Origin of the sequence: Mycolicibacterium sp. TUM20985, from assembly GCF_030295745.1 — a bacterium.
Classification (GTDB): Bacteria; Actinomycetota; Actinomycetes; order Mycobacteriales; family Mycobacteriaceae; genus Mycobacterium.
Map to the genome: position 1 here is coordinate 3,864,961 of NZ_AP027291.1, position 57,671 is coordinate 3,922,631.

50 protein-coding genes (2 of these 50 only partly in view) are annotated in these 57,671 nt (G+C 68.4%); 12 read left to right on the forward strand and 38 right to left on the reverse strand.

Annotated elements, in window-relative coordinates; all coding sequences use genetic code 11:
• From mnmA to eltD, 13 genes are all read right to left on the reverse strand, one after another.
• On the reverse strand, positions 1-472 hold the start of the coding sequence (gene mnmA, locus QUE68_RS18960; RefSeq protein WP_284227736.1) for a tRNA 2-thiouridine(34) synthase MnmA. Its footprint begins 611 nt before the window's first position; 472 of the gene's 1,083 nt are visible here — the first part of the coding sequence; its start codon is at positions 470-472; its stop codon lies off the left edge, out of view.
• A gap of 1 nt (position 473) precedes the next feature.
• Positions 474-1,667 (reverse strand): cysteine desulfurase family protein, encoded by a 1,194-nt coding sequence (locus tag QUE68_RS18965; protein WP_284227737.1) that lies wholly within the window; start codon positions 1,665-1,667, stop codon positions 474-476.
• Between the two features lie 33 nt (positions 1,668-1,700).
• A complete protein-coding gene (locus QUE68_RS18970; protein WP_284235666.1) occupies positions 1,701-2,552 on the reverse strand; it encodes a lysophospholipid acyltransferase family protein in 852 nt (283 codons plus the stop codon).
• Positions 2,549-3,379 carry a GNAT family N-acetyltransferase gene (locus tag QUE68_RS18975; protein ID WP_284227739.1) on the reverse strand — a complete coding sequence of 277 codons (831 nt, stop codon included), beginning with the start codon at positions 3,377-3,379 and terminating at the stop codon, positions 2,549-2,551. Before QUE68_RS18975 ends, QUE68_RS18970 begins: the two co-directional genes overlap by 4 nt.
• Positions 3,380-3,473: 94 nt before the next feature.
• Entirely contained in the window at positions 3,474-4,982 is a 1,509-nt protein-coding gene (locus QUE68_RS18980; RefSeq protein WP_284235665.1) for a hypothetical protein, read from the reverse strand.
• 360 nt (positions 4,983-5,342) lie between these two features.
• Positions 5,343-5,804 carry a ribose-5-phosphate isomerase gene (locus tag QUE68_RS18985; protein WP_284235664.1) on the reverse strand — a complete coding sequence of 154 codons (462 nt, stop codon included), beginning with the start codon at positions 5,802-5,804 and terminating at the stop codon, positions 5,343-5,345.
• Positions 5,804-7,546 carry a D-erythrulose 4-kinase gene (derK, locus tag QUE68_RS18990; RefSeq protein WP_284235663.1) on the reverse strand — a complete coding sequence of 581 codons (1,743 nt, stop codon included), beginning with the start codon at positions 7,544-7,546 and terminating at the stop codon, positions 5,804-5,806. Before derK ends, QUE68_RS18985 begins: the two co-directional genes overlap by 1 nt.
• A complete protein-coding gene (locus tag QUE68_RS18995; RefSeq protein WP_284235662.1) occupies positions 7,543-8,679 on the reverse strand; it encodes an ABC transporter ATP-binding protein in 1,137 nt (378 codons plus the stop codon). Before QUE68_RS18995 ends, derK begins: the two co-directional genes overlap by 4 nt.
• On the reverse strand, positions 8,676-9,812 hold the full coding sequence (locus QUE68_RS19000; protein ID WP_284235661.1) for an ABC transporter ATP-binding protein: 1,137 nt from the start codon (positions 9,810-9,812) through the stop codon (positions 8,676-8,678). Before QUE68_RS19000 ends, QUE68_RS18995 begins: the two co-directional genes overlap by 4 nt.
• Positions 9,812-10,702 carry a carbohydrate ABC transporter permease gene (locus QUE68_RS19005; RefSeq protein ID WP_284235660.1) on the reverse strand — a complete coding sequence of 297 codons (891 nt, stop codon included), beginning with the start codon at positions 10,700-10,702 and terminating at the stop codon, positions 9,812-9,814. The genes QUE68_RS19000 and QUE68_RS19005 overlap by 1 nt, the downstream gene beginning before the upstream one ends.
• Positions 10,703-10,707: 5 nt before the next feature.
• On the reverse strand, positions 10,708-11,667 hold the full coding sequence (locus QUE68_RS19010) for a carbohydrate ABC transporter permease (protein ID WP_284227747.1): 960 nt from the start codon (positions 11,665-11,667) through the stop codon (positions 10,708-10,710).
• A 14-nt stretch (positions 11,668-11,681) separates the two neighbouring features.
• Entirely contained in the window at positions 11,682-13,106 is a 1,425-nt protein-coding gene (locus QUE68_RS19015; protein ID WP_284227748.1) for an extracellular solute-binding protein, read from the reverse strand.
• A 27-nt stretch (positions 13,107-13,133) separates the two neighbouring features.
• Positions 13,134-14,222, reverse strand: a complete 1,089-nt coding sequence (gene eltD, locus QUE68_RS19020) for an erythritol/L-threitol dehyrogenase (protein ID WP_284227750.1) — start codon at positions 14,220-14,222, stop codon at positions 13,134-13,136.
• Positions 14,223-14,352: 130 nt separating this feature from the next.
• Between eltD and QUE68_RS19025 the strand changes: the two genes are divergently transcribed.
• Complete coding sequence (locus QUE68_RS19025) at positions 14,353-15,390, forward strand: sugar-binding transcriptional regulator (RefSeq protein ID WP_284227751.1); 1,038 nt, start codon at positions 14,353-14,355, stop codon at positions 15,388-15,390.
• A 14-nt stretch (positions 15,391-15,404) separates the two neighbouring features.
• On the opposite strand, the gene QUE68_RS19030 is transcribed toward QUE68_RS19025, so the two are convergent.
• The 3 genes from QUE68_RS19030 to QUE68_RS19040 form a co-directional block, all read right to left on the reverse strand.
• On the reverse strand, positions 15,405-16,889 hold the full coding sequence (locus QUE68_RS19030) for an FGGY-family carbohydrate kinase (RefSeq protein ID WP_284235659.1): 1,485 nt from the start codon (positions 16,887-16,889) through the stop codon (positions 15,405-15,407).
• A gap of 79 nt (positions 16,890-16,968) precedes the next feature.
• Positions 16,969-17,925 (reverse strand): electron transfer flavoprotein subunit alpha/FixB family protein, encoded by a 957-nt coding sequence (locus QUE68_RS19035; RefSeq protein ID WP_284227754.1) that lies wholly within the window; start codon positions 17,923-17,925, stop codon positions 16,969-16,971.
• Between the two features lie 44 nt (positions 17,926-17,969).
• A complete protein-coding gene (locus tag QUE68_RS19040; protein ID WP_284227756.1) occupies positions 17,970-18,764 on the reverse strand; it encodes an electron transfer flavoprotein subunit beta/FixA family protein in 795 nt (264 codons plus the stop codon).
• Positions 18,765-18,973: 209 nt separating this feature from the next.
• Between QUE68_RS19040 and QUE68_RS19045 the strand changes: the two genes are divergently transcribed.
• The 4 genes from QUE68_RS19045 (at position 18,974) to lysA (ending at position 23,927) form a co-directional block, all read left to right on the forward strand.
• Positions 18,974-19,762 (forward strand): class I SAM-dependent methyltransferase, encoded by a 789-nt coding sequence (locus QUE68_RS19045; protein WP_284235658.1) that lies wholly within the window; start codon positions 18,974-18,976, stop codon positions 19,760-19,762.
• 29 nt (positions 19,763-19,791) lie between these two features.
• Complete coding sequence (locus tag QUE68_RS19050) at positions 19,792-21,327, forward strand: 1,4-alpha-glucan branching protein domain-containing protein (RefSeq protein WP_454786526.1); 1,536 nt, start codon at positions 19,792-19,794, stop codon at positions 21,325-21,327.
• A gap of 100 nt (positions 21,328-21,427) precedes the next feature.
• Entirely contained in the window at positions 21,428-22,654 is a 1,227-nt protein-coding gene (locus QUE68_RS19055; protein WP_286274258.1) for a glycosyltransferase family 4 protein, read from the forward strand.
• Positions 22,655-22,667: 13 nt separating this feature from the next.
• Complete coding sequence (gene lysA / locus QUE68_RS19060) at positions 22,668-23,927, forward strand: diaminopimelate decarboxylase (RefSeq protein WP_284235655.1); 1,260 nt, start codon at positions 22,668-22,670, stop codon at positions 23,925-23,927.
• Positions 23,928-23,934: 7 nt separating this feature from the next.
• Here the strand turns inward: lysA and QUE68_RS19065 are convergent, their stop codons facing one another.
• The gene (locus QUE68_RS19065; protein WP_284235654.1) at positions 23,935-24,672 is read right to left on the reverse strand and encodes an acyltransferase; all 738 of its coding nucleotides are present in this window, start codon (positions 24,670-24,672) and stop codon (positions 23,935-23,937) included.
• A gap of 200 nt (positions 24,673-24,872) precedes the next feature.
• Here QUE68_RS19065 and QUE68_RS19070 point away from each other — a divergent pair, with 200 nt between their 5' ends.
• Positions 24,873-26,174: a PQQ-binding-like beta-propeller repeat protein gene (locus QUE68_RS19070; RefSeq protein WP_284235653.1), complete on the forward strand. Its 1,302-nt coding sequence runs from the start codon at positions 24,873-24,875 to the stop codon at positions 26,172-26,174.
• Between the two features lie 2 nt (positions 26,175-26,176).
• On the opposite strand, the gene QUE68_RS19075 is transcribed toward QUE68_RS19070, so the two are convergent.
• The 7 genes from QUE68_RS19075 to yczE all read right to left on the reverse strand — a co-directional run bounded on the left by QUE68_RS19075 (position 26,177) and on the right by yczE (position 32,129).
• Positions 26,177-26,866 carry an esterase gene (locus QUE68_RS19075; protein ID WP_284236198.1) on the reverse strand — a complete coding sequence of 230 codons (690 nt, stop codon included), beginning with the start codon at positions 26,864-26,866 and terminating at the stop codon, positions 26,177-26,179.
• Between the two features lie 68 nt (positions 26,867-26,934).
• Complete coding sequence (locus tag QUE68_RS19080; protein ID WP_454786525.1) at positions 26,935-28,164, reverse strand: THUMP-like domain-containing protein; 1,230 nt, start codon at positions 28,162-28,164, stop codon at positions 26,935-26,937.
• Positions 28,119-29,108, reverse strand: coding sequence for a class I SAM-dependent methyltransferase (locus QUE68_RS19085; RefSeq protein ID WP_284235651.1), 990 nt, complete (start codon positions 29,106-29,108; stop codon positions 28,119-28,121). The genes QUE68_RS19080 and QUE68_RS19085 overlap by 46 nt, the downstream gene beginning before the upstream one ends.
• 45 nt (positions 29,109-29,153) lie before the next feature.
• Positions 29,154-29,795 (reverse strand): enoyl-CoA hydratase, encoded by a 642-nt coding sequence (locus tag QUE68_RS19090; protein ID WP_284235650.1) that lies wholly within the window; start codon positions 29,793-29,795, stop codon positions 29,154-29,156.
• Positions 29,792-30,577 carry an NUDIX hydrolase gene (locus QUE68_RS19095; protein ID WP_284231123.1) on the reverse strand — a complete coding sequence of 262 codons (786 nt, stop codon included), beginning with the start codon at positions 30,575-30,577 and terminating at the stop codon, positions 29,792-29,794. The genes QUE68_RS19090 and QUE68_RS19095 overlap by 4 nt, the downstream gene beginning before the upstream one ends.
• Before the next feature lie 53 nt (positions 30,578-30,630).
• Entirely contained in the window at positions 30,631-31,494 is an 864-nt protein-coding gene (locus QUE68_RS19100) for an ABC transporter ATP-binding protein (RefSeq protein ID WP_284227770.1), read from the reverse strand.
• Positions 31,434-32,129, reverse strand: a complete 696-nt coding sequence (gene yczE / locus QUE68_RS19105; protein ID WP_454786497.1) for a membrane protein YczE — start codon at positions 32,127-32,129, stop codon at positions 31,434-31,436. Before yczE ends, QUE68_RS19100 begins: the two co-directional genes overlap by 61 nt.
• Before the next feature lie 220 nt (positions 32,130-32,349).
• Between yczE and yczR the strand changes: the two genes are divergently transcribed.
• A complete protein-coding gene (yczR, locus tag QUE68_RS19110) occupies positions 32,350-33,828 on the forward strand; it encodes a MocR-like transcription factor YczR (protein WP_284227771.1) in 1,479 nt (492 codons plus the stop codon).
• Positions 33,829-33,889: 61 nt separating this feature from the next.
• Here yczR and serB read toward each other — a convergent pair whose 3' ends face one another.
• Both serB and ctaD read right to left on the reverse strand, forming a co-directional pair.
• Positions 33,890-35,125, reverse strand: coding sequence for a phosphoserine phosphatase SerB (gene serB, locus QUE68_RS19115; RefSeq protein ID WP_284227772.1), 1,236 nt, complete (start codon positions 35,123-35,125; stop codon positions 33,890-33,892).
• Between the two features lie 19 nt (positions 35,126-35,144).
• A complete protein-coding gene (gene ctaD, locus QUE68_RS19120) occupies positions 35,145-36,890 on the reverse strand; it encodes an aa3-type cytochrome oxidase subunit I (protein WP_284227774.1) in 1,746 nt (581 codons plus the stop codon).
• 186 nt (positions 36,891-37,076) lie between these two features.
• Here ctaD and QUE68_RS19125 point away from each other — a divergent pair, with 186 nt between their 5' ends.
• The gene (locus QUE68_RS19125) at positions 37,077-38,144 is read left to right on the forward strand and encodes an iron-siderophore ABC transporter substrate-binding protein (RefSeq protein ID WP_284236196.1); all 1,068 of its coding nucleotides are present in this window, start codon (positions 37,077-37,079) and stop codon (positions 38,142-38,144) included.
• An 8-nt stretch (positions 38,145-38,152) separates the two neighbouring features.
• Here the strand turns inward: QUE68_RS19125 and QUE68_RS19130 are convergent, their stop codons facing one another.
• Genes QUE68_RS19130 through QUE68_RS19165 form a run of 8 tightly spaced genes read right to left on the reverse strand, consistent with a single transcriptional unit; the run spans position 38,153 to position 46,664 of the window.
• Positions 38,153-39,190 (reverse strand): isopenicillin N synthase family dioxygenase, encoded by a 1,038-nt coding sequence (locus tag QUE68_RS19130; RefSeq protein WP_284235648.1) that lies wholly within the window; start codon positions 39,188-39,190, stop codon positions 38,153-38,155.
• Entirely contained in the window at positions 39,187-39,705 is a 519-nt protein-coding gene (locus QUE68_RS19135) for a hypothetical protein (RefSeq protein ID WP_284235647.1), read from the reverse strand. Before QUE68_RS19135 ends, QUE68_RS19130 begins: the two co-directional genes overlap by 4 nt.
• 12 nt (positions 39,706-39,717) lie before the next feature.
• The gene (locus QUE68_RS19140; RefSeq protein WP_284235646.1) at positions 39,718-40,554 is read right to left on the reverse strand and encodes an N-acyl homoserine lactonase family protein; all 837 of its coding nucleotides are present in this window, start codon (positions 40,552-40,554) and stop codon (positions 39,718-39,720) included.
• Entirely contained in the window at positions 40,554-42,134 is a 1,581-nt protein-coding gene (locus QUE68_RS19145) for an ABC transporter substrate-binding protein (protein WP_284235645.1), read from the reverse strand. Before QUE68_RS19145 ends, QUE68_RS19140 begins: the two co-directional genes overlap by 1 nt.
• Positions 42,131-42,766, reverse strand: coding sequence for a cysteine hydrolase family protein (locus QUE68_RS19150; protein ID WP_284235644.1), 636 nt, complete (start codon positions 42,764-42,766; stop codon positions 42,131-42,133). Before QUE68_RS19150 ends, QUE68_RS19145 begins: the two co-directional genes overlap by 4 nt.
• Before the next feature lies 1 nt (position 42,767).
• Positions 42,768-43,772 carry an ABC transporter permease gene (locus QUE68_RS19155; RefSeq protein WP_284227781.1) on the reverse strand — a complete coding sequence of 335 codons (1,005 nt, stop codon included), beginning with the start codon at positions 43,770-43,772 and terminating at the stop codon, positions 42,768-42,770.
• Positions 43,773-43,779: 7 nt separating this feature from the next.
• The gene (locus QUE68_RS19160; protein WP_286274260.1) at positions 43,780-44,655 is read right to left on the reverse strand and encodes an ABC transporter permease; all 876 of its coding nucleotides are present in this window, start codon (positions 44,653-44,655) and stop codon (positions 43,780-43,782) included.
• Positions 44,655-46,664 (reverse strand): dipeptide ABC transporter ATP-binding protein, encoded by a 2,010-nt coding sequence (locus QUE68_RS19165; RefSeq protein ID WP_284235642.1) that lies wholly within the window; start codon positions 46,662-46,664, stop codon positions 44,655-44,657. The genes QUE68_RS19160 and QUE68_RS19165 overlap by 1 nt, the downstream gene beginning before the upstream one ends.
• Positions 46,665-46,886: 222 nt before the next feature.
• Here QUE68_RS19165 and QUE68_RS19170 point away from each other — a divergent pair, with 222 nt between their 5' ends.
• Positions 46,887-47,585, forward strand: coding sequence for a TetR/AcrR family transcriptional regulator (locus QUE68_RS19170; RefSeq protein ID WP_284235641.1), 699 nt, complete (start codon positions 46,887-46,889; stop codon positions 47,583-47,585).
• Here QUE68_RS19170 and atzF read toward each other — a convergent pair.
• Genes atzF through QUE68_RS19190 form a run of 4 tightly spaced genes read right to left on the reverse strand, consistent with a single transcriptional unit; the run spans position 47,546 to position 54,505 of the window.
• Positions 47,546-49,321: an allophanate hydrolase gene (atzF, locus tag QUE68_RS19175; protein WP_284235640.1), complete on the reverse strand. Its 1,776-nt coding sequence runs from the start codon at positions 49,319-49,321 to the stop codon at positions 47,546-47,548. The two genes, QUE68_RS19170 and atzF, sit on opposite strands and share 40 nt — an antisense overlap.
• Positions 49,318-52,977, reverse strand: coding sequence for an urea carboxylase (gene uca, locus QUE68_RS19180; protein WP_284235639.1), 3,660 nt, complete (start codon positions 52,975-52,977; stop codon positions 49,318-49,320). Before uca ends, atzF begins: the two co-directional genes overlap by 4 nt.
• Complete coding sequence (locus QUE68_RS19185; RefSeq protein WP_284235638.1) at positions 52,974-53,627, reverse strand: urea amidolyase associated protein UAAP2; 654 nt, start codon at positions 53,625-53,627, stop codon at positions 52,974-52,976. The genes uca and QUE68_RS19185 overlap by 4 nt, the downstream gene beginning before the upstream one ends.
• Entirely contained in the window at positions 53,624-54,505 is an 882-nt protein-coding gene (locus tag QUE68_RS19190) for an urea amidolyase associated protein UAAP1 (protein ID WP_284235637.1), read from the reverse strand. Before QUE68_RS19190 ends, QUE68_RS19185 begins: the two co-directional genes overlap by 4 nt.
• 188 nt (positions 54,506-54,693) lie before the next feature.
• Between QUE68_RS19190 and QUE68_RS19195 the strand changes: the two genes are divergently transcribed.
• The 3 genes from QUE68_RS19195 to QUE68_RS19205 all read left to right on the forward strand — a co-directional run.
• Positions 54,694-54,969, forward strand: a complete 276-nt coding sequence (locus QUE68_RS19195; protein ID WP_284227790.1) for a YciI family protein — start codon at positions 54,694-54,696, stop codon at positions 54,967-54,969.
• A gap of 147 nt (positions 54,970-55,116) precedes the next feature.
• Positions 55,117-56,166 carry an NAD(P)-dependent alcohol dehydrogenase gene (locus QUE68_RS19200; protein ID WP_284227792.1) on the forward strand — a complete coding sequence of 350 codons (1,050 nt, stop codon included), beginning with the start codon at positions 55,117-55,119 and terminating at the stop codon, positions 56,164-56,166.
• A 357-nt stretch (positions 56,167-56,523) separates the two neighbouring features.
• Positions 56,524-57,671 carry the 5' portion of an APC family permease gene (locus tag QUE68_RS19205; protein WP_284227794.1) on the forward strand. Its footprint extends 451 nt past the window's final position, so 1,148 of the gene's 1,599 nt are visible here — the first part of the coding sequence; it begins with the start codon at positions 56,524-56,526; its stop codon lies beyond the right edge, outside the window.

The window sequence follows — 57,671 nt, forward strand, 5'->3', positions numbered from 1 at the left end:
CGAGTTGGTGGGCGTTCAGCACACCCAGGACGTAGGACTGATCCTTGTCGTAGTCGACGGCGCGTCGCAGCCGCCCACCGGACAGCCGGGCGTAGTGGCCGGTGGCGATCGCGTCGAACCCCAGCGCCAGCGCGCGGGCCGACAACGCCGAGAACTTGACCTTCTCGTTGCACCGGACGCAGGGATTGGGCGTCTCGCCACGCGCATAGGACGCGACGAAGTCGTCTATCACGTCCTCCTTGAAGCGATCGGCGAAATCCCAGACGTAGAAGGGGATGTCGAGGATGTCCGCGACGCGGCGGGCGTCACCGGCGTCCTCCTTCGAGCAGCATCCGCGGGACCCGGTGCGCAACGTTCCCGGCGCCGACGACAGGGCCAGGTGCACGCCGACCACGTCATGACCGTCGTCCACCATGCGCGCCGCGGCCACCGAGGAGTCGACCCCGCCGCTCATCGCGACCAGTACCCGCATGCTACTTCTGCCCCGCGCTCGCCAATGCGGCCTGCCGGGCCCGGTCCACAGCGGCGGGCAGCACCGCAAGCGTTGCGTCGACGTCGGCGTCGGTACTGTTGTGCCCCAGGGAGAATCGCAGCGAGCCGCGCGCGCTCGCCGGGTCGGCGCCCATCGCGATCAGGACGTGGGACGGTTGCGCCACCCCGGCCGTGCACGCCGATCCGGTGGAACACTCGATTCCCTTGGCGTCCAACAACATCAGCAGCGCGTCGCCCTCGCAGCCGCGAAAGGTGAAGTGGGTGTTGCCCGGTAGGCGCCCGTCGCCGTCGGCGCCATTGAGGTCGACGTCGTCCATGGACGACAGCACGCCGTCGATGAACCTGTCCCGCAGCGCCGAGATCCGGGCCCGGTTCGCATCGAGGCCCTCGACCGCCACCACGGCCGCCGCCGCCATCGCGACCGTGCCCGCGACATCCGGTGTGCCCGAACGTACGTCACGCTCCTGACCGCCACCGTGCAGCAGCGGCACGCAAGCCGTGTCTCGTCGGAGCAGCAGAGCCCCGACGCCGGCGGGTCCGCCGAACTTGTGCGCGGCGATGCTCATGGCGGACAGGCCGCTGGCCGCGAAGTCGACGGGGAGCTGACCGACCGCCTGGATGGCGTCACTGTGCATCGGCACCTCGAACTCGGCGGCGATCGAAGCCAATTCGGCGATCGGCATGATGGTGCCGACCTCGTTGTTGGCCCACATGATGGAGATCAGTGCGACGTCTCCGGCATCACGGTGCTCCTCCAGCGCCTGACGGAGCGCGGTGGTGGTGACCGACGCGTCGGGACCGACCGGCAGCCAGGTCACCTCGGCACCCTCGTGCTCGACGAGCCACTCCACGGCATCGAGGATGGCGTGATGTTCGATCGGGGTGGTGATGATCCTGCGACGCTTGGGCTCCGCATCGCGGCGGGCCCAGTAGATGCCCTTGACCCCGAGATTGTCGCTCTCGGTGCCACCCGCAGTGAAGACGATCTCCGACGGACGCGCACCGAGCAGTTTGGCCAGCGTCTCCCGCGCCTCCTCCATGCGCCGGCGGGCCGTCCGGCCCGACGTATGCAGCGACGACGCGTTGCCGACCGTGGCCAGTGCGGCCGTCATCGCCTCGATGGCAGCGGGGTGCATCGGCGTGGTGGCAGCGTGATCGAGATAGACGGCGGTCATGGCCCGTCAAGGATACCGCCGGGTCGATGCGGCTCAGGCGACGAGCGCGTGTCCGTGCACGGTGTGGGCGCCGAGCACCGTCTCCCCGCGTACCGCGGACTCGCACCGGGACGCCAGGTCGCGCCGATCCGTGCCGGGCAATTGAAGGGACTGCACCTGTACGTGGCACACGGTGCGACGCGCGGTGATGACCCTGCGAACCGATTCGAGCAGCGAGTCGTCGCCGATGAAGGCGGGGATGGTCGAGGGCCGGCCGTCGCGGTGGTGATAGTTCAGGCGCAGCGGTTGCACCGGCCGGCCTGCATCGATGGCGCCCTGGAACATCGCGGGCCGGAAGCGCCCGTATCCGACGCCACACCACGTCGTGCCCTCCGGGAACGCGACGACGGTCTGACCGCCTGCGAGGCGCTCTGCGACGGTGCGGACCACGTCGGGCAGCCGGCGCAGGCTGGACCGCTCGATGGGAATCACCTTCATGAGGCGGGCGAGGAAACCCAGCGCGGGCCACTCGATGAGATCGGCCCTGGCCACGAATGAGCCGGGCAGTACCGCGCCGATGACGAAGATGTCCACCCACGACACGTGACCGCTCACGACAAGTACACCGCTGAGATTGCGGATCGGGCCGCCGGAGGTGGTGATGCGCACGCCAAGGCATCGGAGCATCAGGCGGCAGTACACCCGCTGTGCGCGCGACTTGCCCGGGAGGGGTAGCGCCAGCAGCACTGCCGTGGGCAGCACCAGCACGGCCCCCAAGACGCGGACGAGGGTGCGCACGACGACCACGAAGCGGCGCCACCCCTGCGAGACGTCGGTCCGGACGCAGGACGCGTTGCACGACGCCCTGGGCAGCCAGGGACTCTGCGCGAGCGAGTGACTGCTCATCGGACCGACCCGTCGGAGGGATCGGTCGCCTGCGACACCGACCGCAACCGCTGGAGATATCGGACGTCGGCCCGGCGCTTGTCGAGGAGGGCGGGGAAATCGCCGACGCCGAAGTCGGGATCGTGGGCGGGCTCTCCGCAGACCTCCGCGCCCAGCCGCAGATAGCCGCGCATCAACGGTGGCACGGTGACCCGCGCGGGCGGCGCGATGTCGTCGAGCCCCTTGCCGGCCAGGACGACCGGCCGCCGCGGGTAGAGCGTGTACTCCGACGCGTGGCGCCGGCGCACGAAGTCGCGGACGGCGCGGATCTGCGCTCCGGGCGTCTCGTCGGGACTGCCCTGGATCGGCACCGACACGCAGCCGGTCACGTAGTCGTACCCGCAGCGATCCAGATAGGCCAGAATGCCTGCCCACATCAGCAGCACCACCCCGCCGTGGCGATGGTCCTCTCGGACGACCGCTCGACCCATCTCGACCAGGGAGGGCCGCAGCGCGTCGAGCGCCGCGACGTCGAATTCGGTGGCGCTGTACAGGCCCCCTGCGGCGATGGCGCCCGGCGGCGGCAGCATGCGGTAGCAGCCCACCAGCTCGCCGGACCGGTCCTCCCTGACGAGGAGGTGGTCGCAGAATTCGTCGAACCGGTCGGAGTCTCGCCCGTCGACCGCACCGGCGAGGTCGAATCCCGGCTCTGAGGTGAACACCTCGTAGCGAAGGCGTTGCGCGTCGTCGATCAGGGCGGCGTCGGTGGAGAGCAGCAGTGTGTAGCGCGGCGTATCCGCCGTCGGGGTCGATTGATCAGCGGCGATGAGTACGGAAGCAGTGCTCATAGCCAGAACGGTGCTTCAGCAGAACAGCGGAAGAGCAATCAGAGCGTGACGTGTCCGTGCACGCCAGGTGACGAGTTGACCTCGGGCTACGTTGCTAGACGGCCCGTTCGAGCAGCCCGGCCGACGCGGCCGGTTCGGCGCGCACCACGTGCAGCGCACGCTTCGGCGCTTCGGCGTGCGTGCTGGCGCGGACGAGGCGCGGCGCGCGGGAGCGCAACTCCACCTGAGCGCCGGAACGCACGACGCCGATCGGGCCCGAGCCGACGAAGCGGGACACCACCGTGTTCGGCAGCACCGAACCTGCCTTGGCCTGCCGGTAGCCGACCCTGATCCCGGCGGCGCAGGTGGTCAGCAGGCCGAGGATGCCAGGCAAGGCGACCGCGGCGAGCGCGGTGAGCGACACGGTGGCCACGAACGCGCCGATGACGTGCTCGACCGTCGAGAGCACGTCGTTTGCGGCGGCGCCCTTCCCGACGACGAGCGCGGAACCGGTGCCGGTCTCACCGCGGAGGATGCCCGTAGTCGTCACGTCCAGCGGTGTGACGAGTGAGGGAAGCGGTGCGAGGGCCGGCGCGCCAACCACGCTGGGCAGGGCTACGACGGGCAGCTGCGGGAGCGCTGACCAGCCCGGGGTCGCCACCGGCGCGGTCGCGGTGGCGGCCACCTGCGGCTGACGCACACCTGCGCCGACGGTGACGGTCGGTGTCGCGGCGGGGATGCCGAGCAGCTGGGTCAGATCCGACGGCAGTTGCGACAGCGAGACACCCGCGTCGGTGGCCGAGGTGAGCAGGCTCTGGATCGTGGTGAGCACATCGGTGACCGGTGCCGTCGACGTGGGAAGCGCCACGATCACGCCGGGAACCTTGATCACCGTGTTGGCGAACACCGTCAGGGCGTTGGTCACCGGGGCCGTGGCGTTCCACGCGGCGAGGAACGGGTTGGCCTGGAAGGGCAGCGGGGCGACCGTCGGGATCGCGACGGGCGGGCTGGTCGAGGGCGGCGGCGAGGACTGCGAGACCGGCGCGACCGGCCCCGAAACCGGCGTGACCGATTCGGTCACCGGCACGACCGGCTCCGTCGCGGGACTGACCGCCTCCGGCACCGGGCTAAGCGCCTCCGTCACCGGGGCGAGCGCATCGGTGACCGGGGCGAGCGGATCCGTCGCCGGCGGCACCGGGTCCGTTTCCGACGCGCTGGGCCCCGTGCTGCCATACACGGTGGGACTTCCGCCGAAGGTGGTCTTGGGCGACTCGGGGATCCCGGAGGCTCCGCCAGGCTTGGCGAGGGAGGTCAGCGTGCCGGTCACGCCTTGCACGGTGCTCTGCCATGAGTCCTGCACGGCCTTGCGCAGGGAATCGGCGATCGTCGAGATGGGCCCTCGGACAGGACGGGGGGTGGTGGTCGACGTACTTGGTCCATCGACGGTCTGGCTGCTGCCCGCCGAGGGTTCCGAATCGGTATCCGCAGCCGCGATGCCCGCGCCTGCGCTACCGACCAGCAGGCAGGCAGACAGCGCGCAGGCGCCCACCGCAATGCGCAGATGCGTTGTAATAGCGATCTCCTCCCACCAGCCACCGGCCCCGTCGGTAGGTATTCGGAGCAATTGTTCCACAGGATGGGAGCAGCTATCGCGATTCCGACGCGAATTCGGCGCCATCGCCACAAACAGCAAATGGCTTGCTGCACTTCGCCCGTGGTGATGGCAGAAATGGCTTATCCGCCGCAACTGGTCAGCTGGTCTCACGCCTAATCGCTGGAATTACTCGATGCGCAAGGAAAGCCAGCTAGTTGCGCTGCAATTCGCCGAGCGGCCGTCGCTGGTGTTGATTCGGCGGCGCTCCGGAAACGGCGTCACCCGGGGGTGGCGGCGGCCATTCGGCGTATTTCGGAGCGGACGTCGACTTTCCGATCAGCAAGCCCGCCAGACGCGACGAGGCGACAAGCCGAATGAGGAGAGCCGAAATCAGTGGGTTACGGGCTCGTAGCTGCAGATGGCCTCGACCTTCTCGGCCGAGGCGCCGCTGGGATCGAACTCGTACCCCAGCCACTCCCGCGCCAGCCGGCGAGCCAGCTCCAGCCCGATGACGCGTTGGCCGAAGCACAACACCTGCGCGTCGTTGGACAGCACCGACCGCTCGACGGAGAAGCCGTCGTGCGCCGTGACGGCGCGAACTCCCGGCACCTTGTTGGCGCTGATCGCCACTCCGAGCCCGGTGCCGCAGATCAGCAGCGCGCGGTCGGCCCTGCCTTCGGCGACCAGACGCGCGGCCTCGACCGCGACGTGCGGGTAGGCGGTGTGCTCGTCACCACCGACACCGACGTCGGTCACGTCGGCCACCCGGTCGTCGGCGAGCAGGTCGGCCTTGAGGGCCTCCTTGTACTCCAATCCAGCGTCGTCACAACCGACGACGATCCGTAATCCCATCAGACATCTCCCTTGGCAGTTGGCGCGAAGCACTCCGCGACGGTGTGGGTGATCATCGCCAGTGACGTGGCGCCGGCATCGGGTGTCCCGACGCTGCGCTCGGCGAGTGGTCGAGCCCGGCCGACCTTGGGTCTCAGGCCGGCAGTGGCACGGGCAGCCTCGGTCGCCACATCGACGGCAGCCCGCCATCCATCTTGCCAGGACTCCCCGTCGGCCACCCTGCGCTGCAGCTCGTCGCAGAACGGCAGCATCGCGTCGAGCATCGTCTTGTCCCCCGGCGCCGCGCCGCCGAGCTGGGTCAGCGCGTCATACCCGTCGCGCATCGCCGCGGCGACGGTGGCGGCATCGGGTCGGCCGGTGTCGCCGAGTCGGGTGCCGACCGCATTGAGCAGCGCCCCCCAGAGCACGCCGGAGGTGCCGCCCGCCCTTGCCGCCCATGCCTTGCCCGCGGCTGCGAGAACCGAACCCTGGCCGGCGCCCTGCTCGAGGGCCTCGGCTGCCGCGGTGCGGGCCGCCAAGGATCCCTTGACCATGCCGCGCCCGTGATCGCCATCGCCGGCGACGGCGTCGATGCGCCCCAGCTCGTCTTCAGCCTGGGCCAGCATGCCCGCGACGGCATCGAGGACCTTGACGACGAAGCGTCCCCCGGCGCGACCGTCGTCGTCGGCAAGGCTTCCCAGGTCGCGCGCCGGTGCCGCTGCATCCGCTGCGGGATCGGTGCGTCGCTCACCCGAATCTACTTGCTTGGCAACACCTTTGCGGTATGCGGGCGTGTCGGCTGGTGCGCTCCAGTACTTCTCGAGTTCTTCGTCGAGCCACATCACCGTGAGCGAGCAGCCCGCCATGTCGAGGCTGGTCACCAGCTCGCCGACCTCAGGTTCGACGACTTCGTAGCCGCGCTCGCGAAGCAGTCGTGACGCGGTGCCCCAGACCACGAACAGTTCTTCGTACTTGGTGCGACCAAGACCGTTGAGGATCACCGCGATTCGCCGGGAACTCCCTGCGGGCTCGTCGGCAAGTACCCCGTCGACGAGCGTCACCGCGAGGTCGGCGGCCGTCGGCATCGGCTCGTCGCGCACGCCCGGCTCTCCGTGGATGCCGAGGCCCACACCCATCTGCCCCTCCGGAACCGTGAACAACGGCTGATCGGCGCCGGGCAACGTACAGCCGTCGAAGGCAACGCCGAGGGTCCTGGTGGCAGCGTTCGACGCTTCCGCGACGCGCAGGACACCGGCCATGTCCAGCCCGTCCTCGGCGGCGGCCGAGGCGCACTTGAAGACCGTGAAATCGCCTGCGATACCGCGTCTCTTGGCTTCCTCACCCGCGGGCGCACTGGCGATGTCATCGGTCACCGCGAAGTAGTGCGCGTCGATACCCTCGCCGCGGAGATCCGCGACGGCGAGCCCGAAGTTCATCACGTCGCCCGCGTAGTTGCCGGTGGTGAGCAATACCCCCGCGTCACCGTGGGCCGCCCGCGCCACCGACGCGGCTTCCTCCGCCGACGGTGACGTGAAGATGTTGCCGACCACCGCACCGTCCGCGAAACCCGGTCCGACGGTTCCGCAGAACGCCGGATAGTGGCCCGACCCGCCGCCGATCACCACGGCCACCTTGCCCGGCCGCGTCTCCTGGGCGCGGACCACGCCACCGGGCACGCCCGCGACGTATCTCGCATTGGCATCCAGGAATCCGACGAGCATGTCCTCGGTGAACCGCGCCGGATCGTCGTACAACTTGGTCATCGCAGTCGCTCCCCGGAGTCGGTGTCGAAAAGATACACCCGCTCCGGCGGCGCGCTGACGAGGACTTTCTGTTCGGGTCGGTAGTCCTCCTGCGCGGGCGTCTGGACCACGATGCCCTCCTCCATGCCCGCCACGGTGCTGGTGGCGAGGCCGAACTCGAGCAGGTGCTCGAAGTACGCCACGGTGGTACGCAGGCCGGGTCCGTCGCCGGCCGACATCGTGCAGTCCTGCGGACGGATGCCCACCGCAACCTCGGTACCGTCGGCGACCCCGGTCACGACGGTGTCCAACGCCCCCGCGCCCGAACGGATTTCGACCCTGGCGCGCCCGCCCTCGGACGTCACGACCCCGCGGAGGACGTTGATCTGGGGTTCGCCGACGAACTGCGCGACGAAGAGGTTCGCCGGGTCGTCGAACACCTCGTCCGGCGTGCCGAACTGTTGCACCACACCGGCATCCATCACCGCCAGGCGATCGGCCAGCGACAGCGCCTCGACCTGGTCGTGGGTGACGACGATCGTGGTGTAGCCGAACTCCCGCTGCAACACCTTCAACTCCCTGCGGACGCGCTGCCGCGCCGACGCGTCGAGGTGGCTCAGCGGCTCGTCGAGCAGTAGCACCGGTGGGTTGCGTACCAGGGCGCGGGCCAGCGCGACGCGTTGCTTCTGCCCGCTCGACAGCCCCGCCGGCCGCAGGTCCATCAGCTCGTCCATCTCCAGACGGCTGCTGATCGAGGACACCATCTGCTCGGCGCCCTTGACCTTGCGGGCCTTGAGTCCGTACAGCAGGTTCTCGCGCACCGACATCGGCGGGTACAGCGCGTAGCTCTCGAACCCGACGCCGATTCCGCGCTTGGCCGCGGGCAACTGCGAGATCTCCCGGTCACCGATGCGGATCGACCCGCTGGTCACCGTCTCGAGTCCGGCGATCATCCGCAGCGTCGTGGTCTTGCCGCATCCGGACGGGCCGAGCAGCGCCACTAGTTCACCCGGGGCGATGTCCAGGTTGATGCCCTTGACGGCCGCGAAGCTCTCCCGGCCCTTTGCCATGTAGGTCTTCACCAGGTCGGTCAGGGTGAGACTCTGCGCGGTCGTCGTCGCGGATTCGCGTGGCCTGTCGGTGGTGATGCTCACTGCGCAGCCTCCAGGCTCCGGTCGTCTGTACCTAGTCGTGCGGTGTCGTCATCTTCATCCGAGCGGGCGGCGAAGACGTGCACGTCGTCGGAGGCAACGGTCATCGAGACCGGGGCGCCCTCGGCGACCCCCTCCCGCCCCGAGGCGAGCACGATCAGCTGTTCGCCGCCCATGTCCACCGTCAGCTCGATGTTGCGGCCCAGTCGCTCGGCGAGGACCACCTTGCCGCGCATCTCTGCCGCACCGCCAGCCTCGCCGGCATCCCCGGCCACGTGAATGTCGCAGGGCCGCAACCCGACCCGGACGCGATCTCCGCCGTGAACGTCGAGTCCAGCCGGTACCGGTACGTCGAAGGCGCCCCGGCCGAGCCGGATCCGACCGTCCTCGACCTCACCGTCGAGGAGGTTGATCTCCGGCTGCCCGAGCGCACGGGCGACGAAGGTGTCCGCGGGACGCCGCCAGATCTCCTCGGGCGTGCCGATCTGGACCAGTTCGCCCGCCCGGAGCACGGCGATCCGGTCACCGAGGGCGAGGGCCTCTTGATAATCGTGCGTGACGTAGACGGTGGTGGTCTTCGACATCGCGCCCAGCTGCTTGAGTTCGGCCCGCATCGCGGCCCGCAGCTTGGCGTCGAGATGACTCAGCGGCTCGTCGAGCAGGTAGACGTCCGCGGGCCGAACCAGTACCCGGCCCAACGCCACGCGCTGCCGCTGCCCGTTGGACAACTCACGGGGAAAGCGCTTGAGCAGGTGGTTGATTCCGAGTGTCGTGGTGACCTGGTCGATGCGGTCCTTCTGTTGCGCGTCGGTGTACTTCCCGGTGCGACCGGACTTCAAGGGTGAGGCGAGATTCTCACTCACCGTCTTCTGCGGGTACAGCGCGTAGCTCTCGAAGGCCATCGCCACGTTGCGGTGGTAGGGCTCGACGAGGGTGACGTCGCTACCGCCGATCGTCACGGACCCACTGTCGATGTCGACCAGCCCGGCCAGGGACTTCAGCGTCGTCGTCTTCCCGGCGCCGCTGGGCCCGAGGATGACGAAGAACTCGCCGTCGGCGATGTCGACCGATAGGTCGCGTACCGCCTGCTTCTTACCGTAGGACTTGGACAGCCCCTTCAGCGTTACGGTGGCCATCAGGCTTTCACCGCCCCGAATGACAAGCCCCGCACCAGATATCTCTGGATGGTGAGCGCCAATATCAGTGGTGGTAGCGCGGCGATGATGGCCGCGGCAGCCGTCAGGTTGTAATACGCCTGCCCACCGCCGCCGAGGAACTTGGTGATCGCGACGGTGACCGTGCCCGCGTTGCTGTCGGCCAAAATCAGCGGGAAGACGTAGTTGTTCCAGGCGAAGATGAACGCCAGCAGCGCGGCGGCGGCGATGCCGGGCCGCACGATCGGCAGGGCCACCATGACGAAGGCCCGGGTGCGGCTGTAGCCGTCCAGGAGTGCCGCCTGCTCCAGGTCCTCCGGCAGGTCCTCGAAGTACGAGCGCAGGATCCACACCACCAGCGGCATGGTGACCAGCTGCAGCACCCAGATCATCCCGACCTTGGTGTCGAAGAGGCCGATCTGGTTGTAGATGACGAACAGCGGGACGATGACCATCAGCTCGGGGGCGAACCGGAACGACAGCATCTGGAACATCAGGTCGTTGCTGCCCTTGTACTTCCAGCGTCCCGCGGCGTAGGCCGCCGGGATGCCGATGACCAGCGAGACGATCACGGCGCCACCGCAGTTGATCAGGCTGGTCAGCATCGCGGTCTTGAAGTCGACGCTCGTCATCTCGGTGCCCTTGTTGGACAGCACCGTGGCGAAGTTGGACCAGCTCGGGCTGAACTGGAAGTAGGTGGTGGTCTGCTCCTCGGCGTTCTTCAGCGCCAGGATCACCATCCACACGATCGGGAACAGCGAGAAGACGAACCAGCCGATCAGACCGATGTCGGCGGCGACCGATCCCACGCCGAGCCGCTTCTGGCCGGGCAGCAGTTCGCTGCGCGTCGGCTTGAACTTGGTGAGTGCCATGATCGTTAGGACTCCGCTCCCGCAGCACGACGCTGCGCCTTGCCGAGCACGCTCACCAGATAGCGCGCCGTGATGAACACGATGATCCAGAGCAGCAGCATGTAGGTGCTGCCCCGGGAGTAGTTCAGGTTGATGATCGAATCCTCGAACGCGCCGATCTGCAACGTGCGGGTGGCGACGCCGGGCCCACCCGCGGTGAGCACGTAGATGTGGTCGAACACCTTGAGGTTGTCCATGAATCGGAAGATGACGGCCACCAGAATGTAGGGCCACAGCATGGGGAGCATCAGCTTGCGGAACATGTAGATCCCGGACGCCCCGTCCACCTGCGACGCCTCGAACGGCTCCTTGGGCAGCGAGCGGATGCCGGCCAGCACCAGGATCGCCACGAACGGGGTGAAGATCCACAGGTCGACCAGGACCACCGAGAACAGCGCGTTGCCACTCGACAACCAGTCGAAGGTGTTACCCAGTCCAAGAACGTGATTGAGGATGCCGAACTGCGGATTGAACATCAGCTTCCAGATCACGCCGGCGATCACCGGGGCGATCATCAACGGCAGGATCAACACCTTCTCGAAGATCTTGCCGATGATGCTCGAGCGATTGAGCAGCAGCGCCAGGCCGACGCCGAGCACGGTCTCCACCGCCGTCGCCGCCACGGCGAAGATGCCGGTGACCTTGACGCTCTGCCAGAAGACCTGGTCGCCCAGGACCGACTTGAAGTTGTCGAACCACACGAAGTGCGGGTCGGGGTTGACCGCGGCGTAGTTCAGGAAGGCGTAGTACGCGCCGACGAAGAACGGGTAGAGGATTCCGATGACGATCACCAGGGCGGGGATCGACAACAGGTAGGGCCGCAGGCGTCGCCGCCAGGTCGGGACCTCGGGTAGTTTGCGGCGCGTCGCCGAGGCGGCAGGCTGATCAGGTTGCGTCGCAACCGCTTTGGGGGTTTGTGTCGTCATGGGTGCCAGGACTCCTAGAGGTTGACCTTGGAGGTGTTGGTCTTGGCGAGGCTGCGCAGGCGCGTGGCCGCGTCATCGCCGCCGTAGATGTCCTGCAGCGCCACGGCCCAGTTCTGGGTGGTGTCGAAGAAGGCCTTCTGCGGGGTGAACTGGATCTTCGACTGACCGATGACGGTCTCGAACGTCTCGAGATAGCCGTACTGGTCGGCGGCGACCCTCTTGAAGGTGCCGTCGAACACGGACTTTCGGACCGGATCGGCGTAGGTGCCGCCCTCGACCGCCTTGTTCATCGACTCCTTGCCCGTGGCCCACTGCATGAACAACCAGGCGGGCAGCTTGTTTCGGCTGTTCGCCGACATCGCCCAACTCCACGTCCAGAGGTTGGTCTTGTAGTTGCCATCCGGTCCGGCAGGCCCCGGGTACCAGCCGAGGTTGCCCGCCTCCTTGCTGGCGCCTGGCTTGTTCTTCGGGTAGGTGGCACTGTCGGCGTCGAACACCATCATCGCCTTACCGTCACCGAGATCACCCGTGGCGTTGGGATAGTCGTACGTGGTCCACGACGTCGGCCCGGCCTGGTTCTGCATGTCGATCCACTTCTTCGTGAAGGCAATCGCCTTGTCGCTGGCCATCTCGGCGACGAGTTCGGAACCGTTGAACGAGTAGTCCACCGCGCCCTCGCGGGTGTACTGCGTCATGAAGCCGGGATGGATGGTGGCCCACGACTTCGAGCCGCGGGTGGAGATGCCGTAGCGGTTGTTCGGACGATCGGTCAGGTCCACGGCCAGCTGAATGAAGTCGTCGAGCTTGTCGGGCAGCTTGGTGATGCCCTTCTCGTCGAAGATCCGCTTGTTGTAGGCGACCACGTTGTTCTCGAAGCCCCACGGGATGGCCCACTGCCCGCCCGTGCCCAGCGGATTGCCGAGGGTGAAGTCCCACCGGGTCGAGGTGCGTAGGCCTTCGAAGATGTCCTCGAAGTCGTACTCGGCGCTGGTCGCCGAGCTGTTCTGCAACCACGGGTTGAGGTCCTCGACCCACCCGGGCGGACCGTACTGCCAGATGAAGTAGGCGCCCAGCATGAACGCGTCGTGCTTACCGGAACCGCCGGCCAGCTCGGTGTTCAGCTTGGTGAAGTAGTCGGCCTCCGGCACCAGATCGACGTTGACGGTGATGCCCGTGAGCTCGGTGAATTCCTGCAGCAACGGCTGGTAGGACAACTGGTACGGGTGCGGGGTCTGCAGGATGTTGATGGTCTGCCCGGAAGCCTTCTTCCAGTCGAAGCCTCCGGTGACTGCGGACGCGCCGTTCGGGGCACTGGCCTTGCCACCCACTCCGCAGGCGCTGAGCACGGGGAGGCTGGCAGCCGCCGCGCCGGCCAAGCCCATGGCGGCCAACATGTTTCGCCGCGACATCTGCGGCCCGGTCATACGATCTCGACTCATGTGTCTAGTCCTTCGTGAGGGTCTGGATTACGCCGGGATCAGGGAGACCTTGACCGATTCCTTGCCGCTGCCAACCAGGTCGAGCCCCTTCTGGAACTCGCTCAGCGGGAGTTGGTGGGTACAGATCTCATCGAGCGGTAGGACGCCGGACTCGATCATCTTGATGGCCGCGGGCCAGCAGTACGGCCCGAGATGGGCACCGAGGACGTCGAGCTCCTTGTCGTCGCTGATGATGCTCCAGTCGACGGTGACGTCACTGCCGAAGACGCCGTACTCGACGTAGCGGCCCAGCTTGCGCAGCGCGTTGAGCCCCTGGGGAACCGCGGACGGATGCCCGGTGCCCTCCAGGTAGACGTCGGCGCCGTAGCCGTCGGTGAGATCCTTGACGATCTTCTCGACGTCCTGCTCGGCGATGTTGATCGTGATGTCGGCGCCGCACTTCTTGGCCAGTGCGAGCTTCTCGGGTGCCATGTCCAAGGCGATGACGTGCATCGGGTTCTTGGCGCGGGCTCCGGCGATCATGCCGAGTCCGATGGGTCCACAGCCGGCGACGACGACGGTGTCCTCGAACGTGATCTGGGCGCGCTCGACGGCGTGCAGCGAGCAGGACAGCGGCTCGACGAAGGCGGCGTGCGCAGGCGGGATCGCACTGGAGATCTTGTGCACCAACGCTTCTACCGGGTAGGTCATGTAGCTGGCCATGGCGCCCGGGGTGCGGCGCTTGAAGCCGTAAAGATCGTGCGGCTGGCACATGTGGTACTGCCCGCGCTTGCAAAAGCGGCACTCCCAGCACGGCACGATCTGCTCGGACGTCACACGGTCACCCACCGCGATACCCCATCGGGTGGCGGCCTCGTCGTCGAGTTCGACCACACGGCCGACGAATTCGTGTCCGGGGATCACCATCGTCTCCGTCCACGCGGGACGGTTCTCGTCACCCCAGAACTTCGCGGCGCCGTGGTAGCACTTCAGATCACTGGCGCAGATTCCGACGGCTTCCACCCGAACGAGCGCCTCACCCGGCTTGCGGTGCGGAACCGCAACCTCTTCGAGTCGGTAGTCGTTGGGTCCGTGGCAGACGACGGCCTGCATCTTCTCGGGAATCTGATCGGTCATCCATGGCTCCTTAACGTGTGGCTCAGATCACGTTATCGGAGCTTCTGCACATTTGTCCAGAACGGATGTTCAGCTGAATTATTCTCTGAACAGATGCTCTGGTCCTTTTCTTGGGTGCCATAATGCCCCCATGTCCCCGTCGGCCCCGCGCACGCCGCCGCTGGACTCCGCCGTCGACACCGTGTCACCCGACGTCGAGGGCAGTCACTTCCCGGCGTCGCTGCTCTACACCGCGGCCCGGCTCTACTACGAGGACGACGCCACGCAGGCCGATGTCGCCGAACAACTCGGGACCAGCCGCGCGACGGTGAGCCGCCTGCTGGCCGAGGCGAAGCGCCAGGGCATCGTGCGGATCGAGGTGGTGCCGCCCGCCGAGGCCCGGCCGGGTGATCTGGCCGACCGACTGGCCAGAGCGCTCAATCTGACGTCGGTGTATCTCAGTCCGGCACTGCCCGCACCCGGACCGGGCCGCACCGTCATCGACGTGATGGGTCGCGTGTTGGCCCCCGCCGTCGGCCGCGCCCTCGGCGAAGCCGGTCTGCTGCCGGGTGACGTGCTGCTGGTGTCGTCCGGACGCACGGTGTACGAGGTCGCCCAGTGCGAGCTCGCCCCGCTGCCGGGCGTCGTCGTCGCCCCGACCGTCGGGGGCAACGATCAACCCGAGGAGTGGTACCAGACCAACGAGATCACCCGGCTGGTGGCCAATCGCGTTGGTGGACGGGCGAATTACCTGTTCGCCCCCGCACTACCGGGTGTCGAGCTGTACCAGTCACTGCTGAACGATCCCGGCATCCAGCGCGTGTTGCACCTGTGGCCGCGGGCGCGATGTGCCCTGATGGGTGTCGGCGCGCCGCCGCTGACCCGCGCCGACATCCCGCGGTTCGTTCCCACCGGATCGTCCTCGCTCCGCGCGGCGGTCGGCGACGTGTGCTCCCGGTTCTACGACCGCGACGGATCACCCGTCGAGTTCGAGGACGGCGAGCGGCTTATCGCCGTGGAACTCGATGCACTGCGCCACATTCCGGTCACCATCGCGGTGGCCGTCGGCAAGGAGAAGATCGAATCGATCGTCGCCGGCGCGCGGGGTGGATACTTCAACCACCTCGTCACCGATCCACTGACGGCGACCGAAATCCTGGCCAGTTCGGCCGTTTCCGACGGGACGTGATCTCGACGGGACGATTAGTCTCTCGCGCTCAGTGCTCCTAGTTCGTGCACGAGATTCCTGGTCGCGGGATAAAGCTGGCGCCACACGTCGTACAGCTCGTCGTAGCGTGCCCGGTTGGCAGGATCCGGCGTGATCTCCCTCTCGATCTTCGCCCAATCCGTCTCCGGTGCAACCAGATTCACGCCGATGGCAGCCATCAGTGCGTCCCCGTAGCTGGCACCGATCGCCTGCTCGGGAACCAGTTGTGCGCGACCGGTGATATCGCTGACCGCCTGCGCCCAGATCGGACTGCGCAGGCCGCCGCCCACCGCCACGGTCCGTCGCGCGGCATGCGCGTCGTCGAACATCTCGAGGATCTGCCTGATGCCGAAACCGATGCCCTCGTAGGCGGCTCGGAACAGGTGGCCGCGACCATGACGCAGGGTCAGGCCCGCGAACAGGCCACGCGCATCCGGGTCGAACACCGGGGTCCGCTCCCCCGCCAGATACGGCAGCGCGATCAGCCCCTCGCTGCCTGCGGGCACCTTCGACGCCTCGGCCATCAGCGTGTCGAATGACGCACCACCGGTGATGGTCTGCAGCCAGCCGATCAGGCTGCCGGCCGTCGACGTTCCCGCGGCCAGCGCGAGGGACCCACGCTCGATGCCCGCGGTCGTCCACAGCGCCGGATCGCTGTGGTACTCGTCGATGATCTGGACCAGGAACATCGTGGAGCCGTACATCAGCATCTGATCGCCGGGATTGTGGACGCCCACGGAGAACGCCTCCGAATAGGCGTCGACCGTCCCCGCCACCACCGGCGTGCCCCTCGGAATGCCGGTGGCCGCGGCCGCTTCGGCGTGCACGGTGCCCACGACCTCACTGGGCCAGATCAGGCGGGGCAGCGGCAGGTGCGCGCAGATCCGGCTCGCCCAGTCGGTGTTCCAGTCGAACTCGCGCGTCGCATAGAGCGGATCGCACTGGCTGGCGGTGTGATGGTCCAGCACGTATTCACCGGTCAACTTGGCGGCGACGTACGAGTTGGACCCGTACCACCCGGTGGCCCGCTCGAACACGTCGGGCTCATGGCGCCGGACCCATTCCAGCTTGGGTCCGACGGCCTGGCTCGACAGCAGCGTGCCCGCCTGCTCGAGGATGGCGTCGGCGCCGAATTCGGCCGTGAGCGAGTGGATTTCGGCCGTGGCCCGGGTGTCGACGCCGTAGAGGATGGCGGGCCGCAGCGGCGTCAGGTCGTCATCGCACAGCACCAGACACGGGCCGACACCGCTGACGCACATCGCGGCGATCCGCGAGTCCGCCGGAAGCTCGGCCGTCAGCCGCCTGCTGATCTCGCAGACTTCGGCCCACCACGTCGCTTCTGCGTCGACCTCGACCCAGCCCGGCCGGGGCAGGTTCACCGAATGCGGGATGGTCGCCGACGCGACGACGACGCCCGTCGGGTCGGCGAGGACGCCCTTGGTGCTCCCGGTGCCCATGTCGATTCCGAGAAGCAGCTCCACGGAGCAACCCTACGTCGCACGCAGAACCCCGGTGCACCAGAGTGCACCGGGGTTTTGCGGGTCAGTCCGCGGAGGCGGATCAGCCCTTGCGGGTCTTGACGGCGTCGGTCAGCTGCGGGGTGACCTTGAACAGGTCACCGACGATGCCGTAGTCGGCGATCTCGAAGATCGGCGACTCCTCGTCCTTGTTCACCGCGACGATGGTCTTGGACGTCTGCATGCCTGCCCGGTGCTGAATCGCACCGGAGATGCCGAGGGCGACGTACAGCTGCGGCGAGACGGTCTTGCCCGTCTGGCCGACCTGGAACTGACCCTCGTAGAAGCCGGAGTCGACCGCTGCGCGGGAGGCGCCGACCGCGCCACCGAACGCATCGGCGAGATCCTCGATGATGCCGAAGTTCTCCTTGCTCCCGACGCCACGACCGCCGGCGACGACGATCTTGGCCTCGGTCAGTTCCGGACGCGCGCTCTTCTGCGCGGGCTGCCGGGACGTGACCTTCGTGGCGTTCTCGGCCGGAGCGGGCACCTCGACGCTGACGACCTCACCGGCGCCGGCGACGGGTTCTGCCTCGAACGCACCGGGCCGGACGGCGATGACGGGTGAGTCACCCTCGGCCTTGGCCTCGGTGGTGTAGGCGCCGCCGAAGATGGAGTGCACGCCGACCGGGCCCTCCTTGATGCCGACGACGTCGTACAGCAGCCCGGAGTCGGTGGCGGCCGCAACGCGTCCGGCGACTTCCTTGCCCTCGGCGTTCGCGGCCACGACGATCGCGGCGGGAGACGCCGACTCGGCGAGCTCGACCAGCACGTCCACCTTGGGGGTGACCAGGTACTGCTCGGCGGTGTCCGACTCGGCCGCGTAGATCTTGGCGGCGCCTGCCGCCTTGAGCGCGTCGGTCAGCTTCTCGGTGGTACCGGGAGCGCCCACCACGACGGCGGACGGTTCACCGAGTACGCGGGCTGCGGTGATCAGCTCGCCGGTGATGTTCTTCAGATTGCCTTCAGCATGCTCGACGAGCACGAGTACTTCAGCCATTGCCTTTTGTCGCTCTCTTGCGTTGTGGGGAAGTGTGGTTGGGGTCAGAGAAGCTTCTGCGCGACCAGGTAGTCGGCGATCTGCTGGCCGCCCTCGCCCTCGTCGGTGACCTTCTCGCCTGCCGTCTTGGGCGGCTTCGGGGTGGCCGACGTGACGGTCGAGTTGGCGTTCGCGCCACCGACCTCGTCGGACTCGACGCCGATCCCGGCGAGCGTCAGCTTCTCGACCGGCTTCTTCTTCGCGGCCATGATGCCCTTGAAGGACGGGAAGCGGGCGTCGTCGACGATCTTCTCGCTGATGCTGACGATGGCGGGCAACGTGGCCTCGAGGCCGAAGATGCCGTCGTCGGTCTCGCGCTCGCCGGTGATCTTGCCGTCGGCGACGTCGATGCTGCGCATGGCGGTCAGCTGCGGCAGCCCGAGGTAGTGGGCGATGACCGCGGGAACTGCGCCGCCGACGCCGTCGCTGGTCTCGTTACCGGCGATCACGAAGGCGACGTCCTCGATCTGACCAAGCGCACGGGCGAGCGCCCACGACGTCTGCACCAGGTCGGAGCCCACCATGGCGTCATCGGCCAGGTGGTACGCCGAGTCGGCGCCCATCGACAACGCGCGGCGGATGGCCGTCTCGGCACCCGTCGGGCCCGCGGTCAGCACGACTACGTTGTAGCCGGACTCCGCGTGCTTCTCCTTGAGCTGCAACGCGACCTCGACGGCCTTCTCGTTGATCTCGTCCAGGACCGGATCGCTGCCTGCGCGATCGAGGGTCCAGGCACCGTCGTTGAGATGGCGGTCCTCGTAGTCGGGAACTTGTTTGATCAGCACCACGATGTTCGACATGAGTGTGGTTCGTCCTCCTCGATGAGGCCGCAGCCGGCCTGCGCATTATCATGATTCAACCAACAACCACCATGTTACTGGCCAGTAACGTTGCGGTGGTAGGTAGAAACACCATAGCTGGTGTTGTTTAACCTTCTGCCCCTCCCTGGGCGTCTGGACCCCTCGTGAACGAGTGACAATCGCCATAGCTGCGTTAGCCTGCGTTGGCAATGAGCGCATTTTCTCGTCCCGAGCCGTCCGATGCCGTACTTCCCCTGACCGGGGAACGCACGGTGCCCGGACTCGCCGAGGAGAACTACTGGTTCCGCCGGCACGAGGTCGTCTACCAGCAGCTCCTGGACCGTTGCGCGGGGCGGGACGTGCTCGAGGCCGGTTCCGGGGAGGGCTACGGCGCCGATCTGATCGCCGACGTGGCGCGACGGGTGATCGCGCTGGACTACGACGAATCCGCCGTCGCCCACGTCCGCGCCCGTTACCCGCGCGTCGAGATGCGACAGGGCAATCTCGCTCAATTACCGCTTGGTGACGGTGTCGTCGACGTGGTGGTGAACTTCCAGGTGATCGAGCATCTCTGGGATCAGCCGCAGTTCGTCGGGGAATGCGCCCGGGTGTTGAGGCCCTCCGGGCTGCTACTGATGTCCACGCCCAACCGCATCACCTTCTCCCCCGGTCGCGACACCCCCGTGAACCCGTTCCACACCCGTGAACTGAACGCCGCCGAGCTGACCGAGCTGCTCACCGACGCGGGCTTCACCGTCGAGGCCATGCTGGGGGTGTTCCACGGCGCTCGGCTAGCCGAGCTGGACGCCCGCCACGAGGGCTCCCTCATCGACGCGCAGATCGCGCGGGCCGTGGCCGACGCACCCTGGCCCGCCGACCTGCTGGCCGACGTCGCGTCGGTCCGCACCGACGACTTCGACCTCCTCGAGGCTGGCGGACCCGACAGCCCCAACATCGACGACAGCCTGGATCTGGTGGCCATCGCGGTGCGACCGTGAGTGAGCCCGCGGCGGCGCCCGTGCCCGGGATGTTCACCCTCGTCCTGCACACCCACCTGCCATGGCTGGCCCATCACGGTCGTTGGCCGGTCGGCGAGGAATGGCTCTATCAGTCGTGGGCGGCGACCTATCTACCCTTGGTGGCACTGCTGCGCAGATTGGCCGACGAGGGCCGCAGCCACCTGCTCACCCTCGGCATGACACCGGTGGTCGCCGCCCAGCTCGACGACCCCTACTGCCTGACCGGCATGCACCACTGGCTGGCGAACTGGCAGCTGCGCGCCAGGGAGGCCACCGTGGCCCGCACCGGAGGCGGCACGGGCTACGGAGCGCCGGACGCCTTGCGCACCTTCGGTTTCCACGAACATGACGCGGCAGGCCGCGCGCTCGACGACTTCTCGTCGACGTGGCGCCACGGCGGGAGCCCGCTGTTCCGTCAGCTCATCGACGCCGAGGCCATCGAACTGCTTGGCGGGCCGTTGGCGCACCCGTTCCAACCCCTATTGCACCCGAGGCTGCGGGAGTTCGCCCTGCGCGAGGGTCTCGCCGACGCCGGTCAGCGATTCGCTCATGTGCCCGGCGGCATCTGGGCGCCGGAGTGCGCATACTCACCGGGGCTGGAGCGCGAGTACGCCGCCGCGGGCGTGACGCACTTCATGGTCGACGGCCCAACGCTGCACGGCGACACCGCGGCGGGTCGCCCGGTCGGTGATACCGACGTCGTCGCCTTCGGTCGCGACCTCAAGGTGAGCTACCGGGTCTGGTCGCCCAAGTCGGGCTACCCGGGTCACGCCGCCTACCGCGACTTCCACACCTACGACCACCTCACCGGGCTGAAACCGGCCCGCGTCACGGGGCGCGCGGTGCCCTCGGCGGAGAAGGCCCCCTACGACCCCGAGCGCGCCGACCATGCCGTCGACGTCCACGTCGCCGACTTCGTCGACACGGTGCGGCGCAGGCTGGTGTCGGAGTCGACGCGCATCGGCAGGCCCGCCCACGTCGTCGCCGCGTTCGACACCGAACTGTTCGGGCACTGGTGGCACGAGGGACCGGTCTGGCTCGAGCGCGTGCTGCGCGCACTGCCGGAAGCCGGGGTGCGGCTCGGCACGCTGTCCGACGCCATCGCGGGCGGGTTCGTCGGGTCACCCGTCGAATTGCCGTCCAGCTCTTGGGGTTCCGGCAAGGACTGGCAGGTGTGGTCCGGAGATCAGGTCGCCGATCTGGTCCACCTCAACACCGAGGTGGTGGATACGGCATTGGCCAGCGTCGACAAGGCGCTGACTCAGCACGAGGCGCTGGGTGCCCCCACGCCGCGCGACTTCGTCGCCGACCAGATCCTTCGCGAGGCGTTGCTCACCGTGTCGAGCGACTGGCCGTTCATGGTCAGCAAGGACACCGCGGCCGAGTACGCGCGCTACCGCGCACACCTGCATGCCCACGCGACGCGGGAGATCGCGGACGCCCTGGCCGCCGGGCGCCGCCACCACGCGGAGCGCCTGGCAGGCAACTGGAATCGCGCCGACGGACTGTTCGGTGCGCTCGACGCCAGGCGACTCCCCCGATGACCCCCGCCTTGCCGCGAGCGTGCGTGTCTGCGGGCGACACGCCACCTCGAAATCGGACTTCGCGCACGCTCGCACCGCACGGCCACGCGGCGAGGGCGTCGTGAAAGTCCTCCTCGTCTCCTGGGAATACCCGCCGGTCGTCATCGGCGGCCTCGGGCGCCACGTCCACCACCTCGCCACCGCACTGGCCGCATCGGGCCACGAGGTCGTCGTCCTCAACAGGCGGCCCTCGGGCACCGACCCGAGCACCCACCCCTCGAGTGACGACGTCAGCGAGGGCGTGCGGGTGATCGCCGCCGCCGAGGATCCGCACGCCTTCGACTTCAGCACGGACATGATGGCGTGGACGCTGGCCATGGGGCACGCGATGGTTCGCGCAGGCCTGGCGCTCAAGTGGCGACCCGACGTGGTCCACGCCCACGACTGGCTGGTCGCGCATCCGGCCATCGCCCTAGCCGAACACTTCGACGTACCACTGGTTTCCACCATCCATGCCACCGAGGCCGGCAGACACTCGGGCTGGGTGTCCGGCAAGATCAGCCGCCAGGTGCACGCGGTGGAGTCGTGGCTGGTGCGCGAATCCGACTCCCTCATCACGTGTTCGGCGTCGATGGGTGACGAGATCACCGAACTGTTCGGCCCCGGCCTCGCCGAGTCGCGGGTGATCCGCAACGGAATCGACTCCGCCCTTTGGCCCTTCGCCCGTCGCACCGAGCGACGGGGGCCCGCGCGACTGCTCTATCTCGGGCGCCTCGAATACGAGAAGGGCGTGCACGACGCCATCGCCGCGTTGCCGCGCATCCGGCGCACCCACCCGGGTACCACGCTCACGGTCGCCGGGGACGGCACCCAGCTGGAGTGGCTGCTCGAACAGGCGCGAAAGCACAAGGTGCTCAAGGCAATCGACTTCGTCGGACGGGTCGACCACGAGCAGCTGGTGGCATTGCTGCACGATTGCGACGCCGCGGTCCTGCCCAGCCACTACGAACCGTTCGGCATCGTGGCGCTGGAGGCGGCCGCGACCGGCGCACCGCTGGTGACGTCCAACGTCGGCGGGCTGGGCGAGGCGGTGCTCGACGGTGAGACCGGAATGTCGGTGCCGCCCCGCGACATCGCCGCACTCGCCGGTGCGGTGCGCGCCGTGCTCGACGACCCCGTCGCCGCCCAGCGCCGCGCGGAGGCGGCCCGCCAACGCCTGGACTCGGCGTTCGACTGGAATACGGTCGCCGCCGAGACCACCCAGGTCTACCTCGCCGCCAAGCGTCGCGAGCGCGAACCGCACCGCAGACGGCTCATCGTCGAGCACGCCCTCCCCGACCGCGGCTGACGGAGATCACCGCATGAGCGACGCGGACCTGCTCGGCTTGTTCCCGCCGGGGACCAGGGTCGACGGCGACGGCACGCTGGTGGTCGGGGGATGCCGCCTCGACGATCTGGCCACGCGTTTCGGCACCCCGGTGCTGGTGGTGGACGAAGGCGCCCTCCGCCGCAGGGCGCGCGACTACCTTGGCGAATTCCGCAGCCGCCGCCCCAGGTCCGACGTCGCATTCGCGTCGAAGTCGTTCCCCTGCACGGCGATTCAGCGAGTGATGGCCGAGGAGGGACTGCACCTCGACGTCGCGGGAGGCGGTGAGATCGTCACCGCGCTGGCCGCAGGGGCCGACCCGGCGCGACTGGTGCTGCACGGCAATGCCAAGACCGACGAGGAAGTCGAACTCGCGGTGCACAACGGCGTCGGGCTCGTCGTCGTCGACAACTTCGACGACATCGACCGGTTGGAGCACATCGTGCCGCCGGGGCACGTCCAGCCCTGCCTGGTCCGGGTGATCCCCGGCGTCGACGCCGCCACCCATGCCGCGGTGGCCACCGGTCACGCGGGCTCCAAGTTCGGCCTGATGCCCGACGACGCCCGCGCGGCGATCACCCGCATCGAGGCGAGCAGCGTGCTGCGTTGCGACGGGCTGCACACCCACGTCGGCTCGCAACTGCTCAACGTCGAACAGCTGGCCGCGGCCGTCGCACCACTCGCGGCGCTGGGCACCTTCGAGATCTACGACCTGGGCGGTGGTCTCGGGGCCCGGTACACCTACGCCGAACGACCGCCGACGCTGGCCGAGTACGCCGACGCCATGACCAGCGCGGCCGACGCGCTGCTGCCACCCGACAGCCGGATCATCGTCGAACCCGGCCGCAGCATGGTGGCCACCAACGCCTGCACGGTCTACCGGGTGACGACGGTCAAGCCCGGCGACCCGACCCACGTGGCGGTCGACGGCGGCATGGGCGACAACCTGGAGGTGGCGCTGTACGGCCAGCGCTTCGAGGCCACGATCGTCAACCGCGTCGGCGGCGGTGCGCCCGTCGACCTCGTCGGACGGCACTGTGAGTCCGGCGACCGGCTCATCGACGATGTCGCACTGCAGGACCCGAGGGTCGGTGACCTGGTGGCGGTGCCGGTGACCGGTGCCTACTGCTACACGATGTCCAACCAGTACAACGGCGCCCGGCGCATCCCGGTGGTGTTCGCCGACGACGGGGCGGCTCGTCTGGTGGTCCGCCGCGACACGTGGGACGACCTACTGGCCCGCGACGTCACCTGAGTGGGATTCAGCGGGCGGCCTTCTTGCGTTCGATGTCAGCCAGGGCGGCGGCCAGTTCGGCACGCTCGGCCGCCGAGGTCTCCCACGCCAGTTTGCGGTTCTTGACGACCTTGGCGGGCGCACCGACCGCGATCGAGTAGTCCGGGATCTCACCCTTCACCACCGCATGCGAGCCGAGGACGCAGCCGCGCCCGACCGAGGTACCGCGCAGCACCGTCACCTTCGTGGCAACCCAGGTATCCGGTCCGATCCGCACCGGACCCTTGACGATGCCCTGGTCCTTGATCGGCAACTCGATGCTGTCCATCCGGTGGTCGAAGTCGCAGATGTAGCACCAGTCCGCCATCAGCACGGAGTCACCTATTTCGATGTCGAGATAGGTGTTGATGACATTGTCGCGGCCGAGCACCACCTTGTCGCCGATGCGCAGCGACCCCTCGTGGCAGCGGATGGTGTTCTTGTCGCCGATGTGCACCCAGCGGCCGATCTCCATGGTGGAGAGTTCGGGAGTCGCCTGGATCTCCACGCCCTTTCCGAGGAACACCATGCCGCGGGTGATGATGTGCGGGTTGGCCAGCTTGAACTTCAGCAACCGGACGTACCGCACCAGGTACCAGGGTGAGTAGGCCTTGTTCGCGAGCACCCACCTCAGCGACGCCATCGTCAGGAACTTGGCCTGCCGCGGATCACGCAGTCGCGAGCCCCGCCAACGCTTGTGAATAGGGGCACCCCACATCGTGGTCATGGCGGGACAGCCTACTTGAGCGGCCCGGTCGGCTCGCCGCTCCGTGGAGCCTCCGCTCCTGCCCTCCGCGCCGCCATCCCGGGTCGCTACGCTCCTGCCCTCCGCGCCGCCATCCCGGGTCGCTACGCTCCTGCCCTCCGCGCCGCCATCCCGGGTCGCTACGCTCCTGCCCTCCGGGCGGGCGATAGTCTCGGGACTCGATGCCTGCTCCAAGAACGACCCTGCGCCGCGTGGCGGCCTTGGCATTGGCGGTCGCCACGGCGTTCGTCTCCAGCGCGTGTGGCAACACCGACTCCTGGGTGGAGGCGAAGGCCGCCGACGGCTGGTCGGCCCAGTACGGTGACGCGGCCAACTCCAGCTATGCCCAGGTCGAGGGCGCCACCGGCCTACGGCTGGACTGGATCCGCTCGGTGAAGGGCGAGGTCGCCTCGCAGGCCGCCCTGAGCTCCGGTGACCATCTGGCCGTCAATGCCCAGACCGCGGGCGGGTGCTCGCTCATGGTGTGGGAGAACGACAACCGGGCACGGCAGCGCTGGTGTGCCCGGCTCTGGCAGGGCGGCGGACTGTCGAGTCCCCTGTTCGACGGCTTCGACAACCTCTACGTCGGGCAGCCCGGGGCCATCATGTCGTACCCGTCGACGCAGTGGATTCGCTGGCGCAATCCGGTGATCGGTCTGCCGTGGACGCCACGCTTCCTGTCGGCAGGTCAGCTCCTGGTGGTCACGCATCTCGGCCAGGTATTGGTCTATGACGCTCACCGCGGCAACGTCGTCGGGACGGCACTGGACCTCGTGGAGGGTGTCGACCCCACCGACTCACAACGCGGACTCGCCGACTGCCAGCTCGGCCGGCCGCGGTGCCCGGTGGCCGCGGCCCCAGCGTTCTCGTCGGCGACGGGAATCGTGGTGGCGACGCTGTGGGAGCCGGACGCCGAGGCCCCCGTGGTCATCGGGCTCAGGTACCGGCCCGGTCAGACCCCGCTGCTCTCCAGGGACTGGACGAGCACCGCCGTCGGTGGCGGGCCGCTCGGCAGCCCCGTGCTGTCCGCCGACGGCAACACCGTCTACCTCAACGGCCGCGACGGCCGCCTGTGGGCCCTGAACACCGCCGACGGCAAGCCGAAGTGGTCGGTGCCGCTGGGATTTCAGCCGCAGACTCCCCCGTCGGTGTCACCAGATGGGCTGATCGTGTCCGGCGGCGGTCCGGACACCAAGCTCACGGCCATCGAAGACTCCGGTGATGGCGGCAAGGTCGCGTGGACCCGCGACGACGTCGAGCCGTTGTCCACGTCGAGCCAGACCGGCGCTTCCGCGAGCTACACCGTCACACGCGACGAGGAGGGCATGGCCCTGCTGGTGTTCGATCCCGCCGACGGGCACACGCTGAACAGCTATCCCCTTCCTGGCGCGACGGGATACCCGGTCGGGGTGTCGGTCGGGCGCGACCGCCGCGTCGTGACGGCCACCAGCGACGGCAGGATCTTCGGCTTCGCCCCGGCGTGATCTCAGGCGATCATGGCGTCGACGGGCCCGCGGGGAATCGCGATCTGCAACGCCCCGCCGGCTTCCGGGAGGACGTCGCCCTGGCTGAAGAAGAAGATCAGCGAGTCGTCGGTGATCGCGAAGTTCTGGTACTTCGTCGGATCGAGACCTACCTCCGGCGCGATCGCCACCGGCTGGCCCAGCTGTTTGTCGACCTCGGCCTGCACCAACGGGAAGATGACGGGGAACGGCGCGGTGCCCTCACGGAAGAGCGTGTCGATCGTGATGGGCTTGCGCAGACCCTGGTCCCAGTTGAAGGCCTTGTAGAAGGTCGTCGGGTGCGCACCACCGACGCCCTGGTAGGTCTTGAACACCACGCTCTGCGTGCCGCGGGGCGGGACCGCCGAGCTGAATTCGGTGGCGGTGGTCTCCAACTCGTACGGCATGGTCCGGGAGTCGGGTATCTTCGCCACGTTGAGGAACCCGTCACGGGTCTCCTTGACGTAGTCGAAGACCGGCTTGGTGTCGGGATAGTTCACGGGGTAGCTGATGTTCAACGAGTAACCAGGGTCGGACGCCTGAATCTGGCAGATCTGATTGACGTCGACGACACCACCGAGATCGGTGCACTTCGGCGGTGCCGCGGCGGCGACACCTACGGTCGGCCACCCGAACACCGCGACCGCAAATATGGCCAAGGCCAGCGTGGACATTCGCATCGTCGACAACCCTCCACCAGTTGAGCGGCACCCGCGGCGCCGCCGCCACACTACCTGCGGTCTCACCACGACGGGCGGCAAAGGTACGCCACCGCGCGGCTGGCGCTTCCGGCACCGATCCGGGTGATCACCACCGACAGCCGCTGCGAACCGCGCAGCCGCAACCGCGACCGCAGCACGTCGGGATCGACGCCAACGCCTCGGACCAGGATCTCCACCGCGCCCACGTCGCGCGCCGACAGTTCTTGGCGCAGCACGCGTTCGGTGAAACCTAGTTCGGCGATCACCTCGAACCCCCGCACTCCGTCCGGCAATTCGTCACCCGAGAGGTAGGCAATGGCGGGGTCCAGTTGCCACAGTCCGTGCCGCGCGCCGTAGTGCCGGACCAGGCCCGCCCTGACCACCGCGCCGTCGGGGTCGACGATCCAGCGGCCCGCCGTCGCGACGGAACAGTCGTCGGATTCGGCATCGGTGATTTCCTCGCCGCGGTCAAGGAGGGTGGCTCGCCGGGTGACTCCGGGTGAGCCCAACCCCGGCGACCAGAGACACGCCTCCCGGACGCCGCCGCCCAACGACGTCACCTCGATCTCACCGTCGAAGCCCATTCGACGCACCAGGTCGAAATCGATTCCGGGAGCACACTTCACGGCGAGGTCCCGGTCGGTGTAGATCGCCAGCAGGTCATCGAGGGCAGGGGTGTAATCGCGGGGGTGAAACGTGCGCCGCCCCGCGCTGCGCCGCGCCGGATCCGCGATCACCGTGGTGCCGCGAGTGACGGGTGACAGCGCATCGGCACGGCACAACAGCACCTCGGGTCCGTCGACGGCCACGTTGTGCGCTGCCATGGCAAGGCGAACCTCATCGACGTCGCTGCCCACCACCTGACAGCCCTGGTGGCGCAACGCGGCGAGTTCGGTTCCCACCGAACAGGTCACGTCGTGAACGGGCAGACCTGCCAGGCGTTCGGCGCGGTGTGCGGCCACCGCACCGGCCGTCGCCTGTTCCAGCGCCTCGGGGGTGAACAGCCACGTCGATGCGTCGGTGAACTTGGCCGCGGCCCGTCGTCGCAGCAACGTCGTCTCGACGAGCACCGCCGCACGGTAACCGAATCCCGCACGCGCCGAGGCGATGTCGGAGATCCGGCTCGCGTCGGTCAGCGCCAGCCCGTCGACCTCGGCCAGCGCGCGTCTGCCGTCGTCGCCGGTGAGGTAATCGACGTCGTCGAGGGTGAAGCGCAGGCCACCCTTCAAGATTGCGGCTTGACCCCGGTGATCATCACGTTGTAGAACCAGCCCTTCGGCACGACGCGCCGCCACACGTTGGCGTCCACCCAGCTGAGCGACGTCCAGCTCTTGAACGCGAATTTCGCCCAGTTCCAACCCAATCGACCGGGCGGTACCGACGCCTCGAAGGTGCGGATGGGCCAGCCGAGCATCGCCGCGGTGAACTCCTCACTGGCGGTGCGGACGTCGACGGCACCCGCGTTGGCGGCCATCCGCTCCAGATCGCTCGGCTCGAAGGTGTGCAGATCGACGATCGCCTCCAACGCCGCGGCGCGCGAGGACTCGTCGAGTTCCTCCTGTGGTCGGCGCCAACCCTCGAGACCGGGCAGCTTGGTGATGGTCGTCGCCACCCGCCAGGTCAAGGTCGAGAGGTTGCGCGCGTAGACGTTGCCCGTGGTGGTGGGTTCGCCGGCGAAGACGAAGCGGCCGCCGGGCTTGAGCACGCGCACCACCTCGCGAAGCGACAGCTCGACGTCGGGGATGTGGTGCAGGACGGCGTGGCCGACGACCAGATCGAACGTGTCGTCGTCGTAGGGGATGCCCTCGGCGTCGGCGACCCTTCCATCGACGTCGAGGCCCAGCCCCTGGCCGTTGCGGACGGCGACCTTCACCATTCCCGGCGACAGGTCGGTGACCGAGCCGCGGCGGGCCACCCCCGACTGGATGAGGTTCAGCAGGAAGAAGCCGGTGCCGCAGCCCAGCTCCAGCGCGCGGTCGTAGGGCAGCTCGCGTTGGATGCCCTCCGGCACGATCGCGTCGAAACGGCCCCGCGCGTAATCGATGCAGCGCTGGTCATACGAGATCGACCACTTGTCGTCGTAGGTCTCGGCTTCCCAGTCGTGGTACAGCACCTGCGCCAGCTTGGAGTCGTGCCGGGCGGCCTCGACCTCCTCGGCGGTCGCGTGGGGGTTCGACACCGGAACGACGTCCGGCTCGCGATCGGTACTCGTCATGAAGGGCAGCCTAACGGCCCAGCATCGACCGGCCGAAGTGAGCGCCTATGGGAGGAACGCGGCCTTCGCCGCGGCCAGGGCATGGGCTGGGACGTCGACGAAGCGCTGCGCCCAGCGCACGGCGGCGTCGTACACGTGATCCGGGGCCACCAGCTCGTCGGCGAGACCCAACTCGAGCGCCTCGGGCGCGAGGGCTAAGCGACCGCTGAACATCAGGCCCTTGGCCTTACTGTCCCCGATCGCTCGGGCCATCCTGTCCGCGTCGTCGTCGGTCGGCGCCAGACCCTCGAGGATCTGCGTCGCACCCCACTTGACGTTGTCACCGCTGATCCGCCAGTCCGCGGCCAGGGCGAGGGTCACCCCACTGCCCAGCGCATAACCGGTGACGGCCGCGACGGTCGGTTTGGGGATCGCGGCGACGGCAGCCACCGCGTGGCGGGCGACTCGGTCCGCGACGGTCACGGCATCGGCGTCGAGGGTCCGCCACTCACCCACGTCGCTGCCCGCGGAGAAGATCTCGTGGCCACCGAAGACGATGACGGCCGCCGCGTCGGTGCGCTCGCCGAGTTCGTGCGCGGTCGCGGCGATCTCGCGGTACATCTGCCGGGTGACGGTGTTCGTCGGCGGGCGGGACAGCAGCAGGGTGCCGATACCGTCCTTGACGTGCGCGCTGACGAACTCGTTCATGCCTGGGGCGCGTCGGTGGCGTAACCGTCCGGCGCTCGGCGGTTGCGGGCGGCGTTGTAGCGCTCGCTGTTGAAGAACTCGATCTGCCAGTTGCCACCGGCTGCCGCGAGGTGGGGCTCGACCGGCTCGATCACGCGCTCGACGGCCAGGACCTCGGCGACGGTGCGCCCGTTGAGCGAATCCAGCTGCGTCCAGGTCGGCGGCAGCAGGAAGGAACGGCCCTCGGCGAAGTCGTCGAGACCCGCCTGCGGCGTGCTCCAGAACGCCCGGTCGGTTTCGGTGTTGTCACCGTCGGCCCGCTGCCCCTCGGGAAGCGCTCCGACGAAGAAGTAGGTGTCGTAGCGGCGGGTGCGCTCCTCCTTGGGCGTGACCCAGTTGGCCCACGGCCGCAGCAGATCGGCCCGCAGCACGAGCTTCTCCGTGCGGAGGAAGTCGGCGAAGGACAGTGAGTGGTTGGCCAGGGCGGCGCGGGCGTCGCCGTAGACCGACGCGTCGCCGACGATGCCGTCGGGGTCGTCGGCGGGTCCGGCGAAGAGCACTCCGGACTCCTCGAAGGTCTCCCGCGCGGCGGCGCAGACGAGGGCTTCGGCCAGGTCGGTGTCGACGCCGAGACGTTGCGCCCACCACGTCGGCTCGGGCCCGAACCAGGCGATGGGGGCATTGCGGTCGCGGTCGTCGACCCCGCCGCCGGGGAACACCATGACGCCGGCCACGAACTCCATCGCCGCGTGTCGACGCATGAGGAAGACCTTGATGCCCGCGGCGGTGTCACGCACCAGCATCACCGTCGCCGCCGGTCGCGGAACGAGCGGATCGGCCTCGGTCGCTGGGCTGGTCACTGGGCTCTCCTCCGGTGTGCGGCGCGGCTGCGGGTGCGACGCGCGAAGTAGCGCCCGTCGATGAGGTCGAGGTCGATCGACTGGCCGAAGGCCTTCGACAGGTTCTCCGACGTCAGGACGTCGGTCAGCAGGCCCGAGGCGACGACCATGCCCTCGGACAGCAGCAGGCAGTGGCTGAACCCCGGCGGGATCTCCTCGACGTGGTGGGTGACCAGGACGGTGGCGGGGGCGTCCGGGTCGGCGGCCAGATCGGCGAGCCGCGCGACGAGTTCCTCCCGTCCGCCGAGGTCGAGACCGGCGGCGGGTTCGTCGAGCAGCAGCAGCTCGGGGTCGGTCATCAGCGAGCGGGCGATGAGGACGCGCTTGCGCTCCCCTTCGGACAACGTGCCGTAGGTTCGGTCCGAGAGATGTTCGGCGCCAAGGCTTTCCAGCATGTCGATGGCTTGCTCGTAGTCGACGTCCTCGTACTTCTCCCGCCATCGGCCCAGCACGGCGTAGCCGGCCGACACGACGAGGTCGCGGACCACTTCGTCGTCGGGGATGCGCTGGCTCAGCGCCGAGGAACTCAGGCCGACGCGGGCCCGTAGCTCGGCGAGGTCCGTTCGACCGAGGCGTTCGCCCAGCACGTAGGCGGTCCCCGTCGACGGGTGATCCATCGCGGCGGCGATGCGCAACAGCGATGTCTTGCCAGCCCCGTTCGGACCGACCACGACCCAGCGTTCGTCGAGTTCGACGGCCCAGGTGACGGGTCCGACGAGGGTCTTGCCACCGCGCCGCAGGGTGATCCTGGTGAAGTCGATCAGCAGGTCTGGGTCGACTGGGTCTTCTCCGTCGAGGGGATCGCTGGGGTCGGCTGGCACTCGCTCATCGTAGCCAGCCGAGGCTCGGTGAACGCCCACCCGCTCGCGGCGAGCCACCGCGCCGGAGTGATGCGCAGAATCAGCTGAACCAACGGACCGATGCCGAATGCGTAGACGACGGTGCCGACCCCGACGGTGCCACCGAGCAGCCAGCCGACGGTCAGCACGGTCGCCTCGATCGACGTACGCACCAACCGGACCGAGAGCCCGGTGCGCGCGACCAGCCCGGTCATCAGACCGTCGCGCGGCCCGGGGCCGAGACCGGCACCGATGTACAACACGGTGCTGATGGCGTTGAGGAGCACGGCGCCGAGCATCATCGCGACGCGCACCGGCAAGCTGGTCGGCGCGGGCAGGACGGCCAGGGCGGCATCCACGGTGACCGCGATGACGATCACGTTGGCCACGGTGCCGATGCCCGGCCGGTTGCGCAGCGGGATCCACGCCAGCAGGACGGCGACGCCGACCACCGCAGACGCGATGCCGATCGTCATGCCGGTGCGGCCGGCCAAACCCTGGTGGAAGACGTCCCACGGATCGAGTCCGAGCCCGGCGCGGACCATGACCGCCATCGAGAAGCCGTAACCGACGAGGCCGACCAGCAGTGCCGTGGCTCTCGCCAGTGCGCGCGTCACGCGTGATCCGGGAAGCGGGCGCGGATGGCGTCGAGCTCGGAGCGCATCCGCCGGGCATCGGCGTCGTCGGCGAACGATGAGGGCGGCCGGTTCGAGCGAAAGACGCGACTCATGTCCCGTGCCTTGTGAGTGACCCGAGAGGTCCAGTGCAGTGCCATTGCTCAAGATTGGACCCCAACTGGCCTTGCTTTCAATAGCCAGTTAGGCAAAACTGGCCTCCGTGACCGTTGAATTGCTGGGGCGCAGGCTGGATGTGGATCTTCTGGCTCGCGAGCTGGGTAACTGGCGCACGACCAATGCCAGCGGTCCCGCCTATCAGGGCCTGGCCGACGCCCTGCGGTTGCTGATCGTCGACGGCCGCCTTCCCGTCGGCGCGCAACTGCCCAGCGAACGGGCCCTCGCCGACACTCTGCGGGTTTCCCGGACCACCGTGACCGCGGCTTACGCGCAGATGCGCGACGACGGCTATCTCAGGGCACGTCAGGGCGCGCGCAGCACGACCGCACTGCCCGTGGTCGGCCCGGTCGCCCGCACCGCCACCCACGCGGCACCGGCGCGATTCGCCGGAACGGCGGGAGCCAACCTCGCCGCCGCCACGCTGGCCGCACCCGTCGCCGCCGTGTCCCAGGCGTTCGCGGAGGCCGCCGAGCGGGTGACCCCCTACCTGCACGACATCGGGATCGAGCTCGTCGGGGTGTTACCACTGCGGGAGGCGATCGCCGAAAGGTATTGCGCGCGAGGTCTTCCCACGACCGCCGACGAGATCATGGTGACCACGGGCGCACTTCACGCCATCAGCCTCATCCTGGCGACGTACACCGAGCCCGGCGACCGCGTGCTGGTCGAGCAGCCGACCTACCACGGCGCCCTTGCGGCCATGGCCACCAACGGCATTCGCCCGGTGCCGGTCGCCATGACCCGCGACGGTTGGGATCTCGACGCCGTCGAGGCAGCGGTACGTCAGCTGTCGCCGAGCCTGGCCTATCTGGTGCCCGACAATCACAATCCGACCGGCATGACGTTGCCACCGGCAGGCAGGCGACGTCTCGCCCAGATCATCGCCGAGACCCGCACCCGCACCGTCATCGACGAGTCGATCACCGACATGTGGCTCGACGAGGCCGTGCCCCCGCCGCTCGCCGGCTACCTGACGGCGCGACGAGACCTGGTGCTGACGGTCGGCTCCATGTCGAAGTCGTTCTGGGGCGGTCTGCGCATCGGCTGGATCCGCGCCGAGCGCAGCGCCCTGATGACCATCGGTGCGATCCGTCCAGCCGTCGACATGGGCACACCCATCGTCGAACAGCTTGCTGCCGCAAGGCTTCTCGGTGCCGCCGATGAGTTGCTTCCTGACCGCCGCGAGACGTTGCGCGCCCGCCGGGCACTGTTGCTCGCGCTGCTCGAAGAGCACCTGCCCGACTGGCGCCCCGATCCCAGCAAGGGCGGGATGTCGCTATGGGTGCGCCTGCCCGCCCCGATGAGCACCGCGCTGTCCGCCGCGGCCTCGCGATTGGGCGTGGAGATTCCGCCGGGCCCGCGGTTCGGCGTCGACGGCACCCTGGAGCGCTTCATCCGCGTGCCCTACACGCTGCCCGACGAGCAACTGACCGAAGCAGTCGAGCTGCTGGCGCGGGCGTGGCGCAGCGTCACCGGCACGGGGGCAGGCACCGGGACCGGCGCCGGCGCGGTCGTCATCTAGCGCGAGCAGACGCAAACGGCCCTGAAAGTGTCCAAACGAGGGCCATTTGCGTCTGCTCGCGCTACGAGCCGTCGGGGATGTCGACCCGGCGCAGCATTCCGTCGACCGCGTCGGCGGCCTCGATCTCGCCACGCGTCACCCCGAGGATGAACAGCACAGTGTCCAGGTAGGGATGGCTCAGTGAGGCGTCGGCGACCTCGCGCAGCGCGGGTTTGGCGTTGAACGCGACGCCCAGTCCCGCCGCGGCGAGCATGTCGATGTCGTTGGCGCCGTCACCCACGGCGACGGTCTGATCCATCGGCACCCCGGCCTGCTGGGCGAAGTCCCTGAGCGCCTTGGCCTTACCCGGGCGGTCGACGACGTTGCCGATGACGCGGCCGGTCAGCTTCCCGTCGGCGATCTCCAGCTCGTTGGCGGCCACGAAGTCCATCATGAGCTCGTGCGCGAGCGGTTCGATCACCTGCCGGAAGCCGCCGGAGACGATCCCGCAGTGAAAGCCGAGGCGGCGCAACGTCCGAATGGTCGTCCGCGCCCCCGGCGTCAGCTCGATCTGGTCGGCGACCTCGTCGAGGACGCTCGCGGGCAACCCGGCCAACGTGGCTACCCGCTTGTGCAGGGACTCGGCGAAGTCCAGTTCACCGCGCATGGCGGCTTCGGTGACCTCGGCGACGGCGGCGAGCGCACCGGCCCGCTCGGCCAGCATCTCGATGACCTCACCCTGAATCAGGGTCGAGTCGACGTCGAACACGATGAGCCGCTTGGCCCGTCGCGACAGGCTGTAGTCCTCGAGCGCGATGTCGACGCCCTCGGCGACGGCGACCCGCGCCATCGCCGTCTGCAGCTGACCGTAGGCGCCACCCGGCGGGACCGAGACCCTCATCTCGAGCCCCGTCACCGGGTAGTCGGACACGCCGCGAATGGTGTCGATGTTGACGCCCAGCGTCGCCGCCTCCCGCGCCACCACCCCGAACGCCTCGGCCGTGATGGGACGGCCGAGCACGACGATGGTGTGGGTGGACGGCTCGCGCAACACCGGCATGTCGTCACTGCGTTCGATCGTGACGTCGAGCCCGACGCCATGGATCGCGGCGGTGACCTCGTCGCGAAGCCCGGAGCCCGCGACGTCACCGGGACCGGCCACCAGGACCGCGAGGGTCAGGCGGCCGCGGACGACGACCTGTTCGACGTTGAGGAGCTCGACCTCGTGCTTGGCCAGGACCTCGAACAGGGCCGACGTCACACCCGGTTGATCCACTCCGGTGACGGTGATGAGCACCGACACCCGCGACGTATTCACGCCCGTGAGCCGCCGATCGTCAGCTGCGGACCTTGACGTCGTCGGCCTCGGTGACGTCGCCGCCGGACGGGTGCGGACCGCCGCCGATGTGCGCCTCGGCACGCATGCGTTCCACCATGTGCGGGTAGTGCAGCTCGAAAGCCGGCCGTTCCGAACGGATTCGGGGCAGCTCGGTGAAGTTGTGCCGCGGCGGCGGGCAACTAGTGGCCCATTCCAGCGAGTTGCCGTAACCCCACGGATCGTCCACTACCACCGGCTCGCCGTAGCGCCAGCTCTTGAACACGTTCCACACGAACGGGATCGTCGAGATGCCCAAGATGAACGCACCGATCGTCGAGACGACGTTCAGCGTGGTGAAGCCGTCGGTCGGCAGGTAGTCCGCGTAGCGACGCGGCATGCCCTCGTTGCCGACCCAGTGCTGCACCAGGAACGTGGTGTGGAACCCGATGAACGTCAGCCAGAAGTGCACCTTGCCCAGGCGTTCGTCCAGCAACCGGCCGGTCATCTTCGGGAACCAGAAGTAGATGCCCGCATAGGTGGCGAACACGATCGTGCCGAACAGCACGTAGTGGAAGTGCGCGATCACGAAGTAGGAGTCGGTGACGTGGAAGTCCAACGGCGGGCTGGCCAACAGCACCCCCGACAGGCCGCCGAGCAGGAACGTGACCAGGAAGCCCACCGAGAACAGCATCGGTGTCTCGAAGGTCAACTGGCCCTTCCACATGGTGCCGACCCAGTTGAAGAACTTGATCCCGGTGGGCACCGCGATCAGGAACGTCATGAACGAGAAGAACGGCAGCAGAACGGCTCCCGTGGCGTACATGTGGTGCGCCCACACCGCCACCGACAGCGCGGCGATCGAGATGGTGGCGTAGATCAGCGTGGTGTAGCCGAAGATCGGCTTGCGGCTGAACACCGGGAAGATCTCCGAGACGATGCCGAAGAACGGCAGCGCGATGATGTACACCTCGGGGTGGCCGAAGAACCAGAACAGGTGCTGCCACAGCAACACACCGCCGTTCGCCGGATCGTAGATGTGAGCGCCGAGGTGGCGGTCGGCGGCAAGGCCGAACAGCGCCGCGGTCAGCAGCGGGAACGCCAGCAGCACCAAGATCGAGGTCACCAGGATGTTCCAGGTGAAGATCGGCATCCGGAACATCGTCATGCCGGGCGCGCGCATGCAGACCACCGTGGTGATCATGTTGACGCCACCGAGGATGGTGCCCAGACCACCGACGGCCAGCCCCATGATCCAGAGGTCACCACCTGCGCCGGGCGAGTGGATCGCGTCGGTCAGCGGCGAGTACGCGGTCCAGCCGAAGTCGGCCGCACCGCCGGGGGTGATGAAACCGCCGATCGCGATCAGCGCACCGAACAGGAACAGCCAGAACGAGAACGCGTTCAGTCGCGGGAACGCCACGTCGGGCGCGCCGATCTGCAGTGGCAGCACCAGGTTCGCGAAGCCGAACACGATGGGCGTCGCGTAGAACAGCAGCATCACCGTGCCGTGCATGGTGAACAACTGGTTGTACTGCTCGTTGGACAGGAACTGCAGACCCGGAAGGGAAAGCTCGGCGCGCATGAAGAGCGCCATCAGGCCGCCGATGAAGAAGAAGACGAAGCAGGCGACGCAGTACATGATGCCGATCAACTTGTGATCGGTGGTGGTCACCAGCTTGTAGATCAGGTTGCCCTTCGGGCCCATCCGTGCCGGAAATGGGCGGCGGGCCTCGAGTTCTCCGATTGGGGGCGCTTCGGCTACCAACTGGTCCTCCAAAAAGTTGACGGGAGTACCCCGCGGTTTCGTCTCGAATCTTATCCCGTGTCGGACAGTCAAGTGCCATGGGTCCTACAAACCGTCGTATTTGGTAATAAGTAACGGCTGACGACGCCACGGACAGCGATTGCTAACCTCTGCGACGTGCCGAATCACAGCTCGCGGAGGGGTCTGATGGCCGCGACGGCCGTGTTGGTGGCGACCCTCGCCACGGGGTGCGGCGGGTCCACCGAGCCGACCGGCAGCGGCGATCCGGCGCAATCGGTGGTCACCAGCACCACGAAGATCGCCGGTGCCGGGGTGCTGGGCAATCAGCGGCGGCCCGACGACTCCTGCGCCCCCGATCCCGCACCGCTCGACCCCGGTCCGCCGGACGACGCGCCGACGCGGGAGGTCCGCCACGCCGCGGGCACCACCGCGGTGGCCGTGGACCCGCAACGCCTCGCCGTGCTCTCGGGTGACCAGCTCGACGCACTGTGCGCGCTCGGACTGCAATCCCGCATCGTGGCCGCCGCGCTGCCGGACGGGTCCTCCGATCAGCCGTCGTACCTAGGGACCACCGTGCACGACGCGCCGACCGCGGGTAGCCGCAGTGCCCCCGACATCGACGCGATCAGGGCCGCCGACCCCGATTTGATCCTCGGGTCCGAGGCGCTGACCCCCGAGGCCTACGGCGAGCTGTCGACGATCGCCCCGACCGTGTTCACCGGTCCCCCGGGTCCGGCCTGGCAGGACACGTTGCGGACGGTGGGTGCGGCCACAGGCCGGTTCGACGCCGCCAATCAGCTGATCGACGGGTTCGAGCAGGCCGCCGACAAGACCGGCGCCGACAACGACGCCACCCACTACCAGGTGTCGGTGGTGCAGGTGACGGACGACACGCTGAAGATCTTCGGCACGGACGACTTCCCCGCGAGCGTGCTGGCCGCGGTCGGCGTGGACCGCCCCGCCACGCAACGGTTCAAGGACAAGCCCTACGTCGAGGTCAGCACGTCGGAGGTGTCGAAGTCGACGGACTTCTCCGCGGCCGACGGTGACATCGTGTACTTGTCGTTCGCCTCACCCGCCGCCAAGGACCGCGCCGCCGACGTCTTGGAGAGCGACGCCTGGAAGAAGCTGTCCGCGGTGCGGGACAACCGGGTGTTCGTGGTCAATGACGAGGTGTGGCAGACGGGCGAGGGCATCGTGGCGGCGCGCGGCATCCTCGACGACCTTCGATTCGTCAACGCGCCCATCAACTGACGCCGGAGCTATTCGACGCCCTGCAGCGCCTGCTGGCCGAACTGGTTGAGCCCCAACGATCCCTCGGGCAGGACCAACTCTCCGCTGTCGATGCGGCGGCGGAGGTACGCGAAACTCTGTGCGGTCTGGGCGAACAGGTGCTCCCCGGCCCGCAGGGCGGAACGGTCGGGGCCGTCGGGCGAGCTGAACTGGGGCAGCGGCTTGACCTCGGTGTCGTAGTCGACGTTGAAGAACAGCGGAAATGAGTAGCGCTCCTCGACGACCTTGCGGACGCGGTGGCTGGTGGCGACGAACGCGCCGTTGGTCCACAGCTCCAGGAGATCCCCGATGTTGACGACGAAGGTCCCCGGCACGGGTGGCACGTCGATCCACTCCCCCGCGCCGTTGAGCACCTCGAGACCCGGCGCGGTCGGCTTCAGCAGCGTGAAGCACTCGTAGTCGGTGTGCGCTCCGATGCCCAGCCCGTCACGGGCGTCGGGGTTGTACGGGTAGTGGACCAGCCGCAGCTGGCTGGGCGTCTTGGTGGCATGCCTGCTGAAGACGTCCGGATCCTCCCCGAGCGCGACGGCGAACGCCCGCAGCAGGAGTTGTCCGACCTCGAGAACCGCGTCGTAGTAAGCCGTGACGGCCTCGGCGAAGCCGGGGAGGTCCGGCCAGGTGTTGGGGCCGAGCATCGGGTTGCCCGCGACGTAGTCGGGATCGTCGGCGGGAAGATCCAGCGCGGTGTCGAACGCCTCCTTCAGATCTGGAACGCCGTTCTCCACTCCCTCTTCACCGACCGGCACGTACCCGCGGTGACATTGGGACATGCCGATGTAGCTTCTCATCTTCTCCTCGACCGGCAGCGAGAAGAACTCCTTCGTGGCGGCCAGCATCAGGTCGAACCGCGACTCGTCGATCCCGGACCCGCTGATGTAGAGGAAACCCACTTCGCGGGCGGCGGTGCCGATCTCGGCGGCCACTCGCTCGCGTTCGGCGGGGTCGGGTGAGCGCAGTCCTCCGATGTCGACGATCGGCACCGAGGTGAATGACGTCGTCCCGGTCATGTCTGTACGTCTCCTTCGCTACGTTCGATCGCCCAGCGTGCGCCGTTCGCGTGAATCTCGTTGTCCGACATCGTGACCCCGAGCGCTTCCCACTCGTGGCCGTCCAGCCGCCCGATCACGACGGCACCTCCACCCGCCCAGCCGAACTGGTCGCCGACGCGCAGGAGCAAGCCGTCGGCGCCATCGGGTCCGCGCAGGAAGGCCGCACTGCACGGGCCCAGCGATCCCGCGTCGCGGACCCAGTGCTCGGCGTATTCGGCGTGTACCCCCGTCTCGACGAGGACGTCACCGTCCCACATCATCGACCCGGCGTCGGGAAACGGGCCCGGGGGTTCTAGGTCGACGTCGCGCTGCCACTCGAAGACGTTGCCGCTCTGGTGAAGTCGTCCGGCGAAGCCGCGCGAGTCGACGTAGGCGGTAAGGCCCTGCAGCCACAGCACACCCGGCTCGGCGTGGCGTGCTCCGTCGGCATCGATCAGCAGGGTGCGTCGCCACAGCCCGGTGCACTCTCCCATCAGCACGTCCATCTAGCTGCTGACCGGACCGAAGCGCTCGTGGAAGTGGGTGGTCAGCTCCGGCCACACGTGGGGATCGTGACCGGGAATCAACGGATAACCCTTCTTCGCGGCAAGCTCCTTGAGCCGTCGGATCGGTTCGATGGTCTCCTCGGGTTCGACGTCGATGAAGCCACCGATGGCCAGTTCGTCGTCGATGTTCTCGGTGAGGTCGGCCGCATCGAACGCGAATACGAATCCGTCACCGCCACTGGCCTCGTCGAGTTCCACGACGAAGCTCTGATGCCCGGGTGTGTGGCCGTATGTCGGGACGGCCGTGATCCCCGGCGCGATCTCGACCTCTCCGTCGGCGAGGTGCCAGTCGATGTTGGGATCGTCGAAGTCCACCCGGAAGATCGAATGCCCCTCGGGCACTGGGTGATTCGATAGCCCGTACTCCAGCTCCCGACGCTGCGCGTGGACGGGCACCTTGCCGGCGAACAGTTTCAACCCGCCCGCATGGTCCACGTGCAGATGCGACAGCGCCACCAGATGGATGTCGTCGATGTCGATGCCGATCTCGAACAGCGACTCCTCGATGGGCTCACCCGGGCCCGGCAGCAACGGCTGATACTCCATCGAGGGGAAGTACCGCCGCCGCAACGCCGGGTCGCGGATGAGCGCGGTGTTGAACCCGGTGTCGATCAGAACCCAGCCACCGTCGGTCTGCAGCAGCACACCCGGCACCGGGCAGCGGAAGCGTTCCTCCGGCGGCGAACCGTACACCGACACCGACTTGGGCAGATCCTCCCAACCGAGGGTGAACAGGACGATCCTGCGGACGCCACTCTTGCGTGCCAGTCCCGTCATCAGCCCACCGACAGTGCGGCCAGCCGAAGCGAGTTCGGGTTGGTCACGACGTGCGCCTGCTCGACACCCTTGAGCCACGGCTGCGCGACCATGAAGTCGTTGACGTCGGCGATGTTCAGCCAGCAGCCGGTATTGACGGCTTCGAGGCCGGCTTGGGAGAACGCGTCCGGCGAACCGTCCGGTAGGCCCTTGGCGAGCGCGTCGGTCACCGGGGGCGCGGAGCAGCCCAGGTAGTTCAGTCCGCCGCTGGCATCCCACGAGATGTGCCCCCAAGTGTACGGCGAGGGTGCGTCCGGCCACGCCAGAGCCGTGAAGATCTCCGGCGCGGACTGCCCGTCGGTGCCGATCCAGCCGTAGATCTCCGACGTCGGATACGCCTGCACCTTGGCGGTCAAGCCCGCCGCCGCGAGCTGGGTCTGGATCAGGTTGCTCACCAACTGGTTGTCGGGGTTGCTCGAGTCATATCCGATGGTGACGTTCTTCTGGTCGGCGGGCAGGCTGCCCGCGAGCGTCGTCAGAACCGAGGGATCATGCGACACGGACTGTTTCGCGAACTGCTCGGCCATCATGTTGGGCGGGTAGATCTGCGGCGCGACCTCGCCACGGCCGAAGTAGGTCTGCTTGACCAACTCGTCGACGTTGATCGCCTGCAGCACGGCCGTCCGGTTCTTCGCATCCGTCATCATTCCCTTGTGGGGATTGACGTACAGGTAGTTCGACATCATGGTCGGCAGTGAGTAGTTCGCGAACGCCTTGTCGTCGAGGTACGACTGCACGGCAGAGGACGGCAGGTCGTGCAGGATCGAGGCGATCTGGCCGTTGTTGAACTGCAGCTGTTGCGCCGAGACGTCGGTGACGACCGGGATCTCCACCTTCTCGAAGTACGGCTTGGGACCCCAGTAGTCCTTGAATGCCTCGAGCGCGTAACGGGATCCGACCTCGGCGGCCGTCAGCGTGAACGGCCCGGTACCCAGGTCGTGGTTGGTCAGGTATTCCTGCGCGTTGTCCGTGCCCCCGTTCTTGGCCAGTCCCTCGGGACTGAGCATCCGCGGTCCGTACGGGCAGGCGAGGTAGTCCAGGAACGCCGAGTTCGGTGCCTTCAGGGTCACCGTGACGCCGTAGTCACCCTGGGTGGTCACCGAATCGACGTCGGCCACCATGTAGGCGGGTCCCTGGTTGACGGCGAGCCGGCGGTCGAACGACGCCTTGACGGCGGCCGAGGTGAACGGCGTCCCGTCGTGGAACTTCACGCCCTCACGGAGCTTGAACGTGAACACCTTGTTGTCCGGTGACGCGGTCCACTCGGTGGCGAGCAGCGGTTCCAGCTCGACCTTCTCGGTTCCCGCCTTGTACTGCAGCAGGCCCTCGTAGGTGTTGGTGGTCAACAGCAGACCCTGCCCCGCGTAGAACACGTCGGGGTCCGGCGGCTGGCCCGGGTCCTGCAGGAAGGACAGGTGCAGCACCTTGTCGGTCGGTGCGGCGTTCGGCGAGCTGGTGCCCGAATCCGAACCGCCGCAACCACTCAGCGCGAGGACCGCAGCCGCAGCGACGGCCGCCATACAACGGAGTCTGGTGATCATGATGCGGCTCCTTCGAGAACGGGGGTAGGGGTGGCGATCTCGGCGAATGCGGCGAGGATCTCGTCGGTGGTGCGCAGCGCACCGGTCTGCAGGTACTCCATGGCGTCGAGGGCCGCGTCGTGCCGGTACTGCGACGAGCCGCCGACGCAGTCGGTGACGACCCTGACGTAGTAGTCCCGCTGATGGGCGTCGGCGAACGTGTAGTGCACGCACACATCGGTCAGACCACCGACGAGGATCAGCGTGTCGGCCTTCAAACCCCGCAGCACGATGTCGAACTCGGTGCCGATGAACCCGGAGTACCGCCGCTTGACGAGGTGAAATTCACCGGGTTCGGGCCGTAGCGACGGCTCGAGGTCGGTGCCCGGCTGGCCCTCGACGCAGTGCACGCCCTCGGTGCCGTCGAGCTCGCGGCCGAAGTCGACGCCACTGGGCCGGTGCATCTCCTGGAAGAACACGACCGGTACGCCTGCGGCGCGGGCAGCGGCGAGCAGTCGTTCGGCGCGCTCCACGCGTTCGGCGTGGCCCGGCATCACGGGAATGCCCGCCTCGTCGGCCGACATCCCACCGCCTTCTTGCATGTCGACGACGACGAACACCGGATTGCCCACGATGAGTGGCTGTTTCGGCAACCTAACCTCCTGTTGTTGCGATGCGTGGATCGGCGGCGGCCTGCATGAGGTCGACGGCCGTGTTGATGAAGACGTAGAGCGCACCGAGCATCAGCGTGACGCCCGCGATGGCCGGGAAGTCGGCGACGGGGATGCTCTGCGCGATGTACTGGCCGATACCCGGCCAGCCGAACACCTGCTCGACCACCAGGACACCCGAGAACATCAGTCCCACTTGCAGTCCCGTCATCGAGAGCGCGGACCCGACGGAGTTGCGCAGCACGTGGCGGGCCAGGATCTGGCCTTCGGGCAGCCCCTTCGCCCGTGCGGTCCGGGCGTAGTCGCTGTCGATGTCGCCGAGCAGGCTGCTGCGCAACACCCGTCCGATGGCGACCGCGGGACCGATCGCGATGACGAGGGCGGGCAGCACCAGGTGGTGGAAGGCGTCACTCGCCACGTCGGGTCTGCCGTGCAGGAGTCCGTCGACCGTGAGCAGCCCCGTCGGCCCGGTGGGCGGGTTCGCGATGCCGATCCGGCCATTGGCGGGCACCCAGCCCAACTCCTTGTAGAACACGATCAACCCGACGATGCCGAGCAGGAACATGGGCGCCGACGACCCGGTGAAGAGGATGGCCCGCAGTGCCCCCGCACCGCGCCACTTCAGCGTGGTGCTGAACGCCAGCAGCACGGCCAGCACCAACGCGAACGCGAGGCCGTACAGGGCCAGTTCCAACGTGGCCGGGAAGAACGTCGACAGATCCGACGCGACGCCGTGCCGGGTGCGGTAGGACGTGCCGAGATCACCGGTGGCGGCACCGGTCAGGTAGTGCCAGAACTGCACCAGCACAGGCTCGTTCAGGCCCAGCGCCTCACGACGGGCGGCGACCGCCTCGGCCGAGGCCTGCGCCCCCATCTGCGCCTTGACCGGATCCATCGGCGAGATGTGCTGCAGCAGGAACATGACGCCGGTCAGGGCGATCAGGATCGCCGCCATGGCACCGATTCGGGTGGCGATGAATGTCTTCATGGTCTGCCTAGCTCGTCTTCATCAGGTTGCGCAGGCTGTCACCCGCGATGTTTCCGATCAGTGCCAGCACCAGTACGCCCAGGCCGGGCATGACCGGAATCCACCACTGCTGCAGGAAGTAACTGAGATTGCGTGCGGAATCGGCGCCGAGTTCCGCGGCGGGCGCCGACTGGCCGAGACCGAGGAAGGACAGCGCCGCGAGGGTGAGGATCAGCGTGCCGATGTCCAGGCTCGCGGCCACCAGCGCGTTCGGCACCGCACCGGGCAGTAGGTGCCGTCCCGCCAGCCGAAAGCGGCTCACCCCGGCCAGTTTCGCCGCCTCGACGTGCGGTCGAGCCGCCAACCGGGCGACCTCACCGCGCACCAGTCGTGCGTAGAACGGCCACCACACGATGGATACCGCGATCAGGGTGTGGACAAAACCCGGCCCCAGGGCGGCCACGACGGCGATCGCCAACACCGGCGCCGGCAACGACAGGAACCCGTCGGTGATGCGCATCAGAACCGAGTCGACCCAGCCCCCGGTCGCGCCGGCGATCAAACCGACCAGCCCGCCGATCAGCAACCCGACGGCGACCACCACCAGCGCCGCGAACCAGCTCGAGCGCACGCCGTAGAGGACACGCGACAAGATGTCCCGGCCGATGCTGTCACTGCCGAGCAGGAAGCCGTTCTTACCGGGCGCCTGCAGGGGCATGCCGACCGGTGTCAAAGGATCGTGTGGCGCCAGAAGCGGTACCGCGATCGCGACCAGCGTGACCACGAAGATCAACGAGAAGCCGGCCCAGTTGAGCACGGTCGAGCGCGACTGCATCGACCACCCCCGACGCTCGCGGCCGCGCACCGGCGACACCGCAGGTGCCTCCGTCGTGGCAATCGCCATCAGACCGCCCTCCTCTCGATGCACGCCACCTGGTGCGGGTTGCCGGGGAAGCCCTCCAGCCGAACGTCGAGTTCGGTGGCGCTGCAGGTGTCGACGGCGATCGAGCACCGCGGGTGGAACGCGCATCCGGTCGGCGGTGACAGTGGGCTGGCGGGTTCGCCTGGTAAGACGGCGGATTCGCGACCCAGGTCGGGAATCGAGTCGACCAACGCCTGCGTGTAGGGGTGCGCCGGGCTTGCGATGACCTGTTCCGCGGGGCCGATCTCGACGATCCGACCGAGATACATCACCGCGATCCGGTCGGCCACCACGCGGGCCACCGACAGGTCGTGGGTCACGAACACCACCGACATGTCCAGGCTGCGCCGCAGATCACCGATCAGGTTCAGCACCGAGGCGGCCAGCGAGACGTCGAGCGCGCTGGTCGGCTCGTCGCACAGCAGGACCGACGGGGGCACCACGGTCGCGCGCGCGAGCGAGACCCGTTGGCGCTGACCGCCGGACAGCTGCCCGGCGCGTGACTTCGCGACTTCCGCGGGTAGGCCTACACGTTCGAGCACCTCAACCACCGCGTCGCGACGGTGGGACCGCGACATGCCAGCGCCGCTCAGCCGCTCGGAGATCAGCTCGCCGACCGACAGCCACGGCGTCAGTGACGCGCCCGCATCCTGGAACACCATCTGCGGACGCTGGCCCGCGATCAGCTCCACCTCGCCGGAGGTCGGCTTCTCCAGACCGGCGATGGCCCGCAGCAGCGTCGATTTGCCCGAGCCACTCTCACCCACCAGCGCCACCGACTCGCCGTGGGCGACGCGCAGCGAGACTCCGCGCAGCGCATGCAGTTTGCCTCCGTTGCCGGAGCGGTCCAGCCATCGTTTGGCCACGTTGAAGGTCTTGGTGACGTCCCGGAGTACGACCGACGCGGGCAGCTCCGGGCCGTCGGCGGGGGTCGGGAAGGGCTCGGCGGTGTTCGTCGACTTGCTGCCGAGGCCGGCGGCGACCTCGTCCATCGGCAGGATGCACGCGCTGGTGCGGTCGGCTGCGACGGCGACGGGATCGGGAGGTGAGATCGTGCACTGCTCGGTGGAGACCGTGCACCGTGGCTCGAACGCGCAGCCGGGGAGGGGTGACACGGCGCTGGGCACCGAGCCGGCGAGCGCGGCCAGTTTGCGGTCCCGCGCGGTGTTCAGCGTGAGGCGTGATCGCAGCAACCCGTGGGTGTACGGGTGCGCGGGGGTACCGAGGACGGCGGCGGTCGGGCCGACTTCGGCGATCCGGCCGGCGTAGAGCACCGCGATGCGATCCGAGATCTGCGCGGCGACCCCGAGGTCGTGGGTGATGAAGACGATGCTGCAACCGATTTCGTCGCGAAGCTTGCGGAGCAGCCGCAACACCTGCGCCTGCACGGTGACGTCGAGGGCCGTCGTGGGTTCGTCGGCGATGATCAGGTCCGGATCGCCCGCAATGGCGATGGCGATCATGACGCGCTGTCGCAAGCCGCCCGAGAGTTCGTGGGGGAACGCCCGCATCCGCCGCTTCGGTTCGGGGATGCCGACGGCGGTGAGCAGTCGCAACGCCTCCTCGTCGCCACCCGCCGCCTCGGCGACCTGCTTCCCGATCCTCATGGTGGGGTTCAGCGAGGTCATGGGGTCCTGGAACACGGCACCAAGGTCGAGCCGACGCACCCGCCGCAGCGCCTTGGCGTCACCGGCGACCATGTCGGAGCCGGCGACCGTGACGGCGCCGTCGATCTTGGCGGCGGCCGGCAGCAGGCCGAGCATGCTGAACCCGAGGACGCTCTTTCCCGAGCCGGATTCACCGACGAGGCCGAGAATCTCTCCCGGCGCGATCTGCAGCGATACTCCGCGCAACGCATGCACGTCGTTGCCGTTGCGGCGGAACGTCACGTACAAGTCGTCGATCGCTCCGACGGGGTCGGCGATCGTCGGCGCGCCGGAGGCGGTGTCGACGTGGGAGATGGCAGCTCCTTCGGAAACGGCGATGCCCATGGGGATGCACTCCTGCGACGTGTCTGGGTCGGCGAGGCGAGCGGCACGTCCGTGAGCCACCCGCCTGTCACTTGACAGTTTTGCGGCGAACCCAGCCCGGTGGGTGTCGCTGGCGTAACCAATTCACGGCATACGTAACCGATGGGTGTCGCGCGTTTCTGTCATGTGACAGATACGACCGGAGATGACCATTTGCGACCCCGCATGGTCCACGATGGGGTCATGCCGCTCGCTCGGGCCGGTCGGCCCCGCCACCACGACCAGAGGCGTCCTGGAGTGACGGCGCGCGACGAGATCCTGGACGCCGCAGGGGAACTGTTCACCACGCTCGGTTATGCGAGCACCTCCACCCGGTCCATCGCCGAATCGGTCGGCATCCGTCAGGCGTCGCTCTACCACTACTTCAAGACCAAGGACGACATCCTCTGCACGCTGCTCGGCCAGACGGTCAGCCCCACGCTGGCGTTCATTCCGACGCTGCTCGGGGCCGATCCTGCCCTCAGCGCGGCCGAGCATCTGCACGCCCTGGCCGCCTTCGATGGCGATCAGCTGCTCGCCGGTCGCTGGAACTTGGGCGCCCTCTACCTGCTGCCCGAGCTCCGCGATGCCCGGCTCGAACCGTTCTGGTCGGACCGGGAACGGCTCCGGCTGCACTATCTTGCGTTGAGCCAGGCGGTCATCGATCAGACCGGCGTCCACGCCGCTGCCGCGGATCTGCCGTTCCGGCTGGTCGAGTCGTTGGTCAACATGTGGTCGGTACCGCCGGGCGATGAACGCGTGGAACTGCCGATCCACGTGGCCGACGCCTGCTTGCGCGTGCTCGGCATTCCCGACCACGAGACCCCTGCCCTGCGCGTGCGGACCAGGCACCGGATCGACCGCTATACCCGTGTCGCATCCGACGAGACGCTTCTCAGGTAGGTCGGCCAGTCGCCGTGCCGGGTGATGTCCTCCCCCGCCCGCCACGCGTCGAGCGCACATCCGAAGCCGACCACCTCGGAACCGTCGGCCAGAACGACGCGTCCCAGTGACATCGGCGCGGGCAACATGGCCAGGAAGTCCCCCAGCATCGCGGTGCCCACCAGCCAGAGCTCGCCACCGATGACGGCGCCGTCCTCGGCCCCGACCCGGACCAGGCCCGGCTTTGGCGGGTTGGTGTCGAGTCGCGCGAGCTGGTACACGGGAGCGGTGAATGCCGTTCCCGCCCAACGGGCTCCACGATCCTCGAGCTGCCACGCCAAGGGCTGCCCCCGCAGATGAGCACCGACGACCAGAAGCGGCGTCGCGCTCGCACCGGCGCGCATCGGCCACGGGGTTGGAATCGATCCCGCGGTGAGCGACGCGGCGCCGGCAAGCGCGACGGACTCCGGCGGTGACGTCACGAGCCGGGCGACGTCGATGGCCACGGCGTCGGCCCCCGATCGCGCGACCACCGACACCCCGAACTGGTCTTCACCGGCGGTGCCCGAGGGAACGGCCACCGCGCACATATCCATCAGGTTGCAGAAGTTGGTGTAGGTGCCCAGCCGGGAGTTGACGCCGACCGGATCCGCGGCGACCTCGACGAGGGTCGGGTGCTCGGTGGTGGTGGGAATCAACAGGGCATCATAGTCGCCGAGCGCCTCGAGGGCGGTCGCCGTGAGCTCGGTGAGGCAGCGCCGATCCTCCAGCAGGCGCGCCGCCGGTATCCCGCCTGCGGCTGAGATGATCCGTCCGACGATGGGATCCACCTCATCGGGATGGGCCTCGACGAATTCGCCAACGGCCTCGTAGCGTTCGGCGACCAGCGCTCCGTCGTAGAGGAGCCGCGCGGCGGCGAGGAACGGGGAGAGGTCGATCTCCTGCAGGACCGCGCCATGGGCTTCGAGGCGGGCGCATGCCAACCGAAACGCCGCCTGCCACCGCGGCGAGAGCGCCGGAAGCACATGTGGGATGGCCACTTTGGGCATTTCTGGCGCAGAGAGCGGCGCGTCGGGCCGGAAGGGTCGGGCACCCCCGCCCATCACGCCCATCGCAGCATCGGCCGTGTCGAGGTCACGCGCGAAGACCGTCACGCAGTCGTAGGACCGGCAGGCCGGGATCACGCCGTCGGTGGGCACGACGCCGTAGGTGGGCTTGATGCCCACGATGCCCTGCAGCGCGGCGGGCACCCGGCCCGAACCCGCGGTGTCCGTTCCGATGGCGATGTCGACCAGGCCCAGCGCGACCGCGACGGCCGACCCCGCACTCGAGCCACCCGAGATGTGTTCTGGTCGGCGCGAATCCCGAACCGCACCATACGGACTGCGAGTGCCGACCAGCCCGGTGGCGAACTGGTCGAGGTTGGTCGCACCGATCACTACCGCGCCGGCGGCACGCAACCGGGCTACCACCTCCGCGTCGTCGGCCGCCGGGGTGGTGGAGTAGGTGGGGCACGCCGCGGTGGTCGGCAGACCCGCCACGTCGACGTTGTTCTTCACCGCGGCCACGAGGCCCGCCAGCGGCAGGTCGACTCCCGCCGCGGTGTCGGCATCGACCAGCTCGGCGTCGGCCAGCGCATCGGCCATGGCGCGCAGGAAGATCCAGATCTCCGGACGCGCGACCGCATCGATCGCGGCATAGGCTGCCCGCACCCGTTCGACGGCCAACACGCGCAATGCTTCTCGCGGCACGGTCATGCCGGCACTCCCCTCACGTCGGGTTGCCGGGACGGCCGATCGCCTGCCCCCACGACGACGAGGGGGGTGCCCGGGTCGACCTGGTTGCCTGCCTCGACGAGAACCTGGGTGATGACACCGTCGGCGGGCGCGGTCACGACGGTCTCCATCTTCATCGCCTCGAGCGCGAGCAGCGGCTGACCGACGACGACGCGGTCGCCCACCGTGACGTCGACCTTCCACACGCTCGACGAAAACGGTGCGTCCACCCGTTGCTCGTCGTCGTCGAGGACCACGTCACTGCTCGTCATGACCACCCGTGACTCGGCCCGTTCGGCCCGGTCGAATTCGCCCGCCGCCGTCCACGCGGCGCGCTCGGCCCCGAACGACGTGGCCTGGGTGGCGCGGAAGGCGGCGATGGAGTCGGCGTTGTCGACCAGGAAGCGCTCGTGCTCGGCCAGGGAGAACGTCCCCGGGGTGATGTCGACCGATCCGCGCCCGGCGGCAATGTCGGCCCGCAGATCCAGTAGCTCCTCGGCCGTGACGGGATACCAGGAGATGCGGTCGAAGAAGCGCAAGAGCCATGGGGTCCCCGGCTCGAAGGGCGCGTCGTGTCGGTACCGGCTCCACACCTGCGTGGTCCTGCCGACGAACTGGTAGCCGCCTGGCCCCTCCATGCCGTAGATGCAGAGGTAGGCACCGCCGATGCCGACCGAGTTCTCGGCCGTCCACGTCCGCGCCGGGTTGTACTTCGTGGTGACGAGGCGGTGCCGCGGATCGAGCGGGGTGGCCACCGGCGCCCCGAGGTAGACGTCCCCGAGCCCGAGTGTCAGGTACTCCGCCGCGAAGACCGTCGCCATGACGTCGTCCTGGGTGGCCAATCCGTTGATCCTGCGAATGAATTCGATGTTGGACGGACACCAGGGGGCGTCGTCGCGGACACCCGAGGTGTAGCGGGCGATCGCTTCGCGGGTCGCCGGATCGTCCCAGCTGAGCGGTAGCCGCACCGACCGGCTCGGTACGACGAGTTCGGAGGTGGCGGGCAGATCGTCCTCGAGCTCGGACAGCATGCCCAGCAGGCGGTCGATCGACAGCACGTCCGGGTCGACGTGCACCTGCAGTGAACGGATACCCGGGGTGAGGTCCAGGATTCCGGGTCGGGCGTCCTCGCGCAGCCGTTCCTCGAGCGCGTGCACCCTGGCGCGCAGCGCGAGGTCGAGCACCATCTCGCCGTACTCGACGAGCACGTTGTCGTCGCCACTGCGACGGTACGTGACGGCGGGGGCACCGGCACCGTCGCGGCGGGCGAGCACGCCGTCGTCACCGTCGCGTGTGCCGCGGCGGACGGTCGGGGTGGACGCCAACCGGGCCGCACCGACCTCGGACCGCGACGGCGCGTCGGCGGCGCGGATCGGCACGAACCGCACGGTGTCACCCGGCCGCAGCTGCCCGAGCTTCCACCGGTCGGCAGCCACCACGGTGACCGGGCAGACGAAGCCACCCAGGCTGGGCCCGTCCGGACCAAGCAGGATGGGGGTGTCACCGGTGAGATCAAGGGCGCCAACGGAATACGCGTTGTCGTGAATGTTGGACGGGTGTAGACCTGCCTCACCGCCGTCGGGCCGGGCCCACGTCGGCCGCGGACCTTCGAGCCGCACGCCCGTACGAGCCGAGTTGAAGTGCACGGAGTAGGACGCGTCGAACAGCGTGTCCATGTCCTCGCGGGTGAAGAACTCCGGGGCGCCGTGCGGTCCCTCGGTGACGGCGAGCTCCCAGGCCGACGGCATCGCGGGTCGGAGGTCGGCCGGGACCGCCCCGGCGGCCGTCGCCGAGGTCCACGGCGCGGCGCGCAGGACGTCGCCGACGACGAGTTGGCGTCCCGCGTGACCGCCGAACCGGCCGAGGGTGAACGTCGAGGCACTGCCGAGGTAGGTCGGCACGTCGAAGCCACCGGCCACCAGCACGTAGGTACGCAAGCCCGCGGTCTCGGCGGGCCCGACGGCCAGCACGCCTCCGGCCGGGACGACGACCGGTTCCCACATCGGTACGGGCGCATCGTCGATCGTGACGAGGCATTCGGCGCCGGTGACGCAGAACGTCGTCGTGTGCGTGACGCGCAGCGCCGGGCCCGACGCGGTGCACTCCAGTCCGGGCGCCCCCTCGGGGTTGCCCAGCGAGCGATTGCCCAGCCGGAACGACAGGTCGTCCATCGGCCCGCTCGGCGGCACGCCGACGTTCCACAGCCCGACCCGTCCAGGCAGGTCCTGCACGGTGGTCTGCAGACCGGGCCGGTCGACCGTGATGCGCGGTCGCGGGTCGACGACGCCGGCGAGGGTGGCGGTGCTGTGCCGGGCAGCGCGCACGTCGTCGAGCGCACACGCGGCGCGCAGCAGCCCGACGTTGACCTCGATGCCGTGCAGCACGGTCGCCTCCAGCGCCCGCCCGAGGCGGTCGAACGCCTCGTCGCGATCGTCGGCGAACGTGATCACCTTGGCCAGCAACGGATCATAGGAGGCCGACACGTCGGTGCCCGCCTCGATCCAGGTGTCCACGCGCGGCGCCGGATCGCCCGCGACCCGACCCGGGAAGTCGACTGCCACCAAGGTGCCGGTGCTCGGACGGTACTCGCGCGAGGGGTCTTCGGCATAGATCCGCGCCTCGACGGCGTGGCCGCGGACCGGCACGGCGCCGGACGCGAGATGGTCTGCCAGCACGTCACCGTCGCCGCGGGCGAGCCGGAACATCCACGCCGCCAGATCGATTCCGGTCACCGCCTCGGTGACGGGATGCTCGACCTGTAGCCGCGCGTTCACTTCGAGGAACGAGGCCTCCTCCCGCCGCGGGTCGTAGACGAACTCGACCGTCCCCGCAGACCGGTAGGCGAGCGACGCGGCCAGTGCCCGTGACGACGAATGCAGGTGCGCACGAATGGCTTCCGGTAGCGCCGGCGCCGGGGCCTCTTCGATCACCTTCTGGTTGCGGCGCTGCAGGGAGCAGTCCCGGTCACCGAGCGAGACCACGCGTCCGGTGCCGTCGCCGAAGATCTGCACCTCGACGTGACGCGCCTCGTCGACGAAGCGTTCGACGAACACGCCCGCGGAACCGAAACTCCGCTCGGCCAACCGGGAGACGCGGGCGAAGGCCGACTGAAGGTCGTCGGCATCCCGGCAGACCTGCATGCCGATGCCGCCACCACCACCGGTTGCCTTGAGCATCACGGGGTAGCCGATCTCCTCGGCCGCGGCCTCGGCCGTCACGGCGTCGTCGAGCAGGTCGGACCCGGGGAAGACGGGCACCCCGGCCGCCCTGGCCGCGGCGCGTGCGGTGTGCTTGGTGCCGAACACGCGCAGCTGATGCGGTGTCGGGCCCACGAACACCAGGCCGGCCGCTTCCACGGCGGACGCGAATTCCGCGTCCTCGGAGAGGAATCCGTATCCCGGGTGCACCATGGCGGCGTCAGTCGCGGAAGCCGCCTCGAGGATCGCGTCGCCCCGCAGGTAGCTCTCGCTCGGCGCGGCGGGCCCCAGTCGCACGGCCTGGTCGGCGAGGCGCACGTGGGGTGCGCCTCGATCGGCGTCGGAGAACACCGCGACCGTGCGCAGGCCGAGCTGCCGCGCGGACCGAATCAGGCGAACGGCGATCTCGCCACGGTTGGCGACCAGGACGCTGTCCGTCACGCGATCTCACTGGGGCGGGTGACGATCATCTGGACCGGTGTCGGATCGAAGGCGTTGCACGGGTTGTTGATCTGCGGGCAGTTGGAGACCAGCACGAGGGTGTCGACCTCCGCACGCAGGGCAACCCGCTTGCCCGGCGCCGACAGCCCGTCGACGATTCCGAGTGCGCCGTCGGGATCGACCGGCACGTTCATGAACCAGTTGATGTTGCTCGCCAGGTCCCTGGCGCCCAGACCGTGGCGGGCGCCCTCGAGCAGGAAGTTCTCCATGCAGCCGTGTTGAGCTCGCGTGTGCTGGCCGTAGCGCAAGGTGTTGGACTCCTTGGAGCAGGCACCGCCGAGGGTGTCGTGCACGCCGACCTCGTCGCCGACCACCGTCATCAGGGCGGTTCCGGTGTCGGCCCGCAGTACGGATCCGGTCGTCAGCACGATCCGGCCCTGGCGCGCAATGGTTTCCGACGCCGAATAGCGGACGGTGGTGTCGCCGGCCGCATAGAGCAGGCAGTCGACCGCCTGATTACCCGCGAGGTCCACGATCGTCAGCACGTCCCCGGCGGCCACCACCGCCGACCACGCGGCCCGCGCGGCCACGGTCTGATCGAGGACGACGCGACCGGGCACCAGGGCGTCGTGGCGTACCGGGGTGCTCACGAGACTCCTCTGGCGATCAGATCGGCGTCGGTGTTGGCGACCGCTTGGCGGTGTTCGGGGTGCAGGGGACCCACCAGCTCACCGGCCACCAGCAGGTCGAGCTCACCGGGCGCGGGCCACGCGTGGATCCGCAGCGGTGAACACGTGAACTCGGGCCGTGGGTCGAGCGGATGGGCCGTGTTCGCCACCGCGACGATGGCGTCGACGTGCAGCAGCAGGTCGACGCTCGTGCCGGGACCCGCCGACCCCTGCCATTGGAGCGTCCCGTCGGCCGCCACCCGAACCGCCTTGAAGAAGGACGGCGACGGGGGCAGGTCACGCGGGCCGAGGCCGTTCTTCAACGCGGCGAGCAACAACAGTTCGCGCCCGGCGGGTGACGCCGACTCCGGTGCGCCGGCGCCGTAGCGGGTCTCGTTCCCGACGCGGGTCGTGGTGCCGGTCAATGCATCGTGGGCCGATGAGGTGTCGGCGACCACGGTGGCCAGGACGCGTCCGAACCCGCTGAGCAGCGGATGTCCGACACCGAGATAGGCCTGCCACGGCACCTTCACGGTATCGGCGACGTTGAGGCGTTCGTGGGGTCCGTCGGCGCGGTACAGCAGAACGTGTGCGCACGCGTCACCGTCGAGATCGGTCAACCGGACCCGTGTCCCCCGCGCCAGTACAGCCGTCGTATATCCGCCTGCCGCAACGTGTTCCGACCAGACTAGACTGTCGAGCGGTACCCCGTCGGGAGCCGTCGGACTGCTCGAGGCCGGGACGTGACGCATGGCTTCGGCGGTCCGCCCGTGCTGCGCCCGCGCGTGTGCCCTCGCCCCCGCGGTAGTGGCGGTGCCCGCCGGGTCGGCGCGGTGCGAGTCGCGCTGTTCGCTCGTCACTGCATGCTCCAGGGGGTCGTGGCGCCATGGCGGCGGCCGGATATCTGTCAGATGACAGTTTTCGCGTCCGCGGCCCTCCGGTGGTTGCGCCCGTGTAACCGATCGCGCAGGCTCGGTTAACAACACGCTTCGCGCGTGTCTGTCGTGTGACAGGTAAACGGACCACCGACCCGCGCTACCCTGGCGCCGTGTTCCACGTGTTGACGATCACGTATCTGCAACCGGCCGACGTCATCGATCACGCCCGACCTGCCCACCTCGCGTGGCTTGCCGACGAGGTCGATGCCGGTCGTCTGATCCTCACCGGGCGCTTGGAGTCGGGCGCCGGAGGCGTGCTGATCACCGCGGACATGAGCACGCCCGACGCCGAGGACGTCATCGCCCGAGACCCCTACTCGGTGCAGGGGCTGGTGCGGTACGACCGCGTCGGGTTCACCGGCGGACTGCGTGCGCCGAGTCTCTGACGAGCGAGTTCACAGCGTGCGGGACTAATCTGGCGATTGCCCCGGTTGGGAAATCCTGGGGCAGCGCAACGCTGCGCCACGATTCACGACGTTCGTCGAACGCTCGGCGAAGATTTCGCATGTAGAAGAAGAGGGTACGAAGAGAAGATGACCACCACAGTTTCCGCGATGGCCGCCACCTCGGCCACCGATCCACTGACCAAGACCACCATCGAGCGCCGTGACGTCGGCCCCTACGACGTCGCGTTCGACATCAAGTTCGCCGGCATCTGCCACTCCGACATCCACACCGTCAAGGGTGAGTGGGGCGTTCCCGAGTATCCGGTCGTCGCGGGCCACGAGATCGCCGGCGTCGTCACCGAGGTCGGCGCCGAGGTCACCAAGTACAAGGTCGGCGATCACGTCGGGGTCGGGTGCTTCGTGGACTCCTGCCGTGAGTGCGACAACTGCAAGGCCGGTCTGCAGCAGTACTGCACCGGCGAGGGCGGCATGGTCGGCACCTACAACGCCACCGGCAAGGACGGCACCCCGACTTACGGCGGTTACAGCCAGGCCATCGTCGTCGACGAGAACTACGTGCTGCGGATCCCCGACAACATCCCGCTGGACAAGGCGGCACCCCTGCTGTGCGCCGGCATCACCCTGTTCTCGCCCCTGCACCACTGGGGTGCCGGGCCCGGCAAGAAGGTCGCCATCATCGGCCTCGGCGGCCTCGGCCACATGGGCGTCATGATCGCGCACGCCATGGGCGCCGAGGTGACGGTCCTGAGCCAGTCGCTGAAGAAGATGGAGGACGGTCTGCGTCTCGGCGCCGACGAGTACTACGCCACCAGTGACCCGGATACCTTCACCAAACTGGCCGGCAAGTTCGACCTCATCGTGAACACCGTTTCGGCGACTCTCGATCTGGCCGCCTACATGAACCTGCTCGCCACCGACGGCACCCTGGTCGAGGTCGGGGCGCCGGAGAAGCCGATGGAGTTGCCGTTCTTCCCGCTCGCTGCGCAGCGTCGCAGCCTGTCCGGCTCGATGATCGGCGGCATTCCCGAGACCCAGGAAATGCTCGACTTCTGTGCCAAGCACGAGATCGCGCCCGAGATCGAGGTCATCGCCGCCGACTACGTCAACGAGGCGTATGAGCGGGTGCTCGCCAGCGACGTCCGGTACCGGTTCGTCATCGACACCGCCACGCTGTAACCCCCACGCAGTAACTCCACGCTGGAGCTCGACGCGAGCGGCCCAGGCTTCCCCGGTTTCTACGCGGGGGGCTTGGGCCGTTTCGTCGTCGGAGCTGATCGCTTCCAGCAAAGGCACCCGGTCCGGGTCGGGCGCACCCTCCCGATAGCCGGCTCCAGCCATCGCACGATCGTCACGACCCGCGAGGTGATCGTCATGCGGCTCATTGGCGCGGTCGATCTAGTACCGCCGCCATGGCCTTTCGTCACCAAGTTCGCCGTTCGAGTTGTCGGATGTGGTCGCGGGTGCGACGCTCGTGGGCGGACCTGCATCGTGGCGGGTCCAATTTCGTGCTTAATTCATAGCTGGGAGCGCCATGTGAGTGCTGAATCCGCAACAACCGACGACACGTCAGCCGCGCGGTCCAATGGACTGAAGAAGGGATCCATCGGCATCGTCGCGGTCATCTTCATGGCCGTCGCCAATGCCGCTCCGATCACCGCGATGACGGGCAACGTGCCCATCGCGGTCGGTTTTGGCAACGGCCTGGGCGCCCCCGCGGGCTTCCTGTTCGCGACGATCATCTTGACCCTGTTCGCCCTCGGGTACGTCGCGATGGCGCGACACATCACCACGACGGGCGCCTTCTACGGCTTCATCTCGCACGGCCTCGGCCAGACCTGGGGCATGGCCAGCGGCATGCTGGCCACGTTCGCCTACGTGGTGTTCGAAGGGTCGCTGATCGGCGGTTGCGCGTACTTCGCCAATGACGCCATCAACACCATCTTCGGCGTGGACGTCCCCTGGCTGGTCATCGCCATCGTCGCGATCGTGGCCATTGCGGCGCTGTGCTACTTCGACATCAGCCTCACTGCGGCCATCCTGGGCATCACGCTCACCGCGGAGGTCCTCATCCTCTTGGCGCTCGCGTTCTCGGTGATCTTCTCCGGTGGCGGCCCCGACGGGTTCATGCTCAATCAGACCGTGCTGCTCAACAATGCGTTCGAGGGCTTGCCCGCAGGGGCATTCGGCACGGCCGCCGCAGCGGGCTCGATGGCGATCGGCCTCTTCTTCGCCTTCTGGTCGTGGGTCGGTTTCGAGACCACTGCCGTGTACGGCGAAGAGTCGCGCAACCCGAAGAAGATCATTCCCAGGGCGACGATCATCGCGGTCGTCGGCCTCGGCTTGTTCTACACGTTCATCTCGGCCATGGTGATTGCCGGCAACGGTGCGAAGACCTCCGTCGAAACGTCGATCAGCGCATCGCCGCTCGACCTGTTCTTCAACCTGGTGCAGAACAACCTCGGCGGAGTGCTGCTCGACGTGTACAAGGGCCTGCTGGTGATCGGCTCGTTCGCCTGCGCCCTGGCGTTCCACAACGCGGCGTCGCGGTACCTCTTTGCCCTGGGGCGTGAAGTCCCGTCGGACAGGATCAAGAACACCATCGGCGGCACCCATCCTCAGCACGGGTCGCCGTACATCGCGTCGACGATTCAGAGCGTGATCACACTGCTGATCGTGTTGGC

What these genes read in the sequence shown, in the direction of transcription:
- QUE68_RS18965 (WP_284227737.1), bottom strand. Translation starts at nt 1,667, where the DNA reads ATGACCGCCGTCTATCTCGATCACGCTGCCACCACGCCGATGCACCCC.
- QUE68_RS18970 (WP_284235666.1), bottom strand. Translation starts at nt 2,552, where the DNA reads ATGAGCAGTCACTCGCTCGCGCAGAGTCCCTGGCTGCCCAGGGCGTCG.
- QUE68_RS18975 (WP_284227739.1), bottom strand. Translation starts at nt 3,379, where the DNA reads ATGAGCACTGCTTCCGTACTCATCGCCGCTGATCAATCGACCCCGACG.
- QUE68_RS18985 (WP_284235664.1), bottom strand. Translation starts at nt 5,804, where the DNA reads ATGGGATTACGGATCGTCGTCGGTTGTGACGACGCTGGATTGGAGTAC.
- derK (WP_284235663.1), bottom strand. Translation starts at nt 7,546, where the DNA reads ATGACCAAGTTGTACGACGATCCGGCGCGGTTCACCGAGGACATGCTC.
- QUE68_RS19000 (WP_284235661.1), bottom strand. Translation starts at nt 9,812, where the DNA reads ATGGCCACCGTAACGCTGAAGGGGCTGTCCAAGTCCTACGGTAAGAAG.
- QUE68_RS19005 (WP_284235660.1), bottom strand. Translation starts at nt 10,702, where the DNA reads ATGGCACTCACCAAGTTCAAGCCGACGCGCAGCGAACTGCTGCCCGGC.
- QUE68_RS19010 (WP_284227747.1), bottom strand. Translation starts at nt 11,667, where the DNA reads ATGACGACACAAACCCCCAAAGCGGTTGCGACGCAACCTGATCAGCCT.
- QUE68_RS19015 (WP_284227748.1), bottom strand. Translation starts at nt 13,106, where the DNA reads ATGAGTCGAGATCGTATGACCGGGCCGCAGATGTCGCGGCGAAACATG.
- eltD (WP_284227750.1), bottom strand. Translation starts at nt 14,222, where the DNA reads ATGACCGATCAGATTCCCGAGAAGATGCAGGCCGTCGTCTGCCACGGA.
- QUE68_RS19025 (WP_284227751.1), top strand. Translation starts at nt 14,353, where the DNA reads ATGTCCCCGTCGGCCCCGCGCACGCCGCCGCTGGACTCCGCCGTCGAC.
- QUE68_RS19035 (WP_284227754.1), bottom strand. Translation starts at nt 17,925, where the DNA reads ATGGCTGAAGTACTCGTGCTCGTCGAGCATGCTGAAGGCAATCTGAAG.
- QUE68_RS19040 (WP_284227756.1), bottom strand. Translation starts at nt 18,764, where the DNA reads ATGTCGAACATCGTGGTGCTGATCAAACAAGTTCCCGACTACGAGGAC.
- QUE68_RS19045 (WP_284235658.1), top strand. Translation starts at nt 18,974, where the DNA reads ATGAGCGCATTTTCTCGTCCCGAGCCGTCCGATGCCGTACTTCCCCTG.
- QUE68_RS19050 (WP_454786526.1), top strand. Translation starts at nt 19,792, where the DNA reads ATGTTCACCCTCGTCCTGCACACCCACCTGCCATGGCTGGCCCATCAC.
- lysA (WP_284235655.1), top strand. Translation starts at nt 22,668, where the DNA reads ATGAGCGACGCGGACCTGCTCGGCTTGTTCCCGCCGGGGACCAGGGTC.
- QUE68_RS19065 (WP_284235654.1), bottom strand. Translation starts at nt 24,672, where the DNA reads ATGACCACGATGTGGGGTGCCCCTATTCACAAGCGTTGGCGGGGCTCG.
- QUE68_RS19070 (WP_284235653.1), top strand. Translation starts at nt 24,873, where the DNA reads ATGCCTGCTCCAAGAACGACCCTGCGCCGCGTGGCGGCCTTGGCATTG.
- QUE68_RS19075 (WP_284236198.1), bottom strand. Translation starts at nt 26,866, where the DNA reads ATGTCCACGCTGGCCTTGGCCATATTTGCGGTCGCGGTGTTCGGGTGG.
- QUE68_RS19085 (WP_284235651.1), bottom strand. Translation starts at nt 29,108, where the DNA reads ATGACGAGTACCGATCGCGAGCCGGACGTCGTTCCGGTGTCGAACCCC.
- QUE68_RS19090 (WP_284235650.1), bottom strand. Translation starts at nt 29,795, where the DNA reads ATGAACGAGTTCGTCAGCGCGCACGTCAAGGACGGTATCGGCACCCTG.
- QUE68_RS19095 (WP_284231123.1), bottom strand. Translation starts at nt 30,577, where the DNA reads ATGCTGGTGCGTGACACCGCCGCGGGCATCAAGGTCTTCCTCATGCGT.
- QUE68_RS19125 (WP_284236196.1), top strand. Translation starts at nt 37,077, where the DNA reads ATGGCCGCGACGGCCGTGTTGGTGGCGACCCTCGCCACGGGGTGCGGC.
- QUE68_RS19130 (WP_284235648.1), bottom strand. Translation starts at nt 39,190, where the DNA reads ATGACCGGGACGACGTCATTCACCTCGGTGCCGATCGTCGACATCGGA.
- QUE68_RS19135 (WP_284235647.1), bottom strand. Translation starts at nt 39,705, where the DNA reads ATGGGAGAGTGCACCGGGCTGTGGCGACGCACCCTGCTGATCGATGCC.
- QUE68_RS19140 (WP_284235646.1), bottom strand. Translation starts at nt 40,554, where the DNA reads ATGACGGGACTGGCACGCAAGAGTGGCGTCCGCAGGATCGTCCTGTTC.
- QUE68_RS19145 (WP_284235645.1), bottom strand. Translation starts at nt 42,134, where the DNA reads ATGATCACCAGACTCCGTTGTATGGCGGCCGTCGCTGCGGCTGCGGTC.
- QUE68_RS19155 (WP_284227781.1), bottom strand. Translation starts at nt 43,772, where the DNA reads ATGAAGACATTCATCGCCACCCGAATCGGTGCCATGGCGGCGATCCTG.
- QUE68_RS19160 (WP_286274260.1), bottom strand. Translation starts at nt 44,655, where the DNA reads ATGGCGATTGCCACGACGGAGGCACCTGCGGTGTCGCCGGTGCGCGGC.
- QUE68_RS19165 (WP_284235642.1), bottom strand. Translation starts at nt 46,664, where the DNA reads ATGGGCATCGCCGTTTCCGAAGGAGCTGCCATCTCCCACGTCGACACC.
- QUE68_RS19170 (WP_284235641.1), top strand. Translation starts at nt 46,887, where the DNA reads ATGCCGCTCGCTCGGGCCGGTCGGCCCCGCCACCACGACCAGAGGCGT.
- atzF (WP_284235640.1), bottom strand. Translation starts at nt 49,321, where the DNA reads ATGACCGTGCCGCGAGAAGCATTGCGCGTGTTGGCCGTCGAACGGGTG.
- QUE68_RS19200 (WP_284227792.1), top strand. Translation starts at nt 55,117, where the DNA reads ATGACCACCACAGTTTCCGCGATGGCCGCCACCTCGGCCACCGATCCA.